This is a genomic window from Flavobacterium sp., from assembly GCF_029945805.1.
Taxonomy (GTDB): Bacteria; Bacteroidota; Bacteroidia; order Flavobacteriales; family Flavobacteriaceae; genus Flavobacterium.
In genome coordinates this window covers 1-57,671 of the sequence record NZ_JAQSDH010000009.1, presented here as the reverse complement: position 1 = coordinate 57,671, position 57,671 = coordinate 1, and the positions used below count along the sequence as shown (strand labels likewise).

General features: G+C 34.8%; 50 protein-coding genes and 1 tRNA gene (1 of these 51 running past the window's edge). 16 read left to right on the top strand and 35 right to left on the bottom strand.

Annotated features, from left to right (window positions below; translation table 11 throughout):
* The 4 genes from PSU83_RS02135 to PSU83_RS02120 all read right to left on the bottom strand — a co-directional run.
* Window positions 1-61 carry the 5' portion of a TonB-dependent receptor gene (locus tag PSU83_RS02135; protein WP_300586204.1) on the bottom strand. Its footprint begins 2,141 nt before the window's first position, so only the first 61 of its 2,202 coding nucleotides appear in the window; the start codon lies at window positions 59-61; its stop codon lies off the left edge, out of view.
* Between the two features lie 67 nt (window positions 62-128).
* Entirely contained in the window at window positions 129-1,010 is an 882-nt protein-coding gene (locus tag PSU83_RS02130) for an EamA family transporter (RefSeq protein ID WP_300586202.1), read from the bottom strand.
* Window positions 1,007-1,156 (bottom strand): hypothetical protein, encoded by a 150-nt coding sequence (locus PSU83_RS02125; protein WP_300586200.1) that lies wholly within the window; start codon window positions 1,154-1,156, stop codon window positions 1,007-1,009. Before PSU83_RS02125 ends, PSU83_RS02130 begins: the two co-directional genes overlap by 4 nt.
* Before the next feature lie 78 nt (window positions 1,157-1,234).
* Window positions 1,235-2,761, bottom strand: coding sequence for a GH3 auxin-responsive promoter family protein (locus tag PSU83_RS02120; protein WP_300586199.1), 1,527 nt, complete (start codon window positions 2,759-2,761; stop codon window positions 1,235-1,237).
* 78 nt (window positions 2,762-2,839) lie between these two features.
* Between PSU83_RS02120 and PSU83_RS02115 the strand changes: the two genes are divergently transcribed.
* A complete protein-coding gene (locus PSU83_RS02115) occupies window positions 2,840-3,634 on the top strand; it encodes a DUF2797 domain-containing protein (protein ID WP_300586198.1) in 795 nt (264 codons plus the stop codon).
* Between the two features lie 110 nt (window positions 3,635-3,744).
* Here the strand turns inward: PSU83_RS02115 and queG are convergent, their stop codons facing one another.
* From queG to PSU83_RS02060, 11 genes are all read right to left on the bottom strand, one after another.
* A complete protein-coding gene (gene queG, locus PSU83_RS02110; RefSeq protein WP_300586239.1) occupies window positions 3,745-4,671 on the bottom strand; it encodes a tRNA epoxyqueuosine(34) reductase QueG in 927 nt (308 codons plus the stop codon).
* Between the two features lie 36 nt (window positions 4,672-4,707).
* Complete coding sequence (locus tag PSU83_RS02105; RefSeq protein WP_300586196.1) at window positions 4,708-5,070, bottom strand: four helix bundle protein; 363 nt, start codon at window positions 5,068-5,070, stop codon at window positions 4,708-4,710.
* A 30-nt stretch (window positions 5,071-5,100) separates the two neighbouring features.
* Complete coding sequence (gene ruvB / locus PSU83_RS02100; RefSeq protein ID WP_300586194.1) at window positions 5,101-6,123, bottom strand: Holliday junction branch migration DNA helicase RuvB; 1,023 nt, start codon at window positions 6,121-6,123, stop codon at window positions 5,101-5,103.
* Window positions 6,124-6,204: 81 nt separating this feature from the next.
* Window positions 6,205-8,004: a cbb3-type cytochrome c oxidase subunit I gene (locus PSU83_RS02095; RefSeq protein ID WP_300586192.1), complete on the bottom strand. Its 1,800-nt coding sequence runs from the start codon at window positions 8,002-8,004 to the stop codon at window positions 6,205-6,207.
* Window positions 8,005-8,030: 26 nt separating this feature from the next.
* The gene (locus tag PSU83_RS02090) at window positions 8,031-9,212 is read right to left on the bottom strand and encodes a cytochrome c oxidase subunit II (protein ID WP_300586190.1); all 1,182 of its coding nucleotides are present in this window, start codon (window positions 9,210-9,212) and stop codon (window positions 8,031-8,033) included.
* 19 nt (window positions 9,213-9,231) lie between these two features.
* A complete protein-coding gene (locus PSU83_RS02085; protein ID WP_300586188.1) occupies window positions 9,232-10,722 on the bottom strand; it encodes a quinol:cytochrome C oxidoreductase in 1,491 nt (496 codons plus the stop codon).
* Between the two features lie 27 nt (window positions 10,723-10,749).
* Entirely contained in the window at window positions 10,750-11,310 is a 561-nt protein-coding gene (locus PSU83_RS02080; protein WP_300586186.1) for a cytochrome c, read from the bottom strand.
* Between the two features lie 7 nt (window positions 11,311-11,317).
* On the bottom strand, window positions 11,318-11,845 hold the full coding sequence (locus tag PSU83_RS02075; protein ID WP_300586184.1) for a DUF3341 domain-containing protein: 528 nt from the start codon (window positions 11,843-11,845) through the stop codon (window positions 11,318-11,320).
* 8 nt (window positions 11,846-11,853) lie between these two features.
* Complete coding sequence (gene nrfD, locus PSU83_RS02070; protein ID WP_300586181.1) at window positions 11,854-13,263, bottom strand: NrfD/PsrC family molybdoenzyme membrane anchor subunit; 1,410 nt, start codon at window positions 13,261-13,263, stop codon at window positions 11,854-11,856.
* 123 nt (window positions 13,264-13,386) lie between these two features.
* Window positions 13,387-16,452 (bottom strand): TAT-variant-translocated molybdopterin oxidoreductase, encoded by a 3,066-nt coding sequence (locus PSU83_RS02065; RefSeq protein ID WP_300586179.1) that lies wholly within the window; start codon window positions 16,450-16,452, stop codon window positions 13,387-13,389.
* A gap of 32 nt (window positions 16,453-16,484) precedes the next feature.
* A complete protein-coding gene (locus tag PSU83_RS02060) occupies window positions 16,485-17,822 on the bottom strand; it encodes a c-type cytochrome (protein ID WP_300586177.1) in 1,338 nt (445 codons plus the stop codon).
* A 219-nt stretch (window positions 17,823-18,041) separates the two neighbouring features.
* Between PSU83_RS02060 and PSU83_RS02055 the strand changes: the two genes are divergently transcribed.
* The gene (locus tag PSU83_RS02055) at window positions 18,042-18,431 is read left to right on the top strand and encodes an SPOR domain-containing protein (protein WP_300586175.1); all 390 of its coding nucleotides are present in this window, start codon (window positions 18,042-18,044) and stop codon (window positions 18,429-18,431) included.
* A gap of 61 nt (window positions 18,432-18,492) precedes the next feature.
* Here PSU83_RS02055 and PSU83_RS02050 read toward each other — a convergent pair whose 3' ends face one another.
* Window positions 18,493-19,548, bottom strand: a complete 1,056-nt coding sequence (locus PSU83_RS02050) for a T9SS type A sorting domain-containing protein (protein WP_300586173.1) — start codon at window positions 19,546-19,548, stop codon at window positions 18,493-18,495.
* A gap of 115 nt (window positions 19,549-19,663) precedes the next feature.
* Here PSU83_RS02050 and PSU83_RS02045 point away from each other — a divergent pair, with 115 nt between their 5' ends.
* Window positions 19,664-19,969, top strand: coding sequence for a hypothetical protein (locus PSU83_RS02045; RefSeq protein WP_300586171.1), 306 nt, complete (start codon window positions 19,664-19,666; stop codon window positions 19,967-19,969).
* Between the two features lie 209 nt (window positions 19,970-20,178).
* The gene (locus tag PSU83_RS02040) at window positions 20,179-20,883 is read left to right on the top strand and encodes a hypothetical protein (RefSeq protein ID WP_300586169.1); all 705 of its coding nucleotides are present in this window, start codon (window positions 20,179-20,181) and stop codon (window positions 20,881-20,883) included.
* A 60-nt stretch (window positions 20,884-20,943) separates the two neighbouring features.
* On the opposite strand, the gene infB is transcribed toward PSU83_RS02040, so the two are convergent.
* Genes infB through rimP form a run of 3 tightly spaced genes read right to left on the bottom strand, consistent with a single transcriptional unit; the run spans window position 20,944 to window position 25,597 of the window.
* Window positions 20,944-23,841: a translation initiation factor IF-2 gene (gene infB, locus PSU83_RS02035; RefSeq protein WP_300586166.1), complete on the bottom strand. Its 2,898-nt coding sequence runs from the start codon at window positions 23,839-23,841 to the stop codon at window positions 20,944-20,946.
* Window positions 23,842-23,878: 37 nt separating this feature from the next.
* On the bottom strand, window positions 23,879-25,120 hold the full coding sequence (nusA, locus tag PSU83_RS02030; protein ID WP_300586164.1) for a transcription termination factor NusA: 1,242 nt from the start codon (window positions 25,118-25,120) through the stop codon (window positions 23,879-23,881).
* A gap of 9 nt (window positions 25,121-25,129) precedes the next feature.
* The gene (gene rimP, locus PSU83_RS02025; RefSeq protein ID WP_300586162.1) at window positions 25,130-25,597 is read right to left on the bottom strand and encodes a ribosome assembly cofactor RimP; all 468 of its coding nucleotides are present in this window, start codon (window positions 25,595-25,597) and stop codon (window positions 25,130-25,132) included.
* Window positions 25,598-25,767: 170 nt separating this feature from the next.
* Between rimP and PSU83_RS02020 the strand changes: the two genes are divergently transcribed.
* Window positions 25,768-26,592, top strand: a complete 825-nt coding sequence (locus PSU83_RS02020) for a universal stress protein (protein WP_300586160.1) — start codon at window positions 25,768-25,770, stop codon at window positions 26,590-26,592.
* 143 nt (window positions 26,593-26,735) lie between these two features.
* Here PSU83_RS02020 and PSU83_RS02015 read toward each other — a convergent pair.
* Window positions 26,736-26,806: transfer RNA gene (locus tag PSU83_RS02015), tRNA-Gln, on the bottom strand.
* Window positions 26,807-27,029: 223 nt separating this feature from the next.
* Between PSU83_RS02015 and PSU83_RS02010 the strand changes: the two genes are divergently transcribed.
* Window positions 27,030-30,308 (top strand): DUF2723 domain-containing protein, encoded by a 3,279-nt coding sequence (locus tag PSU83_RS02010; RefSeq protein ID WP_300586158.1) that lies wholly within the window; start codon window positions 27,030-27,032, stop codon window positions 30,306-30,308.
* 68 nt (window positions 30,309-30,376) lie between these two features.
* The gene (locus PSU83_RS02005; RefSeq protein WP_300586155.1) at window positions 30,377-31,024 is read left to right on the top strand and encodes a polysaccharide deacetylase family protein; all 648 of its coding nucleotides are present in this window, start codon (window positions 30,377-30,379) and stop codon (window positions 31,022-31,024) included.
* Between the two features lie 56 nt (window positions 31,025-31,080).
* Here the strand turns inward: PSU83_RS02005 and rpmA are convergent, their stop codons facing one another.
* Together rpmA and rplU are read right to left on the bottom strand one after the other, a co-directional pair.
* The gene (gene rpmA / locus PSU83_RS02000) at window positions 31,081-31,341 is read right to left on the bottom strand and encodes a 50S ribosomal protein L27 (protein ID WP_300586153.1); all 261 of its coding nucleotides are present in this window, start codon (window positions 31,339-31,341) and stop codon (window positions 31,081-31,083) included.
* A gap of 18 nt (window positions 31,342-31,359) precedes the next feature.
* Window positions 31,360-31,794, bottom strand: coding sequence for a 50S ribosomal protein L21 (gene rplU, locus PSU83_RS01995; RefSeq protein ID WP_300586151.1), 435 nt, complete (start codon window positions 31,792-31,794; stop codon window positions 31,360-31,362).
* A gap of 236 nt (window positions 31,795-32,030) precedes the next feature.
* Here rplU and PSU83_RS01990 point away from each other — a divergent pair, with 236 nt between their 5' ends.
* On the top strand, window positions 32,031-33,359 hold the full coding sequence (locus PSU83_RS01990) for a pitrilysin family protein (protein WP_300586149.1): 1,329 nt from the start codon (window positions 32,031-32,033) through the stop codon (window positions 33,357-33,359).
* 11 nt (window positions 33,360-33,370) lie between these two features.
* Entirely contained in the window at window positions 33,371-35,428 is a 2,058-nt protein-coding gene (locus PSU83_RS01985; protein ID WP_300586147.1) for a pitrilysin family protein, read from the top strand.
* A gap of 62 nt (window positions 35,429-35,490) precedes the next feature.
* Here PSU83_RS01985 and PSU83_RS01980 read toward each other — a convergent pair whose 3' ends face one another.
* Window positions 35,491-36,357, bottom strand: coding sequence for a DMT family transporter (locus PSU83_RS01980; protein ID WP_300586144.1), 867 nt, complete (start codon window positions 36,355-36,357; stop codon window positions 35,491-35,493).
* Window positions 36,358-36,467: 110 nt separating this feature from the next.
* Here PSU83_RS01980 and PSU83_RS01975 point away from each other — a divergent pair, with 110 nt between their 5' ends.
* Complete coding sequence (locus tag PSU83_RS01975) at window positions 36,468-36,851, top strand: heavy metal-associated domain-containing protein (RefSeq protein WP_300586142.1); 384 nt, start codon at window positions 36,468-36,470, stop codon at window positions 36,849-36,851.
* Between the two features lie 54 nt (window positions 36,852-36,905).
* On the opposite strand, the gene gldD is transcribed toward PSU83_RS01975, so the two are convergent.
* The 4 genes from gldD to mutY form a co-directional block, all read right to left on the bottom strand.
* Complete coding sequence (gene gldD, locus PSU83_RS01970; protein WP_300586139.1) at window positions 36,906-37,469, bottom strand: gliding motility lipoprotein GldD; 564 nt, start codon at window positions 37,467-37,469, stop codon at window positions 36,906-36,908.
* Window positions 37,470-37,475: 6 nt separating this feature from the next.
* A complete protein-coding gene (locus PSU83_RS01965; protein ID WP_300586137.1) occupies window positions 37,476-38,771 on the bottom strand; it encodes a gliding motility-associated protein GldE in 1,296 nt (431 codons plus the stop codon).
* A gap of 25 nt (window positions 38,772-38,796) precedes the next feature.
* A complete protein-coding gene (gene ssb / locus PSU83_RS01960) occupies window positions 38,797-39,234 on the bottom strand; it encodes a single-stranded DNA-binding protein (RefSeq protein WP_300586135.1) in 438 nt (145 codons plus the stop codon).
* 85 nt (window positions 39,235-39,319) lie between these two features.
* Window positions 39,320-40,360, bottom strand: coding sequence for an A/G-specific adenine glycosylase (gene mutY / locus PSU83_RS01955; protein ID WP_300586133.1), 1,041 nt, complete (start codon window positions 40,358-40,360; stop codon window positions 39,320-39,322).
* Between the two features lie 134 nt (window positions 40,361-40,494).
* Here mutY and PSU83_RS01950 point away from each other — a divergent pair, with 134 nt between their 5' ends.
* Window positions 40,495-40,788, top strand: coding sequence for an HU family DNA-binding protein (locus PSU83_RS01950; RefSeq protein ID WP_300586131.1), 294 nt, complete (start codon window positions 40,495-40,497; stop codon window positions 40,786-40,788).
* 399 nt (window positions 40,789-41,187) lie between these two features.
* The gene (locus PSU83_RS01945; protein WP_300586129.1) at window positions 41,188-42,735 is read left to right on the top strand and encodes a ribonuclease E/G; all 1,548 of its coding nucleotides are present in this window, start codon (window positions 41,188-41,190) and stop codon (window positions 42,733-42,735) included.
* A gap of 36 nt (window positions 42,736-42,771) precedes the next feature.
* Here PSU83_RS01945 and PSU83_RS01940 read toward each other — a convergent pair whose 3' ends face one another.
* A complete protein-coding gene (locus PSU83_RS01940; protein WP_300586128.1) occupies window positions 42,772-44,085 on the bottom strand; it encodes an O-antigen ligase family protein in 1,314 nt (437 codons plus the stop codon).
* A 418-nt stretch (window positions 44,086-44,503) separates the two neighbouring features.
* On the opposite strand from PSU83_RS01940, the gene PSU83_RS01935 reads away from it, so the two are divergent.
* The 3 genes from PSU83_RS01935 (at window position 44,504) to PSU83_RS01925 (ending at window position 48,529) form a co-directional block, all read left to right on the top strand.
* Entirely contained in the window at window positions 44,504-46,153 is a 1,650-nt protein-coding gene (locus PSU83_RS01935; RefSeq protein ID WP_300586126.1) for an O-antigen ligase family protein, read from the top strand.
* A gap of 2 nt (window positions 46,154-46,155) precedes the next feature.
* A complete protein-coding gene (locus PSU83_RS01930; RefSeq protein ID WP_300586124.1) occupies window positions 46,156-47,856 on the top strand; it encodes a T9SS type A sorting domain-containing protein in 1,701 nt (566 codons plus the stop codon).
* Between the two features lie 310 nt (window positions 47,857-48,166).
* A complete protein-coding gene (locus PSU83_RS01925; RefSeq protein WP_300586122.1) occupies window positions 48,167-48,529 on the top strand; it encodes an STAS/SEC14 domain-containing protein in 363 nt (120 codons plus the stop codon).
* Between the two features lie 54 nt (window positions 48,530-48,583).
* Here PSU83_RS01925 and PSU83_RS01920 read toward each other — a convergent pair whose 3' ends face one another.
* Complete coding sequence (locus tag PSU83_RS01920) at window positions 48,584-49,336, bottom strand: SIMPL domain-containing protein (protein WP_300586119.1); 753 nt, start codon at window positions 49,334-49,336, stop codon at window positions 48,584-48,586.
* Window positions 49,337-49,384: 48 nt separating this feature from the next.
* Complete coding sequence (locus tag PSU83_RS01915; RefSeq protein WP_300586116.1) at window positions 49,385-49,828, bottom strand: nucleoside deaminase; 444 nt, start codon at window positions 49,826-49,828, stop codon at window positions 49,385-49,387.
* Between the two features lie 37 nt (window positions 49,829-49,865).
* Here PSU83_RS01915 and PSU83_RS01910 point away from each other — a divergent pair, with 37 nt between their 5' ends.
* Entirely contained in the window at window positions 49,866-51,674 is a 1,809-nt protein-coding gene (locus tag PSU83_RS01910; RefSeq protein WP_300586113.1) for a 1-deoxy-D-xylulose-5-phosphate synthase, read from the top strand.
* On the opposite strand, the gene PSU83_RS01905 is transcribed toward PSU83_RS01910, so the two are convergent.
* From PSU83_RS01905 to PSU83_RS01885, 5 genes are all read right to left on the bottom strand, one after another.
* Entirely contained in the window at window positions 51,671-53,005 is a 1,335-nt protein-coding gene (locus PSU83_RS01905) for a deoxyguanosinetriphosphate triphosphohydrolase (protein ID WP_300586110.1), read from the bottom strand. The genes PSU83_RS01910 and PSU83_RS01905 overlap by 4 nt on opposite strands.
* Window positions 53,006-53,042: 37 nt before the next feature.
* Window positions 53,043-53,495 carry a GNAT family N-acetyltransferase gene (locus PSU83_RS01900; protein ID WP_300586107.1) on the bottom strand — a complete coding sequence of 151 codons (453 nt, stop codon included), beginning with the start codon at window positions 53,493-53,495 and terminating at the stop codon, window positions 53,043-53,045.
* A gap of 3 nt (window positions 53,496-53,498) precedes the next feature.
* Complete coding sequence (locus PSU83_RS01895) at window positions 53,499-54,005, bottom strand: RDD family protein (protein WP_300586104.1); 507 nt, start codon at window positions 54,003-54,005, stop codon at window positions 53,499-53,501.
* 5 nt (window positions 54,006-54,010) lie between these two features.
* Window positions 54,011-54,235 (bottom strand): hypothetical protein, encoded by a 225-nt coding sequence (locus PSU83_RS01890; RefSeq protein ID WP_300586101.1) that lies wholly within the window; start codon window positions 54,233-54,235, stop codon window positions 54,011-54,013.
* A gap of 89 nt (window positions 54,236-54,324) precedes the next feature.
* Window positions 54,325-57,474, bottom strand: coding sequence for a M43 family zinc metalloprotease (locus PSU83_RS01885; RefSeq protein WP_300586098.1), 3,150 nt, complete (start codon window positions 57,472-57,474; stop codon window positions 54,325-54,327).
* Between the last annotated feature and the right edge of the window lie 197 nt (window positions 57,475-57,671).

Here is a 57,671-nt window from a genome sequence, read left to right as displayed (position 1 = left end):
TTTCTTGAGCAAAAATAGATGTTGCCGCTAAGAATAGTGTAGTAAATAATACTGATTTCATTTTGATTGTGATTGATGATTGTCAAATAAGACTTACATCATAAAAATTTGTTACACCCTAAATGATTTTATTTTACTCTTTTGTAATTCACAATAAAAACGCCACTTATGATTAACGTTGCTGCCAAAATAATTCTATCTGTTAGTACTTCGTCCAAAACCAGCCATCCCAAAAATAAAGCCACGATAACGTTGACATAAGATAAAACAGTGACTTTTGTTGACGGTAATTGAGAAAGCAAATAACTAAAGGCAACATAACCTACTACAGACCCAAATAGTGCCAGATATATCATTGCAACAATACTTCGATTGCTCCAGTTTTCTGTACTGAGATTTGGTGTTAAATAGAATTGAATAAGACATAAAACGACACCAGCGATTAGCATTTGAACACATACGTTCATGAGCATAGTTAGCGAATTAGCGCTGCCTTTCTTGGTAATAATGGTTCCAACTGCCCAAGCTATTATGGCCAGCAAAATAGCAAATATCCCCTGTCGATATTCTGGAATTAATAAATCAGCTATACTGTTTTGATAAATTAAAAAGATGCCAAACATTCCTAACACGATCCCAATAATTGTTTTGACCGATAGTTTTTCGTACCCCAAAATTAAATTCAGCATCAAAACGAAGAAAGGATTTAAGGTAGAAATTAATGAGGCTAATCCGCTTGTAATGTATTTTTCAGCATACGTTGTCAAACCATTAGCAAGCACAATCATTAGAATTGACAATAAAAAAGCTCGTGAAAATTGCCTTGGGTTAATTGTTTCTAATTGCTTCTGGTAGACTAAATAACAAAAAATAAGCAATCCCGAAATTAAGTTTCTTATTCCAGCAAGTATAAATGGTGGAATGGTTTCAACACCAATGCGGATGCCTAAAAATGTGGTTCCCCAAAAGAAGGCTACGCAAAAGAATGCGAGATATAGTTTTGTTTTCAAGCAATTGGTTTATTGTGATTTATGTGCTGAACTGGCGTGTTATCTACGCATCGTCCTCCGCCTTTACCCCCACAAACTCTCCCCGGATGGGACGCGCACGAAGATAATAAACCCACTACTAGAACTGCATAAAATATCTTTTTCATTTGGTTTGTTTTTTAAATTATAAATGCACGTTTGTAATTAAGTTGCGTTTTGATTTTTTTGACTTTTTTCATTGTAAGCTATGTAACCTTGTCGGTTTGCATCTGTTTCAATTGTTCCAGATAATCTCTTTCGTTAGAAAGTCTTGGAATCTTGTGTTGACCGCCAAGTTTGTCATTTTCTTTGAGCCAGTCATAGAATAAATTTTCACGTGCCACATTCACAACCAAACAATTTAGCGTCATATTATTGTACCTTTTGGCCTCGTAATCGGAGTTTACGGATTGCAAATTTTCATCTAATGTCTTTTGAAACAAAGCCATATCTAATGGATGTTTTTTAAATTCTATCATCCATTCGTGTGCGCCTTTTTCTTTTTCTTTCATAAAAATGGGAGCCACAGTATAATCTTTTGTTTCGCAATTTAGGGCGACACACGTTTTGGCTATAGCCGAATCGGTATTTTCAACCATCAGCTCTTCTCCAAAAACATTGATGTAATGTTTGGTTCTTCCGGAAACCCGAATGCGATACGGAGACAACGAAGTAAACCGAACTGTATCCCCAATTAAGTAACGCCAAAGTCCGGCATTTGTAGTAATTACAATAGCGTAATTTTTGAACAGTTCCACATCCGCCAAGCGAACTATCTTTTGATTTTCAGATCCAAAAGTATCCATCGCGATAAATTCGTAAAAGATTCCGTAATCTAACATCAACAACAAATCATTGGAATAATTTAAATCCTGAATGGCAAAAAACCCTTCTGAAGCATTGTAGATTTCGTAATACTTAAAATTTTTCTGCGGTAGTATTTTTTGATATTGTTCTCTATAAGGTTCGAAACTTACGCCACCATGAAAATAAACTTCAAGATTGGGCCAAATTTCATTCAGATTGTCTTTCCCCGTTTCACTCATTATACGATTAAGTAAAACCAACATCCAGGATGGAACTCCGGCAAAACTCGTTACATTTTCATTTTTGGTTTCGTTGATAATCGCCGTAAGTTTAGTTTCCCATTCGTGCATTAACGACACTTTACTACTGGGCGTACTGCTGAACTCTGCCCAAATTGGCATGTTCTCAATCAGAATAGCCGATAAGTCGCCGAAATAGGTATTGTTATTTTCATAAATTTGCGAACTTCCACCAAGACGAAGACTTTTCCCCAGAAACATTTCCGAATTTTCATTGTTATTCAGATACAAACACAACAAATCTTTACTGCCTTTATAATGACAATCTTCAAGTGCTTCCGCACTTACGGGAATAAATTTGCTCTTGGCGTTCGTGGTTCCGCTTGATTTTGCAAACCATTTAATTGGCGTACTCCAAAAAACATTTTGAGCGCCTTTTCGAGTAAGTTCAATCATGGGCTCCAACTCTTCATAAGTAGAAACTGGAACTCGTTCTGCAAAAGTCCTGTAATTTTTTATGCTTCTGAAATCATACTTTTGACCGATAACCGTTTCTTCAGAAGAACGAATTAGGTTCATCATCAGTTCATTCTGGACTTCATTAGGATATTTTAAAAACAGCTCAATCTGATGAATACGCTGTTTCAAAACCCAAGAAGCGATAGAATTTATTAATGGTATTGGCATTTTTGAATTAGGAGTTATGAATTACGAACTAGGAGTTATAACTTTACCAAATATAGCAAATAATCTTAAAGTTAAACTATGACTTACGAAGGTGTATTAACCAAAATGCAAACCGAATTCTCGAATCCGATTCAATATTATCTGGTTTTTGAGTCTAGTTTTTTGAGTTTAAATCAGTTGCTAGGAAAATCAGTAGAAATCATTTTTTTAGGATACCAATGTTTGAATTGCGGTAAAAAGAAAAAAATTTTCCGTCAAGGATTTTGTTACGACTGTTTTATGAGTTCCGCTTCCGCTGGCGATTGGATTATGAGACCCGAGTTAAGCACCGCACATTTAGATATTGAAGACCGCGATTTAGTTTATGAAAAAAAAGTACAATTGCAACCACACATCGTTTATTTAGCATTATCTAGCGAAGTGAAAGTTGGTGTTACACGCGGAACTCAAGTGCCAACACGATGGATTGATCAAGGCGCAATTGAAGCGATTCCAATTATTGAAGTTCCGAATCGTTATTTGGCCGGAATAACAGAAGTTGCCTTGAAAAATCATTACGCAGATAAAACCAATTGGCAAAAAATGTTAAAAAATGATGTGCCAACGGTTGATTTACTAAAAGAAAAAGCGTCTCTTCAACACCTAATTCCAAAAGAAGCTCAAGACTATTTTTATGCTGAAAAGGAAGATTTATGGAAAATCCAATATCCTGTTTTGAATTATCCAACAAAAGTCAGCAGCTTAAATTTAGATAAATCGCCGAATTTTTCCGGAAAATTAATGGGAATCAAAGGACAATATTTACTATTTGAAGATGGCACAGTTTTCAATGTCCGCACTTATGAAGGCTATGTTGTGAAAATTGAAGTGTAGTTTTAGTAGCGTTACTTTTTTTATTTTAACAACCATCCTCCCGCTATCCATTACAATCTTTTTGCAAAGGCAAAAAGGATTTCCATTGCTATCGGGGCTATTTTGGACGATTATCTTTCTTTCAAAAAACTAATATTTCTCGTAAAACCTTCCAATTTTGTGCGCTTAACAGCCGAATTTTTAAAAACTTTTCTAAACGTATCTTCCGTGATTTCTTCCCAATCTTTTTTGGTAAAAGAAAGGATTTCAGAGTTCGGATTAAATAATGGTTCACTATGCGCTTTTGAAAACTTATTCCACGGACAAACATCTTGGCACACATCGCAACCAAACATCCAATCATCCATTTTACCTTTCATTTCCATTGGAATTTTTTCCTTTAATTCAATAGTAAAATAGGAAATGCACTTGCTTCCGTCAACCACATAAGGTGCCACTATAGCTTCAGTTGGACACGCATCCAAACAAGCGGTGCACGTTCCACAATGATCGGTTGTGGCAAAATCGTACTCCAAGTCTAAATCGACAACCAATTCAGCAATAAAATAAAAAGAACCTATTTGCTGCGTTAGTAAATTGCTGTTTTTGCCAATCCAACCCAAACCGCTTTTTGCTGCCCAAGCTTTGTCTAAAACGGGTGCCGAATCTACAAAAGCTCTTCCAGAAACTTCGCCAATTTCGTTTTGAATAGTATGTAAAAGCTCTTTAAGTTTTTCTTTGATTACAAAATGATAATCCTGTCCGTAAGCGTATTTGGAAATTTTATAGCTTTCTGAATTTTGTTTTTCTGAAGGATAATAATTCAGCAAAAGCGAAATCACACTTTTGGCACCATCAACGAGCAACGTTGGATCTAAGCGTTTATCGAAATGATTTTCCATATATTTCAATTCGCCATGATGGTTCTTATTCAACCAATTTTCCAATCGTGGTGCTTCTTCTTCTAAAAATCCAGCTTTGGATATTCCGCATGACAAAAAACCGAGGCGTTTGGCTTCGGATTTTATTAAATTAGTGTATTTTAATTTAGAATTCAGAAGTTAGAAGTTAGAAGTTAGAAGTTACAATAGAGATTACTTTTTGGTCATTCTTGATTTTGTGTTTTTAAGAATAGTAACAAATATTGATGTCAATTCATTTGCTTCTTTTAGTGCTTCTTCAGCAATAGACTTATCAATATATTGCTTATCAATAATTATTTCCAACCAAAACATACTTTCATCCGATTCCTCTAAAACTATATTCATTTTGGAAATAAACTCCTTATCACTTCTTGCTCTTAAAGCTGCTCTGTAATTAGCTCCTACAGAAGTACCTGATTTTGCTAATTGATAAGAAATTATCTTAGTTGAAACTTTGACTGGAAGCAAATCAACTAAATCAATAATTAATAGAGAAAATTTCTTTGTTCTTACTTTTAGATCAAAATCTGCCATATTAATTTTTTAATTTCTGAATTCTAAATTCTAAAAAAGTCCTCCTTGAATATTAATTTTAATTTTCCCCAAATGTTTATAGGCTTTCTCGGTGACTTCTCTTCCGCGTGGCGTTCTAATGATAAATCCTTCTTGAATTAAGAAAGGTTCGTATACTTCTTCAATAGTTTCGCCACTTTCAGAAACGGCTGTTGCCAAAGTTGACAATCCGACTGGTCCACCTTTGAACTTATCGATGATTGTTATTAGGATTTTATTGTCCATTTCATCCAAACCGTGTGCATCAACATGTAATGCTTTCAAAGCGAAACGTGCAATTTCGATATCTATTTTTCCGTTACCTTTTATTTGCGCAAAATCACGAACACGACGTAAAAGTGCATTTGCTATTCGAGGTGTTCCTCTACTTCTACCGGCTATTTCTATCGCAGCTTCCATTGTAATTGGCATTCGCAGAATACTGGCACTACGTTGGACAATGGTAGTTAAAAGTTCGGTGTTATAATATTGTAGTCTACTCTGAATTCCAAAACGAGCACGCATTGGCGCTGTCAATAATCCGGAACGCGTTGTTGCTCCAATTAATGTAAACGGATTCAGATTAATTTGAACTGTTCTCGCATTTGGTCCCGATTCGATCATAATATCGATTTTGAAGTCTTCCATCGCCGAATATAAATATTCTTCCACTATGGGGCTCAAACGATGAATCTCGTCAATGAACAGCACATCTCTCTCTTCTAGATTGGTTAACAAACCTGCTAAATCTCCAGGTTTATCTAAAACTGGTCCGGAAGTAATTTTAATTCCAACGCCTAGTTCGTTAGCCAAAATGTTTGCCAAAGTCGTTTTGCCTAGTCCAGGCGGTCCGTGAAACAAAGTATGATCTAGCGCTTCCTCTCTTTGATTGGCGGCTTCAACGAATACTTTTAAATTTTCTAAAACTTGCTCCTGCCCTGTAAAATCGTCAAAACTTAAAGGCCGTAACTTTTTTTCAAGATCAAGTTCAGAGGAATTAAAATTAGAAGTAGTAGGGTCAAGATTTTCATTCATAATACAAATATATAACAAAGTTAGGCGCAAATAAAAATGCCTTTCGTTACGGAAAGGCATTTGTTATATTTATTAAATCAATTAATGGTGTAATTGTTCTTCACCTGGTTTCATTGGCACATTTTGAGGAACGAAATCTTCATCATGTCCTGGTTTGCTGTAGTCATATGGCCATCTGTGAACGTGAGGAATTTCACCTGGCCAGTTACCGTGCATATGCTCAACAGGCGCCGTCCATTCCAAAGTATTCGATTTCCATGGATTTTGAACTGATCTTTTTCCGTAGAAAATACTACTAAAGAAGTTGTATAAGAATACTAATTGGAAAACTCCACCAACCAATGCAAAGCAAGTAATTATCACGTTCACATTCTGTAAATCATCAAATAATGGGAAGTTTGTATTCGTATAATAACGTCTTGGCAAACCAGCCATACCGATAAAGTGCATTGGGAAAAATACCCCATAAGCACATACAGCGGTTATCCAAAAGTGAATGTATCCTAAATTTTTGTTTAACATTCTTCCGAACATTCTTGGGAACCAGTGATAGATTCCTGCAAACATACCATAAAGAGCAGAAATACCCATTACTAAGTGAAAGTGAGCAATAACAAAATACGTATCGTGAACATTAATATCCAAGGTGCTATCTCCCAAAATAATTCCAGTAAGGCCACCAGTAATGAATGTAGAAACCATTCCGATAGAGAATAACATTGCAGGGTTTAATTGAAGGTTTCCTTTCCATAAAGTAGTAATCCAGTTAAAGGCTTTTACTGCGGATGGAATGGCGATCAATAAGGTAGTAAAGGTAAACACTGAACCTAAGAAAGGATTCATACCCGAAATAAACATATGGTGTCCCCAAACTATGGTAGATAAAAAGGCAATCGCAATTGTAGACATGATCATCGCTCTATATCCGAAAATTGGTTTACGCGCATTTGTGGACAAAACTTCAGAAACAATTCCCATTGCTGGTAATATAACTATATAAACTTCAGGGTGTCCTAAGAACCAAAATAAATGCTCGAACAATACAGGAGAACCGCCTTGGTAATGTAAAACTTCACCCGCGATATAAATATCTGACAAGAAGAAAGAAGTTCCGAAACTTCTATCCATAATCAACATTAATGCTGCTGAAAGTAATACTGGGAATGAGATAACTCCAATAATAGCCGTCACAAAGAACGTCCATATTGTAAGTGGTAGTCTCGTCATTGACATCCCTTTTGTTCTTAAATTAATTATGGTTACGATGTAGTTCAAAGAGCCTAATAATGAGGAAGAGATAAATATAGCCATAGAAACTAGCCAAAGCGTCATTCCTGTTCCAGAACCTGAAATAGCTTGTGGCAGTGCACTTAAAGGTGGATATATTGTCCATCCCGCATTCGCTGGCCCAGCCTCTACAAATAAAGAACTAATCATAACGATACTCGATGTAAAGAAAAGCCAGTAGGAAACCATATTCAAAAATCCTGAGGCCATATCACGGGCACCAATTTGAAGTGGAATTAATAAGTTACTGAACGTTCCACTCAAAGCAGCGGTTAGTACAAAGAATACCATAATGGTTCCGTGAATTGTAACTAAGGACAAATAAATTTCATTTGTCATTACTCCGTTTGGAGCAAATTTGTCACCTAAAAGAACATTAAAAATTTTAAATGATTCTTCAGGCCAAGCAAGCTGCATTCTAAAAAGCATTGACATTCCAACTCCAATAATACCCATGAAGATTCCAGTAATTAAATACTGCTTAGAAATCATCTTGTGATCAATACTAAAGATATATTTAGTAATGAACGTATCTTTATGGTGGTGTTCGTGTTGGTCGTGACCGTGGTCGTGATTGTGAGCTTCTGCTGACATATTGTGTGAACTTTAAATTTTATATATTATTTCATATCTGCTTTAGCAACCAGCGTGCTGTCATTACTTTTTGTAGCACTTGAATCCTTAGTTTGAGCCGACGTTTCTGATGCTTTTGCTTCAGTTGCTGCATTCTTGACTGCTTGTATAATTGTTTTAGGAGCGTTCTCCTTCAACCAAGCTTTATAGTCTTCAGGTGTATCCACAACAATTTTCATTTGCATGTTATAATGCGAAGAACCGCAAATTTTATTACATAATAACAAATAATCAAATGTGTACGGATCAAGAGCTGTTCCGCCTTTTGCAACTATTCCAATACTTTTCTTTGTTCTGATGTCATTAATATTAGCAACTTTTTCAACCATTGCAGGTTTTTCTCTCATCTCAGCAGTTGTTACTGTTGGAATGAATGAAAAATTAGTAACCATTCCAGGAACACAGTTCATTTGCGCTCTAAAGTGAGGCATGTAAGCAGAATGCAATACGTCTTGGGAACGCATTTTGAAAATTACTCTTGTTCCTTTTGGTATATGCAATTCCGAAGAGGTAAAATCATCCTGCGCATTTGGATCTGATAAATCAACTCCTAGTACATTTACACCTTCAATATATCTAACATTAGCTTTTCCTAGAACGTCATCTGCGCCTGAGTACCTAGCTTCCCATTTAAATTGTTGTGCATACAATTCGATAACGATAGCATCTTTTTCTTTTTTCTCATCAACGAACATAATATCTGTCCACGCATATAATCCATAAAGGATTAATACTGCTAGGACAATAGCTGGTATGATACTCCATATAAATTCTAATTTATTACTATCAGAAAAATAAAGAGCCACTTGACCTTGTCTACCTCTGTACTTAAAAGCAAAGTAATGCAACAAAGCCTGCGTAATGGTTTGTACAATGAATATAAGAACCATTGAAATAGCCATCAGATTATCAACTTCTGGACCGTGAGCTGACGCTGAGTCGCTCATTAATGGAAAATGTCCGTAATATACAAGACAATAAATTGTTGTAACATAAATAAACACCAGGAAACCAAACATCAAGTAACCGTTAACTTTGTTATCATTATCACCTGCAATTTGTGTGTCATTAACAAATGCACCCACTTGTGTTAAGTGGAAAATCTTCGTTAACTGCCACAAGGCTACTGCCAATAAAACTACAACTATAAGTACCAAAAGAGTTGTCATTTGTAATTTACTTTAAATATTAATAATGAAAATGTTTACTTTCTTCAATGAACGGGTTTCGTTTTGGGATTAACGGAGCTTTAGTTAAAGCGCTGAAAACAAAGTAAATAAATAACCCTAAGAAAAATAATAATGATGAAATTTCAGGTATTCCAATAAACCATCTGTCCCCGACTGTTGCTGGCATAACCATATTGAAAAAATCAATATAATGTCCAGAAAGTATTACTACTCCTCCCATTACAATAATCCATGGAATACGCTTGAAATCCGTGTTAATTAACAGTAAGATAGGGAAAACAAAGTTCAGGAATACAGCACCCCAGAACGTTATACCATAGTTCTCTATTCTTGTAATGAAATAGGTCACCTCCTCCGGAATATTAGCGTACCAGATTAACATAAATTGAGAGAACCATAAGTAAGTCCAGAACACACTAAAACCAAACATGAACTTAACTAAATCATGAATATGACTCGTATTTACTTCTTCCAGATATCCTTTTGACTTTAAGTAGAGCGTTACTAATGCTATCACTGTAATCGCACTTACAATAAAACTAGCAAAAACATACCAACCGTAAAGTGTACTGAACCAGTGTGGGTCAAATGACATCAACCAATCCCAAGACATAATAGATTCGGATACGATGAAGAATACTAAAAATGCAGCAGACATTTTGAAATTCTTTTTGTAGTTGCTGTTATCACCAGATTCATCCTGTGCCAAACAATTTTTTCTACTAAAGTAACGGTAAAGGTTCCAAACAGTAAGAAAGATAACGGCTCTAATTAACCAAAATGTAGGATTTAAATAACCCGATTTAGCAGTAATTAAACGATCATAATTTGCACTTTTTGGATCTGTTACTCCTTCCGCCATCCATACAAATAAGTGATTTGAATGAAACAAATGTGTTCCAGTAACAAGTAGAATCAAGAAAAATATAATTGACCCCGGTAATAAATAAGCCGATATGGCTTGCATAACTCTGAATAATACAGGAGACCAGCCCGCTTGTGCTACTTGCTGAATAGCATAGAACGCTAAAACACCTAAAGAAATCAACATGAAAAATATACATGCAACATATAGAGCCGCCCACGGTTTATTTTGCAATTGATGAAAAACATGTTCAACATGTTCTGCATGATCATCAGTATGAGCTTCCGAATTGTGTCCGCTTACAGTATCGGAGTGTCCTCCAGCTGCAACCACAATTTCTGATTTTTCTGTTTTAACAAGTGTATCACTAGAAGCTACTAATGAATCTTTTTGATTCATCGCTTTTTCATCATGAACAGCAATTCCTTCATGAGATTCCGCTTTAGCTTCATGTCCAGCTGCTGCTTCATGTCCACCGCCATGATGAGCTTCTTCCTCTTTAAGGATTGTCTCAACATCCTGAATTGTTTTTGGTGCATTTAAAAAACCAAAACCTATACCAAGAATACCGACGAGCATTAAGACAAAAGAAAGGGTTTTTAATTTACTTGAAAATGTATACATATCTATAACAATCTGTTTGTTCTACAATTATAATTTGCTTTTAAGTTCAAGAACATAAGCAGCAATCATCCAACGTTCTGTTTGACTCAATTGATTAGCATAGGATCCCATTGAATTCAAACCGTACGTTTGAACATGGTAAATACTTCCAATTGAAACTTGTCTGTCTGCATAACTTGGAATTCCAAGTAATTTTTCTTGGGTAACCAATTTCCCTTTTCCATTTCCAGCAGTACCGTGACAAATAGCACAATAAATTACAAATAATTCTTCTGCATGTTTCATATCAACGGCTGTAGAATCAAGCGGAGATTTCACTACTGTTTTTGAGAAGTTATATCCTTCAGTTGTATTTGCAATTTCATAAGGAACGAATCCTCTTTTAATTGCACCCGAAGGTGGAAGTTGACCTTCTTTACCTTTTAATCCTGATGGCGAATTGAAAGCTTCCGATTCAGAATAGGTTTCATAAGCTACAGATTCATACATATTAGGCATATATTGGTAATTCGGCTTCAAATCATTTTTACAAGATGATAAGGAAACGATGACACCAAATACAAATGCTATTTTAAATAAACTTTTCATATCTATATTAATGCTTATCAATTACTTTAACTTCTACTGCTCCTGTGCTCATGAAGAATGATACTAAATCATTTTCATTATTGTTAACAGAAACTTCCATTAAGAAATGGTCATCTGTAGTTCTTACATCTGGATTTTCTGCCTGTTTAAAGGGCCATAATCTACTTCTCATATAAAAAGTAATAACCATTAAGTGAGCTGCAAAAAACACAGTCATTTCAAACATTACCGGAACGAATGCCGGCATGTTTTGAATATAACTAAAACTTGGTTTACCACCAACATCTTGTGGCCAATCTTGTATCATAATATAATTCATCATTGTTGTTGCGACAGCTAAACCGATACAACCGTAAATGAATGAACATATAGCCAAACGTGTTGGCTCAAGCCCCATAGCTTTATCCAATCCGTGAACAGGGAAAGGAGTGAAAATTTCTTCAATGTGGTGATGTGCTTTTCTGGTCTGCTTAACAGCATCCATTAAGATGTCATCATCATTGTATATAGCGTGTATAACTTTATTACTACTCATAACAAATACTAATGTTTTTCAGAATGATTATGTTCTTCGTTTTCTCTTGCTTTTTTATAATATTCTCCTGATGATTTCAAGATTGTCTTAACTTCTGCTTGTGCAATCACTGGAAAAGTTCTAGCATACAATAAGAACAAGACAAAGAAGAAGCCAATAGTTCCAATAAATATTCCAATATCAACAAATGTTGGCTGGAACATTGTCCATGACGATGGAAGATAATCTCTGTGTAAAGAAGTTACAATAATTACGAAACGTTCGAACCACATACCAATATTTACTACAATCGAGATTATAAATGAGAACATAATACTAGTTCTCAATTTTTTGAACCACATGAACTGTGGAGAAAATACATTACAAGTCATCATTGACCAATAAGCCCACCAGTAAGGCCCAGTCGCTCTATTTAAGAACGCATATTGTTCGTATTCGACACCTGAATACCATGCTACAAATAGCTCCGTGATATAAGCAACACCCACTATCGAACCTGTAATCATAATTACAATGTTCATAAGTTCAATATGTTGGATTGTTATGTAGGCTTCTAGTTTTGACACCTTTCTCATAATAATAAGCAAGGTATTTACCATTGCAAATCCAGAGAAAACTGCCCCAGCAACGAAGTAAGGTGGAAAAATTGTGGTATGCCATCCAGGAACAATAGAAGTTGCAAAGTCAAAAGATACAATAGTGTGTACAGAAAGTACTAAGGGTGTAGCTAAACCAGCAAGAACCAAAGAAACTTCTTCAAAACGTTGCCAATCTTTTGCTCTTCCGCTCCATCCAAAACTTAGAATCGAATAAATCTTTTTGTTAAACGGAGTAACGGCTCTATCTCTAAGCATAGCAAAATCAGGCAACAATCCAGTCCACCAAAATACTAATGATACGGAAAGATAGGTTGATATTGCAAATACGTCCCAAAGTAAAGGTGAGTTAAAGTTTACCCACAATGAACCAAACTGATTGGGAATAGGTACAACCCAATACGCCAACCAAGGACGCCCCATGTGAATGATTGGAAATAAACCTGCCTGGATTACAGAGAAAATAGTCATAGCTTCCGCAGAACGGTTAATTGCCATTCTCCATCTTTGACGGAATAGTAAGAGTACGGCAGAAATAAGTGTTCCTGCGTGACCAATACCAACCCACCAAACGAAGTTAGTAATATCCCAAGCCCAACCGACAGTTTTATTCAAACCCCATGTTCCAATACCCGTCGAAACGGTGTATACAATACATGTAATTCCCCAAAGGAAAGCTATAAGTGCGATAGAAAATACAGTCCACCACTGTTTATTGGCCCTTCCTTCTACAGGAGCAGCGACATCTACAGTCACATCGTGATATGATTTATCACCTATAACTAATGGTTTTCTAATGGGTGCTTCGTAATGAGACGACATAATTTTATTTCAGATTTAAGATTTCAGATTTCAGATTTTAAAAAATCATTCATTCCTACTTATCTATATTTTACAATTATTTCATTATTTGTTATTGCCATTGACATTTGCCATTGCAATTTATTATGTATTTCTAACTTTAACGTGATAAAACACATTAGGTTTTGTACCCACACTCTCTAACAAGTGGTACATTCTTTTATCTTCTGCTAGTTTTGCAACCTGACTTTCTTTATTGTTTACATCACCAAAAACCATCGCTCCTGTTGAACAAGCAGCAGAACATGCAGTTTGGAATTCATCAAATGCAACTTCTCTTCCTTCGCGTTTAGCAGTTAAAATAGTCAACTGTGTTTTTTGAATACACATTGAACATTTTTCCATTACCCCACGAGAACGAACATTGACATCTGGATTGATCACCATACGACCTAGATCGTCATTCATATGAAAATCAAACTCGTCATTTTGGTTATACAAGAACCAGTTGAAACGACGTACTTTATACGGACAGTTGTTTGCACAATATCTTGTTCCAACACATCTGTTGTACGCCATTTGATTTTGACCTTGACGACCGTGTGAAGTGGCTGCCACAGGACAAACTGTTTCACATGGTGCATGGTTACAATGTTGACACATTACAGGTTGAAAAGCTACTTGTGGATTATCAGCAGGACTTTCCATTTCTCCAAATCCACCTAATGAGCCTTTATCACCAAACAAACCGTTGAAATTACTTTTTTTCTCATTATCACCAGCAAACGTATCTTCTGAAGAATAATATCTGTCAATACGCAACCAGTGCATATCACGACTTCTTCTAATTTCAGATTTTCCAACAACTGGCACGTTATTTTCAGCATGACATGCAATAACACAAGCACCACAACCCGTACAAGCGTTCAAATCAATTGAAAGATTAAAATGATGTCCAACAGAACGATCAAACGACTCCCATAAATCAACTTTTGTTGCTTCAACTTCTTTATGGTCTAAAGAAACCATAGGAGGTGCATTCCATACTTTAGCATCTTGTGTACTAAAAATTGTTAAAGAGGTCTCTTTGATAATATCGCCACGACCCATTAAGGTTTTTTGCGACTGAACACAAGCAAATTCATGCTCTCCGCTTTCTTTTGTAATAGTAGCAGATTGTACATTATTAAAACCTGAATACAACGCATAGGCATTAATACCTACTTGCATCTCTTCTTTTAAATTTGTTTTTTTTCCGTAGCCTAAAGCTAGACCTAAAGTTCCTTTAGCCTGACCAGGTTGAATAATAACTGGAACTTTCTCCAATTTTATCCCGTTTACAGTAAGTGTAACGTAACTTCCGTTAAGACCCCCATTTGCAACAATTTTATTTACTAATCCTAAAGATTTATCTCTAGCATCAGCTTGTGAAATCGTAACATAATTATCCCACGATACTCTTGTAATTGGATCTGGAAACTCTTGCAACCATGGATTATTGGCTTGTTGACCATCACCCAAACCTGTTTTAGTATACAATACTAATTCAAATCCTTTAACTGGCGGAGCTTGAGCCAAAGCACTCGCAGCCGCTGCAAAATTTGACGAACCACCGCTTAACACTGCGGTTGCTCCAACAGCAATACCATCATGAACCGTTTGATTCCATGATCTTCCATTTGAAAACCCTGAAGCGTTTGCTTTCAAGTATTCATAATAATCTCCTTCAATCCCGTTCCATGATAATAATGCCTCTTGGAATTGTTTTGAACTAAATAATGGACGAATTGTAGGTTGCGTCAAAGAATATGTTCCTTTGGTCAACATTAAATCATTCCAAGTCTCCAAATAGTGAGGAGCCGGAACTGCAATAGTTGTGATTGAAGCCGTTTCATCTTCTCTTAAAGAAAACGCAGCTGATAAGTTTACTTTTTTCAATCCACTTACAAAGGCTTTTGAGTCAGCCAAAGTGTACACTGGATTTACGCCACTCATAATTAAAGTATGAACACTTCCTGCATTCATATCCGCAATTAACTGAGCTACTTTTTCGTTAGATCCTTTTCTAATTTGACGTGTTCCCGCAGTTGAAAATGCTTCACTCGTTAAAGCTGAATTGATAGCTAAAACTAATAATTGTGCGTTTTTATCTTGAATTCCAGAAACTAAAAGCCCTTTACTTCCTGAAGCTTTTAATTGTTGTGCGGCTTTCATAATTACATCTTCACTTGCAACATTTCCTGTTGACACTGCCGAACCTGTAATTACGTTATATATTTTAACCAAAGCTAACTTTTGATTAGCAACAGTCATTGGAACACGCTTATCAGCAGCTGCTCCAGATAAAGTCATGTTTGCTTCAAACTGGTAATGTTTTGACATCTTACCTGCCTGAGGAATTCTTCCTTTAGCATAACTAGAATCAAAACCTCCACCCTGCCAATCTCCTAAGAAGTCAGCACCAATAGAAACTATAGTGTTTGCTTTTGAAAAATCGTAATCAACCAAAGCTCTTTCACTATAAACTGTTTCGAAAGCATCTAATGCGGGAGACTCAGAAACAGCATCATAAATCACGTGTTTTGCTGTTGGATTTTTATCTATAAATTCGGCTATAAGTTTCTCGGTAGATGGGCTCGCTAAAGTACCTGTCAACAATACAATTTGACCTCCTTTAGTTTTAGCATCAGCTAAACTAGCTCTAACTTTTAAATCAGCTTCTTGCCACGAGGCCTCTTTTTGAGCAACCTTCGTTATTTTTAAACGCATACTGTCATATAATGACAATACAGAAGCATGAACTCTTGCATTGGCAGCAAATTTTGCTCCAGCAACAGTATTATTTTCTACTTTAATTGGACGACCTTCGCGCGTTTTTACTAATAAATTAGCAAAATCAAATCCATCAAACATAGATGTAGCATAAAAATCAGCCACACCAGGTATTATTTGCTCTGGTTGTAAAACATAAGGTATTGATTTATGCACAGGACCTTCACACGCAGCTAAAGTTGCTGCTGCAGTACTAAATCCAACGTATTTCAAGAAATCACGACGAGTTGTTGATGACGATGATAACGATTCTTTATCAGATAAAAATTCAGCAGTTGGAATTTCCTCTACAAATTCATTATTTCTCAGCGTCTCAACAATAGAGCTATTTTCGTTTAGCTCCTCAACACTTTTCCAGTATTTTTTGTTCGATGACATCGTATATAAATATTAGCTTCTTAATAAATTTATTAGTAGTGACATTTACCACATTCTAAACCTCCCATTTGTGCAGCAGTCAATTTGTCTACTCCATATCTTTTAGAAAGTTCTGCGTGAATTTTGTCGTAGTATTTGTTACCCTCCATTTTAACATTAGTTTCACGGTGACAGTTAATGCACCAACCCATTGTTAAAGGAGCAAATTGTTTTTGAATTTCATACGTCTGAACTGGGCCATGACATTTCTGACATTCAATTCCGGCAACAGTAACGTGCTGTGCGTGGTTGAAGTAAGCAAAATCTGGTAAGTTGTGAATTCTAACCCATTTAACAGGATTAGTTTTTCCTGTATAGCTTTGACTTTCTTTATCCCAACCTACAGCATCATATAGCTTTTGAATTTCCCCATCGTAGAATACTTTTGAATATTCAGCTGTTGCAGTTGTGTCAGCAACCTCAGCAATACTTTTATGACAGTTCATACAAACATTTAAAGAGGGAATACCGGCGTTTTTACTTACTCGCGCAGCAGAGTGACAGTATTTACAATCAATACCATTACTTCCCGCATGGATTCTGTGAGAATAATGAATTGGCTGAATTGGAGCATAATTTTGGTCTACCCCAATTTGCATCATCCATCCGTAAACGAAATAGCCACTTGCCAGCAATAATAATATCGAACTAACTAAAACTAAAAATTGATTTCTTGCAAAAGCTTTCCAAATTGATATTCTTGGCGCTTTCTCAGCACGTTCAATACCATTTACTTTAGCTACTTTAGTCAAAACATTGTTAACAAAAAACAACATCACAACCAACATCATCATCAATAATGCAAGGGCACCAAGCACAACCGTATTAGAAATACCGCCTTCAGCCGCTTGTTGTCCAGGAGGACCTGCCGTTGTTGTAGTTGCCGGAGCTTCAGCTTTAGGTTCTGAAGTGTAAGCAATAATATTATCAATATCTGTCGTTGATAATTGAGGGAACGCAGTCATTACCGCCTTGTTATTTTCCTCATATACTTTAACAGCTTTCGCATCGCCTGATTTAATCAATTCAGAACTGTTATGAATCCACTTGTAAAGCCAAGCCATATCATATTTATTTGCAACTCCACGAAGTGCCGGACCCGTGGCTTTTGCATCAAGCTTGTGACAAGCTGCACAATTGGCATTGAACAATGCTTTTCCTGCTACCGCATCACCCCCAGCTGCTGCAACTGGTGCCGCTACTGTTTGAGCTGCTGCTGGAGCCGCCTCTGGTGTTGCTTGTGAAAATGAAGTGAAGGAGAATGCTAGCATAAATGCTAAACAGAAGACTATTTTCCTCGAAATCGAATTATGGTTACCCACTTTTTTCATATAATTAAGTGATTATCTACTACTATTGGCTTGATTTTACTGAATAATATTTTCAGCTAAAAATCGACACTTTATTAAAAACCTGCACAAAAATACGACTTAAGAACTATTCTCAAAACCTTAAATATAGCTTAATTATCAATTTATATTTATTCTAAATAATGAATTGTTCTTAATGTACTATTTTAAGTTTTACATTTGTATAAAACTCAAATCATTATGTCCTATTTCTCAAAATCGACACTACTTTTTTCGCTTTGTTTGCTGACACTTTTAACTCAAAAAATTAGTGCACAAGACCCAAAAGTAACTGTTATACAAGATTCAAAGTTTGAACAACTTCTAAATGAAAAAAGAAAAATAAACAGCTCTATTACGATAAATGATCGGTATAAGATTCAGATATACAATGGAGATAGTGAAAATTCTAAAAAAACGTTGATGGATTTTAAGAGGATGAATAAAACAATGGACGCTACTATTGTATTCAGCACGCCAAGATATAAAGTTTGGGTAGGCAACTTCAAAACACGTATTGAAGCCGAAAAAAATCTAGCTGATTTAAAGAAAAGTTTTCCAAATGCCTTTTTGATAAAACCGAATAAATAAGCAATTAACTTAAAAATAGTATCCTAAAAACCCTCGAAATTTTAAACTTCGAGGGTTTTTATTATTCCTTTACAAACTTCGTACTCGCCGTTCCCTTATCACTAATAATCTTTATAAAATAACTTCCCGTTTCCAAGCCCGAAACATCAATCGTTTCATTCGGATTAGTATTTACCTGAACCAATTGCCCAAGGATATTGTAAATACTTACCGAACTCATCTCAACTTCTTCTTTAGTCGTAATAGTTAAGCTATTTTTCGCTGGAACAGGCGATAAAATAAACATACTACCAAATTCAAACCCTTGGTTTCCCAACTCACAATCAGAATTAATAGTTATGCCACTACTATCTATCCCACACCCTGATAAATAACTTTGTAAAGCAGGTATTTCATTACTATCAGCACAGATGTAATTTAAATTAGGAACATTGCTCCAGCATTCATTGTATAAAGTCCCTGTGCCAAAAGCCTGAGTAACACTATTTCTTATTTTTATTGAAGTCAGGTTTGGATCGTTCTTACAGCCTAAATCAAAAAAATTAGGATTATTGCTAAAGTCTAAACTCGTCAGTAAGTTTTCACTAAAATAAGCATGCTCTAAAGCCGTATTGTTAGAAAAATCTAAAAAACTTATCTGATTATTTGAAGCTATAAAAATTTTTAATTCTGACTGATGACTTATATCTAAGGAAGTTATTTGATTATTGTTACAGGCCAAAATGTCTAAAAGAGTTTGACTAGCCAAATTTAATATGGTAAGTTGATTATTTCTACAATTCAGAGTTGTAAGGGATGTCAATGATGATAAATTTATTGTCGTTAAATTATTGCTAGAACATATTAACCACTCCAAATTTGTAAAATATTCTATACCTGTCAAGTCACTAATATTAGCGCCGCTAACGCTCAAAATTGCTACTGACTGTGCTTCAGAAACTTCGATTTCACCATCGTTATTTGCATCTATAGGTCCACCAGCACATAAATTAGCTGATACACCAATGCACGCAATATCATTTGTCAACAGCTTAGCCTTAAAATTCGCATCCGGAAAATTTATGATTTGAGCAGAACAAATCGTATTCAAAAACAATAACAGAGAAGTGATTTTCATGAAAGAAGTTTGAAAATCAAATATATAAAATATATCACGCAGTAGGTTTTTCTGTCAAATAAAAAGCATCTTTAATACTAATCAATAAAAAATCGGTGCAAATCGGTGCAAATCTATGAAATCCGTGGCAAAAAAAAACGCTGCACAAATCACTCCTTTTTCACCCCTCATTTTACTCATTTTTCTAGCAATAACAATACTTAGACCCCACTTTGTAACTACGACTCAGCATCTTGTGATTGGCACTCCGAATCTTGTGATTGGCACTCAGTATCTTGTTATTGGCACTCAGTATATTGCAATTATGCCTCAGTATTTTGTTATTTCAGCTCAACATCTTGCAATCACGCCTCAGTATCTTGTTATTTCAACTCCGCATCTTGCAATTACGACTCAGCATTTTACAATTGCACCTCAATAGTTTACAATTAGTACGCAACATCTTAGTATCATAATCTCAAAGATTAGAAAGTAAAATGATTTAGTATGCATCAAGACCTGTATTTGCCTAAACATCTGATTACATATATGTTAAATATTATATAAAATTACAATTGAATGGTATTTAGTACAAATTGTGGCACGTCGTTTGTCTTGCCAAAATCAATACTAACATTAAAAACAAATATCATGAACTCAATTTCCAGAGCTTCCTATAGCTCACGATTAACAAACGCCGAAGTTTTAGTAGAAGATTTAAACACATTCTCAAACTTCACTCCAGGGGATTCCGATTTAACAGCAGAAGCAATTCAAACCAGAACTGTTGCTTTAAGAGAAATCCAAACACAGCACACCCAAAAGCACTTTGACTATTCAAAAGCTGCTTTTAACAGAAGACAGTTTTTTGACAAAGAAGAAAACTCCATCTCAAAATTGCTATCACCAATTGGCGCTAACATCAGAGGAAAATTTGGTAAAGACTCACAGGAATACAAAGAAATAAGAACTCTAATTCTAAAAATAAGAGGACAACGCAGGATAAAAGTCACCGAAGACACCGATGAAGAAACCATCAGCCGTTCTGAAAAATCATTCGGTAGTCAAATGATCTACTTTGGAGATCTAATTACGCTCCTGATAAAATTTGGAAGTGGGTACGACCCAATGAATAGTAGAATTAAAATTGATGCTTTACAAACAGTATTAGAAGAAGCAACACTTAACACAAATAAAGTTTCAACTATGCTAGCACTTTACAAGCCTTGGATTTCACAAAGAATAAATGGTTTCAAAGACCTCTCCATCATAGCATCCAGAGTAAAGAACATGGTAAGTTCACAATACGGCCTTGATTCACCAAAATATAGAATGATAAAAGGCTTAAGAATATAACTTACGTAATTCGCTATAAAACAAAAAAAATCCCGATGACTCGGGATTTTTTTATTGGTATTACTTCATTTTCTTCTTCACTTCCACTTCTTGGAAAGCTTCGATTAAATCAAGTTGTTCAATATCGTTGTAATTCTTAATTTGAATACCACAATCATATCCTTTCGCAACATCTTTCACGTCATCTTTAAAACGTTTCAGTGTAGCTAACTCGCCTGTAAATACAACAACACCTTCACGGATAATTCTGATTTTAGAATTTCTGAATATTTTACCTTCAGTAACCATACAACCAGCAATTGTTCCTACTTTAGATACTTTAAATATCTCTCTGATTTCCGCAGTTCCAGTAACTTCTTCCTTCAATTCAGGAGAAAGCATTCCTTCCATTGCATCTTTCAAGTCGTTGATCGCATCGTAAATGATTGAATAGTTTCGGATATCGATTTCTTCTTTCATTGCCAATTGACGCGCATTTCCAGCAGGACGCACGTTAAATCCGATAATAATCGCATCCGATGCCGAAGCCAACATAACGTCTGTTTCTGTAATCGCTCCAACTCCTTTGTGGATAATATTAATCTGAATTTCTTCTGTAGATAATTTAGAGAACTCACTAGAAAGTGCTTCAACCGAACCATCCACGTCTCCTTTAAGGATAATGTTTAGTTCTTTAAATTGTCCAAGAGCGATACGACGGCCAATCTCAGCCAAGGTAATATGACGCTGCGTTCTTACCGATTGTTCACGCATTAACTGCAAACGTTTTGTAGCAATTTGTTTTGCTTCTCTTTCGTCTTCAAATACGTTGAATTTGTCTCCAGCAGTTGCAGCACCATCCAATCCTAAGATAGATATAGGTGTTGATGGTCCGGCTTCTATGATATTATTTCCCCGTTCATCTTGCATCGCTTTCACTTTACCATGATTCTTTCCTGCCAATACATAATCTCCAACTTTCAACGTTCCAGATTGTACTAAAATAGTTGATACATATCCTCTTCCTTTGTCTAATTGTGCTTCAACAACCGTTCCTACAGCAGGTTTATTTGGGTTTGCTTTTAAGTCTAATAATTCCGCTTCAAGCAATACTTTTTCTAATAATTCTTTTACACCTGTTCCTTTTTTAGCAGAGATATCATGGGACTGGTATTTTCCACCCCAATCTTCAACTAATAAATTCATAGCGGCTAATTTCTCCTTGATTTTCTCAGGATTAGCACCTTGTTTATCAATCTTGTTGATGGCAAATATCATCGGAACGTTAGCAGCCTGAGCATGGCTAATCGCTTCTTTAGTTTGTGGCATGATATCATCATCCGCAGCCACTACAATAATTGCAATATCGGTAACTTGAGCTCCACGAGCACGCATAGCGGTAAACGCTTCGTGTCCTGGTGTATCAAGGAACGTTATTTTTTGTCCACCTTCTAGAGTTACAGCATAAGCACCGATGTGTTGTGTAATTCCACCTGATTCACCCGCAATAACATTTTCGTTACGAATATAATCCAGTAACGATGTTTTACCGTGATCCACGTGACCCATAACTGTTACAATAGGTGCACGTGATACTAAGTCTTCTTCTTTATCAGCAATTACTTCAATAGAATCTTCAATATCAGATGTAATGAATTCTACTTCAAATCCGAACTCATCGGCAACAATAGATAAAGTTTCAGCATCAAGACGTTGGTTCATGGTAACCATGATTCCAAGTGACATACATGTTCCGATTACTTTGGTAATTGGCACATCCATCATGGTAGCAATTTCACCTACAGTAACGAATTCTGTTACCTTAATTGTTTTACTTCCTTCGTCTAAGGCTTGTTGTTCATCTTCCGAACGTTGACGGTGCGTATCACGCTTGTCTCTTCTGTATTTTGCAGCTTTAGATTTGTTTCCTTTTCCTTGTAAACGCTCTAAAGTTTCTTTAATTTGGTTTTTAACATCTTCTTCCGTAGGCTCCACTTTTTGAACAATAGCCGGACGATTTCCTTTTTGGAAACCTCCGCCACCGCTTGGTTTGATACTACCACCTGGTTTGGTTGGTCCAAAAGCATTTGCACCTCCACCACCACCAATAACGGGTTTGCCTGGTTCTGGTTTACCTGGAATTCTTTTTCTCTTATTCTTGTTAGTATTTGCAGCTGCATTTGCTCCAGTAGCCGGAGTTGCAGGTTTGCTAGCATCTTTTTTAAATTCTTCTTTCTTCTTCTTAGGCTTATTAAACTGCGTCAAATCAATTTTTTGGCCTGTCAATGTTGGCCCAGAAAGAACTTGGAATTGTGTAGTATGTGTTTCGTCAACTGGTGCTTCTTCCGCAACCTTTTCAGTAGGTTTAATCTCTTTTTGAACTATTACAGGAACTTCTTCTTTTTTCGCAGCAACTTCTTTTTTCGCAGCAACTTCATTTTTCTCAGCACCTTCTTTTTTCTCAACAACGTCCTTTTTCTCAGCAACGTCCTTTTTCTCAGCAACGTCTTTTTTCTCAACAATTGGTTTCGCTTCTGGAACCACCTTAACTTCTTGAGCTAGCTTTACAGCCGGAACCGATTTTGGAGCTTGCACAGATGAAGCAACTGGGGCCTTTGGCGTTAAATCAATTTTACCAACTTGTTTAGGCGCAGCTACGGTTACTCTTGCTTTAATCAACTCTTGCTGTTGTTGACGCTCTTCGTCTTGTCTGCGTTTGTCTTCGATTTCTTTTTCTCTTTCTAATCGAAGCGCTTCTTTTTCTTTTTTTATTTCTTCACTTATTCCTTTTGAAGCTTCTTTATTGCCTTTATCACCAGCAAATTGTCCGCAAAGAATAGTATATACATCATCGGAAATTTTTGTGTTGGGACTTGCTTCAATAGCAATACCCTTATCCTTAAGATAATCCACAGCTCTTTCCAAAGAAATATTTAATTCCCTTAAAACTTTATTAATTCTAATATTTCCTTCAGACATAAAATCTTATTAATGTTATCTATTTTGCGTTGAAAGATTAGTCCTGAAACTCTTCTTTCAATATTCTAATTACTTCTAAAATGGTTTCTTCTTCTAAATCAGTTCTTCGCACTAAATCAGCAACATCTTGGTTCAAAATACTTCTAGCCGTATCCAATCCAATTTTTGCAAATTCGTCAATTACCCAACCATCAATTTCATCTGAAAACTCTGTTAATTCAACATCATCTTCTTCAGCAGCGATTCCTTCTCTGATTACGTCTAATTCGTAACCTGTTAAAAGTCCAGCTAATTTAATATTGTGTCCACCACGTCCAATTGCTTTTGAAACTTCTTCTAATTTCAAAAAAACTTCCGCTCTTTTTTTCTCTTCGTCAATTTTAACAGAAGATACTTTTGCAGGGCTTAAGGCTCTTGTAATGTAAAGTTGCAAATTGGTAGTATAATTGATTACGTCAATATTTTCGTTTCCAAGTTCACGCACAATTCCGTGAATTCTAGATCCTTTCATACCCACACAAGCTCCTACTGGATCAATTCTATCGTCATAAGAATCTACAGCAACTTTTGCTTTTTCACCTGGAATTCTAACAACGTTTTTAATCATAATCAAACCGTCAAAAACCTCTGGAATTTCTTGTTCGAATAATTTTTCCAAAAATTTATCCGCCGTTCTTGACATGATAATTTGTGGTTTGTTTCCTTTCAATTCAACACTTTCAATGATTCCACGAACATTATCTCCTTTACGGAAAAAGTCAGATGGAATTTGTTTTTCTTTTGGTAAGACAATTTCGTTTCCTTCATCATCGATCAAAATTACAACTCTTGGACGAACATGATGTACTTCCGCAGTGTAAATTTCACCTACTAAATCTTTAAATTGCTTGTAAAGATTGGTATTATCGTGTTCGTGTATTTTTGAAATTAAATTTTGGCGTAATGCTAAAATAGCTCTTCTTCCTAAATCAATCAGTTTAACTTCTTCAGACACTTCTTCACCAATTTCAAAATCGGCTTCAATTTTTCTTGCTTCTGTTAAGGTAATTTCTTCATTTTCTAGATCTAAATCGTCATCGGCGACAACAATTCTTCTTCTCCAGATCTCCATATCACCTTTATCAGGATTGATAATGATGTCAAAGTTATCATCAGAACCGTATTTTTTTTTCAATGCGTTTCTAAACACATCTTCCAAAATCGCCATAAGCGTTACTCGATCAATGAGCTTGTCGTCTTTAAACTCTGAAAATGATTCGATTAATGCAATATTTTCCATGCCTAATTTTTAATTAAATATTATTATAACAATTGCTTCTTTTATATCTGAATAAGAAATATCGCGCTTGTGTTCTACTGTCTCTTTCCCTTTTCCAATTTTTTTTGGTTCTCTTGCCGTCCAGCAAAGCGTTATACCTTCGTCTGAAACCTGCTCTAAAACTGCTTCAATAGTTTCTGTGGCGGTTTTAACTTTCAATGTTCTTCCAATATTTTTTTGATACTGTCGAACCATTTTTAACGGAGTTGAAACTCCTGCTGAGGCTACCTCCAAAGAATAATCTTGTTCTTCCCGATCTAAGTTAGCATCAATTGCACGACTAACATCAATACAATCCTGCAAATTTACTCCGTTATCTCCATCCAAAGTTACCATGATTTTAAATTGGTCACTGATTGTTAAATCGACCAAAAACAAGGAAGTTTTTTCCTTTAATGCTGCTTCCAACAACTCTGAGACTTTATCTTTAAATGCCATATTTTTTATAAAAAGAGGGAAGCATTGCTTCCCTCATTATTTAGTTTTGAATAATAAATAACGGCGCAAAGATAGTTATTTTTTTTGTAAACCAAAAATGTTGCCGTGTCAAAAAAAAATAATATCTTTATTCTATAATTATTTACAATCCAAAATTCACTTTTTACATTATGAAAAAAATCTTAGTCCCTACAGACTTTTCAAATCATGCTGAATACGCTTTAAAAGCTGCGGCTCAAATTGCTAAAAAAAATGGAGGAGAAATTTTCCTTCTTCATATGCTAGAATTACCAAATCAAGCTGGTGATGCGTTAGGCTCTGGGAGCGATATTCCAGAAATAATGATTTTCAAAAATGCAGCTATTAATAGACTTGAAGACTTAATGGATCATGAATGTTTAGACGGAATAAAAGTTTCTGAAATCATTCAATTTGAATTAGCCTTTGAAGGAATAATGAAAGTCAGCGCTATAAACAATATTGATTTAATCGTTATGGGTTCTCATGGCGCAAGTGGATTTAAGGAAATGTTCATCGGATCCAATGCCGAGAAAGTCGTAAGAAATTCAGATGTTCCTGTTTTGATTATTAAAAAAGACGTTGGAGAATTTAACGTAGATAAATTCGTTTTTGCTTCCGACTTTACAGACGAAATTAAAAAACCTTTTGCGAAAGTAGTTGAGTTTGCAAATAAATTTGGTGCTCATTTGGAGTTAGCAATGATAAATACGCCAAGTAGTTTCAAACCTACCCATCTCGCTGAAGAAATTATGAGAGATTTTATTTCGAATTTCAGCATCAACAAATATTCGATAAACATTTATAACGATGTAAATATTGAAACGGGAATATTAAATTTTTCAAACCATATAAATGCCGATTTAATTGGCGTTTGCACCCATGGAAGAAAAGGAATTGCACACTTTTTCAACGGAAGCATTAGTGAAGATTTAGTAAATCACGCACAAAGACCAGTGGTTACCTTTAAAATATAATTTAGACAAATCCTGATAAATCAAAAAATCCTCTCAAGTTGAGAGGATTTTTTATTGGTCTGCTAGGAGTTCCCGAAATAAATTCGGGATAAACTTCTCGTCTAGCATAGAAACAAAAAATCCTGCAAGAGCAGGATTTATCGTTGGTCTACTAGGACTCGAACCTAGAAAGACTGCACCAAAAACAGTTGTGTTACCATTACACCATAGACCAGTTTTGCTTACCGCGAGTGCAAATTTAGTACAAATTTTATTGTACACAAATAAATCGCCATAAAAATTAAAAATTAACTACTCGTTTCTTTTGTTACAGCATACAATAAACTTGAAATTAGCCCTTTATCCTATTTAAGAAAAATTTGTTAATGCTCGTTTAATTGCGTTGAAAAAAATAGTTTCTTTGTAGCATCAAATAAAAACATTCATTTCATATCTATATGATGAACTTCAACTTTAAAAAATGGAATACTATCTTAGGATGGACAACATTTGCAATTGCCTTACTAACTTATTCTTTAACCGTTGAACCCACTATGAGTTTTTGGGATTGCGGCGAATACATCTCTACTTCAGCTAAATTAGAAGTTGGACATCCCCCAGGCGCACCATTATTCCAAATTCTTGGAGCATTCTTCGCCATGTTTGCCTCCAGTAAAGAAACTGTCGCTTTAATGGTAAATATGTTGTCCGTGTTTTCAAGCGCATTCACTATTTTGTTTATGTTTTGGTCGTCTTCGATTATTTTACGAAAAATCGTCTCGCAATACACTGAAATAGATAAAAGCAAAGCAATAGTAATTTTGGGAAGTTCCTTTGTTGGCTCATTAGCTTTTACTTTTTCAGATAGTTTTTGGTCAAGCGCTGTTGAAGCTGAAGTTTACGCCATGGCATCCTTATTTATTGCCATATTATTTTGGTTGGGATTGCGTTGGGAAGAAGAAATGCACACGCCAAAAGGCAACCGTTGGCTCTTGCTAATTTCATTGATGATTGGCCTTTCATTTGGAGTTCACTTCATGGCTTTATTAACTATTCCATCCATTGGTTTTTTATATTATTTCAAAAATTTCAAAACAATTACCGTTAAGAATTTCATCATTGCCAATATTATCATTGTGGCTGTTTTACTTTTCATCTTCAAATTATTACTGCCATATACCCTTGCATTCTTCGGGAAAATGGAAATTTTTATGGTGAATAGTATTGGCTTATCTTTCAATTCAGGTACCATTTTTGCCGTTTTATTGATTGTCACTTTCTTCTATTTTGGATTAAAATATACGCGTGAAAAAGCGCATCCATTTTACAATACCGTTTTATTATGTATTCTTTTTGTACTTGTTGGGTTCTCCGTTTGGATGATGCTTCCTATTCGTGCCAACGCCAATGTAGTTATTAACGAAAACAAGCCTTCAGATGCTGCCGAAGTTTTAGCCTACTACAATAGAGAGCAATATGGCGTGAATCCATTATTTTACGGGCCACAATACACGGATACTTTTGCAGGTTTAGATAAAGATGAACCGTATTTGGACAAGGCTCCTAACTACGAAAGAGATTATAAAACAGGAAAATATGTTATTGTAAACAACTACAAAAATGCCGAACAAAATAGCGATAATGCTCAAAAAGCAATACTTCCTAGACTTTGGAGTACGGATCATATTGAAAATTACATGCAGTTTACTGGTGTTCCAAAAATTGAAATGAATCAAAACTATCCGTATGAAGAAGATTTGAGTCAATACGGCGTAAACATAGATAGTTTAAGTGAAGAACAGATTTCAATGGCCGTTGGACAGTTGAAAGAAGAAATGGGCAAAACCATTAATGAATTTAAAACAGCTTATGCTCAGAAAAAAATTGACAACGAAGATTATGTCTCTTTCTTAAAAAAATACAACGATTATTTAATCATTGAAAAACCTTCTACTATAGATAATTTGAGTTTCATGTTTGAATACCAATTTGGCTATATGTATGGGAGATATTTGCTTTGGAATTTTGTTGGAAAACAAAACGATATTCAAGGCAAATATGATAATCTTGACGGAAACTGGATCAGCGGAATTAATTTTATTGATGAAATCCATCTTGGAAAAGGAACACAGCAAAACCTTCCTGATGACATTAAAAACAATAAAGGACGAAACACCTATTACTTCCTACCTTTATTTATTGGTTTGATTGGACTCATGTTTCACGCGCAAAAAGACTTAAAAAGTTTCTATGTACTATTAGCTTTGTTTTTATTTAACAGTATTGCTTTAAAAATATTCTTGAATGAAAGACCATTTGAACCTCGCGAAAGAGATTATGCCTTAGTAGGCTCGTTCTACGTCTATGCCATATGGATTGGTTTTGGAGTTTATGCTATATACGAAATGATTTCAGACTACATCAAATCCAAAATAGTTGGACCAGTAGTTATTGCTGCCTGTCTATTGGCTGCCCCGATTTTAATGGCCGCTAAAAACTGGGATGATCACAGCCGAGCTAATAAATATACCGCAATTGCAATGGCGAAAAATTATCTGGAATCGTGTGACCAAAACGCAATTTTGTATACGATTGGTGATAATGACACTTTCCCGCTTTGGTACGCTCAGGAAATTGAAGGTATTAGAACCGACATTAAAATCGTCAACACCCAATTGTTTATGACAGATTGGTACATTGACCAAATGAAATTCAAAACATACAAATCGGACGGATTACCAATATCGTTCAAACATGAAGAATATGTTGGTGACAAGCTCGATTATGTTGCACACATCCCAAAAACGGAAGCGCGATGGAATATTAAAGATTTTATCAACTTCATTAAACTTCCGAAATCTACGGTCGAAATGGCCAACGGACAAACCATTCATTTTTATCCAACCAATAAACTCAGAATACCAGTTGATAAAAATGTCATTATCAAAAACAATGTCGTCGATAAAAAATACTATGATTCAATCGTTCCATATATTGATTTGGATATTAAAGGAAGTGCACTCTATAAAAATCGCTTGATGGCTTTAGATGTTTTAGCCAATAATGACTGGAAACGACCGATTTATTTTACAGGTGGAAGTTTTGGCGATGACGATTATCTATGGATGAAAGACTATCTTCAACTAGACGGATTAGTTTACAAACTAGTACCAATTAAAACGCCGATTGTTAAAGAAAATCCATACGATATGGGAAATATCGACAGCGATAAAATGTATGATTTAGTAACAAAATGGAGTTGGGGTAATGGCGAACTTACGACCATTTATCACGATCCTGAAACCCGAAAAAACAGTATCTCGTACAGAACCAACATGGCCCGATTGATGGAAAAATTAATCAATGAAGGAAAAAAAGAAAAAGCAGAGAAAATTATCGATTTAGCTATGAATAAAATGCCAATGGATTATTATGGCTACTACACTATGGTTGAGCCGTTTGCCGGTGGATATTATGCGATTGGTGAAAAAGCAAAAGCTAGAGAATTACTGGAAAGACTGATGACAAAATACAAACAGAATTTGATTTATTATTCAGGTATTCAACCTTCTATTCAAGACGGAATTGCTTCCGATATCATTACAGATATTGAGCGCTATAGAAGTCTTTTAATCACGATGAAAGATCGAGGCGATGTTGAGTTCTACAACAAAAATAAGCCTACCTTTAATTCTTTAGTGCAACGATTTGCCCGTTTCGGAAGAGATTTAGAATAAATGGATTAAAAACTATAAAATGTGTCATTTGAGAAATCATTTGACACATTCTTTTTTATATTTAACAAATGAGTTTCTGGGTAAAAACAAATTATTTAGTCAAAAGGATTTTTCCAAATTATGTTTGGGACATTCCTAATACTGAAAAAAAAGTATATCTGACTTTTGACGATGGACCAACCCCAGAAATCACTCAATGGACATTAGATGAATTAAAAAAATATGATGCGAAAGCAACTTTTTTTTTAATTGGAAATAATATCGTTAAGCATCCGGAAATCTTTAAAAAAGTAGTCAACGAAGGACATTCAATTGGAAATCATACTTTTAATCATCTAAAAGGTTGGAAAACTGGAACGTCAGCTTATGTTGAAAATGTGACGAAATGTAATGAAAGCATCTGTAAACTGAACACTGAGCACTGGAAACTCTTTCGTCCACCCTATGGCAAAATAAAACCATCACAATCCAAAATACTACGGAAACAAGGCTACAAAATCATTCTGTGGGATATTGTCTCATTTGATTTTGACGCAAAAATTTCCAAAGAAAAATGTCTTGAAAACGTATTGAAAAATGTAGAATCCGGCAGCATAATAGTTTTTCACGACAGTATCAAAGCACAAGAAAATCTCAAATATACTTTACCAAGAACATTGGAATTCTTAAAACAGAACGGATTTTTCTGTTCTAGAATTGAATCTGACATAGTATAAAAACAAAAAACCCGATCATTGCTGAACGGGTTTTATATAAAAATAAGAGTTTGTCCTTATGCTTCGAATGCAACTACAGATACAAATGATTTGTTATCACCTTTTTTCTGAAATTTCACTACACCAGCCACTTTTGCATGTAAAGTATGATCTTTACCCATGTAAACGTTTTCTCCTGGATTGTGCTTTGAACCTCTTTGTCTAACAATGATATTTCCAGCAATTGCAGCTTGACCACCATAAATCTTAACACCTAAACGTTTTGATTCTGATTCTCTACCATTCTTAGAACTACCGACACCTTTCTTGTGAGCCATGACGTATAATTTTAAATATTAGTTGTTTTCTTCAGTTGCAGTTTCTTCAGCTTTTTTTGCTTTGGGCGCTTTGGGCGCTTTAGGCTCTGCTGCTTTTTCTGATTTTGGTTCTACTGTAGCTTTCTCAGCTTTTTTTCCTCCAGTAGCAGAAATACCTTCAATCACAATTTGTGTAAGATACTGTCTGTGTCCGTTTCTTTTTTTGTAACCTTTTCTTCTTTTCTTTTTGAAAACGATTACTTTGTCTCCTTTTAAGTGTTGTAACACTTTGGCTTCTACTGAAGCACCTTCTATAGCTGGGGCGCCTATTGTGATTGTACCGTTGTCGTCTAACAAATAAACTTTGTCGAAAGATACTTTAGATCCTTCTTCATTTGTCAAACGGTGAACGTAAACCTTTAGGTCTTTGCTAACTTTGAATTGTTGCCCTGCTATCTCTACGATTGCATACATAACAAATTGTTTTTATTAATTTATAATCCCGAGTTTTCGGGATGCAAATATAGAACTATTTCTTTTACTCGCAACATCATGTGCAAAAAAAACAAAACTTAGTTTTAGAGCAACTATTAAACATTAGATAAAATTTCAGATTGTTTAGAAAATTAGATAAAATAAAGTATTTTTGGTGTAACAAAATTTAAGGTTAGTTTACTAATTACAAAATCAACAAAAAATTTAAATTTTTTATGAAAAATTCATTAATCGCTTTAAGTTCAATGCTTATGCTTGGAGGAACAGCTCTTGCCCAAAAGGTAGCTTTTGAGGAATACGATTTGCCAAATGGTCTTCATGTAATTTTACACAATGATCAATCGGCGCCAGTTGTAATTACCTCAGTAATGTATCACGTAGGTTCTAAAGATGAAAATCCGGAAAGAACTGGATTCGCTCACTTTTTCGAACATTTATTGTTTGAAGGAACTGAAAACATCAAACGTGGTGAATGGTTTAAAATTGTAACTTCAAACGGAGGAACAAATAACGCCAACACATCGGATGATAGAACTTACTATTTTGAAGTTTTCCCTTCAAACAATACGCAATTAGGCTTATGGATGGAATCAGAAAGATTAATGCATCCTGTAATCAACCAAATTGGTGTTGACACTCAAAACGAAGTGGTAAAAGAAGAAAAAAGACTTCGTGTTGATAACCAACCTTACGGTCAGTTAATTGCTGAAGTTAAGAAAAACATGTTTAAAGTGCACCCTTACCGTTGGGCGACTATTGGCTCGATGGATCACTTAGATGCTGCTACATTAAAAGAATTCCAAGATTTCAACAAGAAATTTTATTCTCCAAACAATGCCGTTTTAGTTGTTGCAGGTCAAATTGACATTGCGCAGACAAAAAAATGGATTCAAGATTATTTTGGACCAATTCCAAGAGGTGTTGAATTGAAAAAAGATACATTTGTTGAAGCACCAATCACCGAAACAATACGCGCTACTTTCGAGGATCCAAACATCCAAAAACCAATGGTTGTTGCTGCTTACAGAATTCCATCAATGAAAACTCGTGACGCGAGAGTTTTAGATATCATTTCCACTTATTTGAGTAACGGAAAAAGTTCTAAACTTTACAAAAAAATTGTTGACGATAAGAAAATGGCATTGCAAATAGGAGCTTTCAATTACGCTCAAGAAGATTACGGTCAATACATTCTTTATGGAATGCCACAAGGTGAATTTACTTCAAATGACTTGATTAAAGAGATTGATGAAGAAATTGTTAAACTTCAAACTGATTTAATTGCAGAAAAAGATTTTCAAAAACTGCAAAACATCAACGAAAGCAACTATATAGACAGTAATGATAATATTGAAGGTGTGGCGGAAAATTTAGCTACCTACTATTTATTGTATGGCGATGTGAATCTTGTGAACACAAATATTGACATCTTACGCTCTATCACTCGTGAAGAAATAAGAGATGCTGCCAAAAAATATTTAAATCCAAACCAACGTTTGATTTTGGATTACGTACCTGGAAAAGACAAAGCTGAGAATAAATAAAACTAAGAAAAATGAAAAAATCAATTATACTTTTATCAAGCTTGTTTTTAACACTTATTATGCAAGCACAAGACAGAACACAGCCAACAGCTGGTCCGGCACCAAAAATAAATCTTAAAAAACCTGAAACTTTTTCGTTACCAAACGGATTGAAAGTTTTAGTAGTTGAAAACCATAAGTTACCAAGAGTTTCTTATAGTTTGACCATTGACAACACACCTTACGCTGAAGGCAACAAAAAAGGGGTTGACGATTTAACGAGTAGCTTAATCGGAAACGGTTCAACTAAAACTCCTAAAGACGCATTCAACGAAGAAATTGACTTTCTTGGAGCGAACATTAACTTCTACGCTTCGGGAGCATCTGCAAGCGGGTTATCTAAACATGCCAAGAGAATTTTAGAATTAATGTCTGAAGGTGCTTTAATGCCAAACTTCACACTTGATGAATTCGAGAAAGAAAAAGAAAAACTTATCGAAGGACTAAAAACTCAGGAGAAAAGTGTTCCTGTAGTTGCTGGTAGAGTTGAAAAAGTATTGGCTTATGGTAAAAATCATCCTTATGGAGAATATTTATCAGAAGAGACTATCAACAATGTATCTCTTGCCGATGTTAAAGACAATTATAGAACCTATTTTGTTCCAGAACACGCGTACTTAGTAATTGTTGGTGATGTTAAAACTAAAGACGTTAAGAAAATGGTTGAAAAACTATTTGGTTCTTGGGTAAAAGCAACTGCTCCAAGATTATCTTATTCTAATCCGTCAAACGTTCAATATTCACAGATAAATTTTGTGGACATGCCCAATGCAGTTCAATCAGAGATCACCATCTTAAACACGGTAAATCTTAAAATGACTGATGCTGACTTCTTCCCAGTAATTTTAGCTAATCAGGTTTATGGAGGCGATTTCAATAGCTATTTGAATATGAACTTAAGAGAAGCGCACGGATGGACTTATGGTGCACGTTCAAGTATTGGTTTTGACAAAAACATGCACAGCGAATTTAGAGCGAATACTCAAGTAAGAAATGCAGTAACCGATAGCGCTGTCGTTGAATCGCTAAAAGAATTAAAAAGAATCAGAACTGAGAAAGTAAGTGACGAAGTTTTAAAGAGTGTAAAAGCAGGTTATGTTGGAAAATTTGTAATGCAAGTTGAAAAACCAACCACGGTTGCACGCTATGCATTAAACATCGAAACAGAAAGTCTACCAGCTGATTTCTATGAAAACTATATCAAAAACATCAATGCGGTTACACCGGATGACGTAATGAGAGTGGCTAACAAATATTTCTTAGCAGACAACGTAAGAATTCTTGTTGTTGGGAAAGGTTCAGAAGTACTTTCTGGATTAGAGTCGTTGAAAATACCAATGTTCTATTTTGACAAATTTGGTAATCCAACTGAAAAGCCTGCAATAAAAAAACCAGTTCCTGCTGGAGTTACAGTAAAATCTGTTGTTGACGCTTATGTAACTGCTATTGGTGGTGACAAAGCCGTTAAATCCGTTAAATCTATTTTTTCTATCGGTTCAACAACTATTCCTCAGGCGCCAATGCCATTATCATACAATTCTAAAATGGATGCTAAAGGACGAATGATGGTTGAACTTTCTATGGCAGGAATGGGATCAATTATGAAGCAAGTTGTAAATGGCAACACCGGCTACATGATGCAACAAGGTCAGAAAAAAGTTTTAGAAGGTGAAGAACTAGCTAAAATGAAAGAAGGCGCAATTTTGTTTGCTGAAACGGGATTGGCAACTAAAAACGGCGTAACAATTTCAGGCATTGAACAAATGGAAGGTTCTGATGCTTATGCTGTTGTTGATGGTGATACTACTTACTATTTTGATGTGAAATCAGGCTTAAAAACTGCTGAGGCAACTTCAGAGAAAGGTCCTGATGGTCAGAAAGCGACTAGAGTTACTACTTTCGGTGATTACAGAGCTGTAAAAGGGGTAAAGGTTCCGTTCAACACTATTATGAATGTTGGATTCGAATTAGATATCAAAATGAGCGATGTTAAAATCAATGAAGGAGTAATTGATGCCGATTTTCTATAACAAATAGAAGTTACTTTATAGTCAAAGTCCCATATCTTTTTTAAAAATGATACGGGACTTTTTTATTTCTTATTCGCCAGATAAACTCCAATTAAAATGATAAAGGCTCCGACTAATTGAAAAGAGGTCAAAATCTCATTATCCAAAAGCCCCCAAAGAAATGCTACAATCGGAATCAAATATGTAACGGAAGACGCAAAAACTGGAGACGAAATCTGTATCAGTTTATAAAAAAGAACATTTGCAACACCCGTGCCCACTATTCCCAGAATCATTATATAAAACATCGCATGTTGGGTTTGCGGCAAACTAACTTTAGTAGTAAAATCGGTAAAACTTAATATTAAAATCGCCGGAAGCAACATGACCAAAAAATTACCAGTTGTAATACTGAGTGGCTTCACATCTGAAAGGTATTTTTTAATCAGATTAACATTCATAGCATAACAAATTGTGGCAATCAAAACTAAAACAGAATAATAGTAATTATCAGTTCCTTCGTGATTTTTTCCAGTAAAAATCAACACTGCAGTGCCAATCAACCCGATTCCGATACCGAGAAACTGATTTCTTTTAAAAGTCAATCCAAAAAACAAAGCTCCAAAAATTAAGGTGTTTAACGGAGTAAGTGAATTTAGAATAGAACATATCGAACTGCTCACTTGGGTTTCCGCAATCGCAAAAAGATAGGCCGGAATAAAGGTTCCAAACAAAGAAGTTATTGCAATATATTTCCATTGATGCTGCGGAATTGAGGCCAGACTTTTAAATCCCACAACCAAAAGAAAGACCGCACAAAAGATGATTCTAAGCGAACCCAATTGAAACGGATTTAAGCCAATCAATCCTTTTTTAATTAATATAAAAGAGCTTCCCCAAATAAGTGCTAGCAGTACAAGAATAACCCATTTTAGCTGAATTGATTTCATATGATTTTTTTGAATGCAGCAAATTTTGTAATTAATTTAAGAATAAACACTTTTATTTTTCACTAATTTTGTGATTGATTAAGAAGTCACAAACAAAAAAGCAAAAGACTATGAATATTACCAAATCATTATTGACTTTTGGGATTGCCTCAACCATTTTTATTGGTTGTAAAGATGCCGGAAACAAACCTACTGCTGCAGAAACGGAAACAAAGACTGAAAAAAAAGTAATTGTTGCTGCTGTTAAACCAGAAACTGCAAGTTTCAAAATTGAAGGAATGACTTGTGCTATGGGTTGTGCAAAAACAATCGAAACCAAGTTGTCAAATCTGCAAGGCGTTCAAAAAGCTACAGTTGATTTTGATAAAAAAGAAGCAACAGTTGATTTTGATGCCACAATTCAAACTCCAGAAAAATTGACTAAAACGGTTGAATCTGCAGGTGATGGTGAAACATATAAGGTTTCAAATATGCATATCAACGAAAAAATGTAATTCAAAACAAATTATAAATAAAAAATCCTCTCGTTATTAAATGAGGGGATTTTTTTATTTCCATTTTAAGGTTTCCATCAAGCGTTGCATATCATCTTTTACATAACTGGCCGCTGGCATAATAGAGTCGAATTTTGGCTTTGCATAAAAATATACTGAACCCGTTACAAAATGCTTGATGCTATCTGTAGCGTAAAATTGAGCATTTGTAGCCGCATTTCCATTTACTCTATAAAACATACCGTATACCTTACTATCGTTGTTTATAAAAGGTTGTTCGAGAATATCGTCTGCTTTAATTACATGCTCATACGTTAGCTTTTGGGCATCGCGCAGTAAAGCATTAATATTATTATCAACAGTCTTGTACGTAAGGTAAATTGTAGCTTTCATTTTTGGATAATGAATTGAATAACCACAATTTTTGTCTTCTTCAATAGTTGCATTTGCATTGAAATCAAATTCAAATGGACAATTATTGCTGAATTTAGCATATTTGGCAACGGGATAATCCAAACGAAGCTGACTTGATGGTTTTGGAACAGTATCATTTTTACAGCCACTCATGCAAACAAAAAGCGTCGAAACCGCTAGTGAACCAATTATTTTTCTAAACATTTTGAGTTATTCAAGAGTTACTTTTAATTGTTTTATTCTTTTTTTGTCAACGGCTTCTATAGTGAAACGGACATTTGAAAAATTAATTTTTTGTTCTCTTTTTGGAAAATTTCCTAAAATTTCTAATATAAACCCAGCCAAGGTCTCAGCTTCACCTTTGCTACTTTCAAACATTTCTTCATTAACATCTACAATTCGATAGAAATCTTTAAGGTTGGTCTTCCCCTCAAAAAGGAAATTCTTATCATCAATTTGGGAGTAATTCAGATTTTCGTCATCAAACTCATCCGAAATATCACCAACAATTTCTTCGATTACATCTTCTAAAGAAACCAGTCCGGAAGTTCCGCCATATTCGTCAACTACAATGGCCAAATGGCTTTTCTTACTTTTAAATTCCTTTAACAAATCATCCAATTTTTTATTCTCAGGCACAAAAAAAGGTTCGCGCATTAATTGGTTCCAATCAAATTCTTTCTTGTTGATGTGCGGAATCAAGTCTTTAACAAATAGTACTCCTTCGATATGGTCAATGCTTTCTTTGAAAACAGGAATTCGAGAATAGCCCTTTTCAACTATTTTACTATAAATCTCACCAAAAGTTTCATTTATTTCCAATGCAAAAATATCAATTCTCGGACTCATCACTTGCTTGGTATCAGTATTGCCAAAAGAAACAATGCCTTCCAATATTTTTTGTTCTTCAGATGTCGTGTCTTCTGTCGATGTGAGTCCTAAAGCCTGCGATAATTGGTCTACTGAAATATTTGATTTTTGTTTGGCGAGCTTATCATGCAAATAAACGCTCACACTGCGCATCGGCAAACTAATCGGAGAAAGAAACTTATCTAAAACCATCATAGGATTGGCTACAAATTTTGAGAATTTTATATTATTACGGCTGGCGTAAATTTTGGGCAGGACTTCTCCAAATAAAAGAATTAGAAATGTAATCAATACGACCTCAATAGTAAACTTCAAAACGGGTGACTCTATCATTGAAAAAATACTATTTCCAACAAAAGAAAAAATAATGACAACACCAATATGACTGAAATTGTTGGCGACTAATATTGTCGCAAGCAATTTTTTGGGACGCTGAAGTAATTTGGAAATTAAATTGGCCTTTGACGCATCTTCTTCCATCAAAACATTTAAGTCTTTCTGGGTAAGCGAAAAAAGTGCCACTTCGGCAGCAGAAACCATAGCAGAACAAAATAAAAGAAGAACAATCGCTATACTACCAAAAAGTAAATTGGTGTCAATGCTGGCAAGGAAATTTAAACTGGGATCAGGGTCCAATAACTTAAGGATTAATTAAACAATATCAAAAAGGCAAATCGTTTTCTGGACTTGCATGATTTGGCGCTTCAAAAGTAGTGTTTTTTGTTTCTAAATTCTGTGTTGTTTTTAAGCCGTCTACTTCTTTTTTGGTCGTCAAAAATGTAAATTCGGTAACTTGGATTTCAGTTGTATATTTTGTAGAACCATCTTCAGCCTGCCATTGACGTGATTTAATTCGACCTTCTATGAAAATTTTATCACCTTTTGACAAATATTTTTCGCAAATTTCAGCCGCTTTATTTCTAACTACTAGATTATGCCATTCGGTAGAAGTGATTTTTTCGTTAGTCTGCTTGTTGATATAAACTTCATTGGTAGCCAAAGGAAACCTTCCAATGCAGTTTCCGCCTTCAAAATAATGCATCTTTACATCGTCACCTAGATGACCTATTAGCATTACTTTATTTAGAGTACCATTCATTTTTTAAGCTGTTGATTTATTCCACTGCGTTCCCTACAATTCGGCAACACCTCAAGTCTTTCAAATTTACTAAAACTTTTGAAAATTAGCCCCATACTTTTTCAATAAAATTAAAAATCACAATGGGAAATGGAAATTCTGAAACTAATTTATAATCAATTCCGTTTGTTAGCTTGCCTTTCACTTCGACCTTCCAAAATTTGATATGAAGATGTTGATGGGATAATTTGTGGCGAATACTTTCAGGATTGTAAAGTTGAACTTCAACAATCTCATTATCGCAAAATACTTGATTCTGAATTAAAGCCAAAACAGTTTCGTCTGATTCAGGGCTACTGGTTTCTAGCAGCGGAAATTCATATAAATTGTGCCAAATTCCTTTTTGGTTTCGTTTACTAATAATTGTATCCTGATTTTCATCTAAAAAAATTAAATAATTAAAATATCGACTGGTAACTTTAGTCTTTTTAGATTTTACCGGAAGTTGCGCTACTTTTTTCTTTTGCAAAGCCAAACAACTATCATTGAATACACAAATGCCGCAATTTGGACTTTTAGGCACGCATTGCAAAGCACCAAATTCCATTATGGCCTGATTGAAAATGTTCGCTTGATTCTTCGGAATTAATGCCGCGGCCAATTGCGAAAATTCTTTTTTGGCTCCAGCCGATGCAATATCCGTTTCTACATCAAAATACCTTGACAGTACCCGAAAAACATTCCCGTCGACAACGGGAACCGTCTCATTATATGAAAACGAAGCAATTGCCGCTGCTGTATATTCGCCAATACCTTTTAGTTTCAATAGTTCAACATACGATTTTGGAAACACGCCGTCTGATTCAAAAGCAATCTGTTTTGCCGTTTTGTGAAGATTCCTCGCTCTCGAATAATAGCCCAATCCTTGCCATAATTTCAGGACCTGTTCTTCATCGGCTTTAGCCAAATCAAAAACAGTAGGAAATGCTGCTGTAAACCTTAAAAAATACGGCAATCCCTGAGCAACTCTTGTTTGTTGAAGCATAATTTCTGAAAGCCAAATGGTATAGGGATTGGTATCGTTGCGCCATGGCAAATCACGCTTGTTTTGTAAATACCATTGAATAAGAGTTTTAGAGAATTTCATAGCTGAATTGTGGATTGCAAAAATAAATCTTTATGTGATTAAATTTTAATAGATTATGCTTGAACTATTGTTTATTTAATTCATATATTTGCAACCTCAAAAAAAATACATAATAATATTAAATACGCAAGAAAATGACGAAAGCAGATATCGTAGCAAAGATTTCAGAGAAAAAAGGACTTGAAAAAGGAGATGTTCAAGCAGTAGTTGAAGCATTCATGGAAGAGGTTAAAATATCTTTAGAAACTGGAGATAATGTTTACCTAAGAGGTTTCGGTAGTTTTATCATCAAAACTAGAGCTGAAAAAACAGGAAGAAATATTTCTAAGAATACGACTATCAAAATTCCAGCTCACAATATTCCAGCATTCAAACCTGCAAAAGTATTTGTAGAAGCAATAAAAACTAATACTGAAGTAGCAGTATAAAACTTATTTATTAATCACCAAAATCTTCAATTATGCCAAGTGGTAAAAAAAGAAAAAGACATAAGGTAGCGACTCATAAACGTAAAAAGAGAGCGAGAGCTAACCGACACAAAAAGAAAAAGTAGTTCTAAACTACTTTTGTTTTTTTTTAAAAACGTTCATTGACAAAGAATTCAGAGGGCAGATTATAGATTACAGAATGCAGTTTTCAAAACTGTTGCCCAAAATCTTAATGCTGTTTTCTACGAGGATTCACCGGGTAAAAAACAATACCTGTTTAAAATGTTTAATCCATCCTTACTTTAGCCATCAGCCATCAGCCGTCAGCAATTAGCCCTAAAAAGCTGAACGCTAAAAGCTACACGCCGAACGCTTTTTGTCGGGATAAAAATTTACAAAGTGAATAAAGAACTAATCATTAGATCTAGTGCTGACGCTGTAGATTTTGCCTTATTAAAAGATGGAAAACTAATTGAATTACACAAACAAGAAGAAACAAGCAACTTTCAGGTTGGCGATATTTTTATTGCTAAAATCAGGAAACCAGTTGCTGGACTTAACGCTGCTTTTGTAAACGTGGGCTACGAAAAAGACGCCTTTTTACACTATCAAGATCTAGGTCCAAGTTTTGCTTCTTATTTGAAATTCATAAAACTTGTAAGCGCAGGTAAACTAAAAGATTTCTCCCTAAAAAACTTCCAGTTTGAGAAGGAAATTGACAAAGACGGAGCCGTTGCAGATATACTCAACGCCAACCAGTCAATATTAGTACAAGTGGTTAAGGAACCTATTTCTACAAAAGGTCCGAGAATAAGCTGTGAGCTTTCATTCGCGGGTCGATTTTTAGTTTTAGTGCCTTTTTCAGACCGAGTTTCTGTTTCACAAAAAATAGACTCTAAAGATGAAAAAGACCGTCTTAAAAAACTAGTACAATCTATCAAACAAAAAGGTTTTGGTGTTATTGTGAGAACAGTAGCAGAAGGCAAAAACGTAGCCGAATTAGAAAAAGATTTGCAGAACTTAATGAATAGATGGACTGCAATGAGTAAAAAAATACCAACCGCACATCATCCGTCTAAAGTTTTAGGAGAGCTTAATAAAGCATCTTCTATACTAAGAGATGTATTCAACGATACTTTTACAAGTATTCAAATTGATGATGAGGAGTTGTATCAAGAAACAAAGGACTATTTAGCCGAAATAGCTCCTGACAAACAAAAAATCGTTAAGTTTTATCAGTCGAAAGACACGCAATTGTTTGAAAAATATCATATCGAAAGACAGATTAAAACTTCTTTCGGACGAACCGTATCGATGAGTAAAGGCGCTTATTTGATTATAGAACACACCGAAGCTTTACACGTTATCGACGTGAATAGTGGAAACCGTTCTAACAAAGCCAACAATCAGGAAGATACTGCCATGGAAGTAAATATGATAGCCGCAGCAGAAATCGCAAGACAATTACGTCTTCGAGATATGGGCGGAATTATCGTAGTCGATTTTATCGATATGAAAGATCCAGACAATCGCCAAGTATTGTTCAACTTCCTTAGAGAAGAAATGAGCGATGATAAAGCCAAACATAAGATCTTGCCGCCTAGTAAATTTGGATTAGTCCAAATCACAAGACAACGCGTAAGACCTGAAGTAAATATTGAAACAAGAGAAGAGAATCCGAATAATCTAGCAAGCGATATTGACGCGCCAATTCAGATTATTGACAAGATTGCTTTCTCTCTTGAAACCAAATTAAAAGACCATAAAAAAGTGACTTTAAATGTTCACCCTTTTGTGGCAGCATACCTTAAAAAAGGTTTTCCATCATTACGTTCAAAATGGTTTTTTGAACATAAAAAGTGGGTGAAAATCATACCTCGTGACGCTTACACGTATTTAGAATATCATTTCTTTGATGAAAAAGGAAAAGAGATTTCGGAAAAATAAAAAAAACCGCCTTTCGTAAGATTGGCGGTTTTTTTGTTATATAACATCTTCTTCCTTTTCAAACTTAATCTGTAACAGCGTGAGAGCATACAAAAACAATGGCGCGATGACACGTGTTGCAGAATGATTAATTGTAAGTAGCCAAAAAACAAAAAACGGCAGCAAATAAAAGTTTCGTAAGTCTTTTGAATAAAGTTGTAGTGGATAAAAAATTAAAATTAATAACGCTACTAGGCCTAAAATTCCGTGTTCTGACAACAATCGGGTTACTTCGCTGTGAGTTGATATTTCTTTTTTGTACTTAATTATCCTAATTTCTTTCGCTTTTCCAACTCCAACTCCTAGTATTGGTTTTTCTATAAAGTTCTCAAAATCGGATTTAGCCTGTATATATCTTCCATCATTTTTAAAGAAATATTTTGAATCTAATAGCTTTAAATTGGTATATCTGCTAAACAGCTTGTTTTGTGTTTGACAGGAAGTTAACGCGAAAATTGATAAGAATAAAATAAATGATAAACTAATTTTTCTTTTTAATGTATAATATTCTTTTCTGCTTATGTATATTGACAAAAACAGAAACAAAATCGTGATTACTGCTGTCAAAATACCTCCACGTGAAAAGGTTAAAAATCCCCGATAGGAAATAAGACATAAAAGAAAAAGATTAAGATAAAAGATTTTCTTACTATCAGATTCAATTATTATTTTTAATAAATAAATAAAGAAACCGAGTCCTAATACCGTTGCCATCTGATTTGGAGCATAATTACCTGAAAAATAAAAATTGGACGCATAAGGGTTTACACTGTAAATATTGCGTGAATATCTTAAAATTAAAAAAACGCAAGAACCCAATACCGGGAGTGCTATCAAGTTTAAAATAATCTTAATTTGTTTTGCTGAAATTTCCCTTTTATAGGTGTATAATGCCAAAACTCCTAAACAAATTGGCCCTAAAATCTCTATAGAAATTGTTTTCCTAACATCACCATTGATATACATTAATGACAAAAAAACAGAAGGGAAAAGTACTAGTAAATAAATCAAATAAGGATTTTTGATTTTTGGAAAACCACTATAAAAGAATCCTAAAAAGGTAAAAAACAACATTAGGTATTTTCCTAACTCATAAAAATGGTTTCCGTAAGTTGTTCTTAAAAAAACTTCACTCCCGGCTATATATGCTATAACATAGAGTATTTCGTTGTTTTTGTTTTTAACAACAATGTAAAAACCCAAAATGATAATTAGAAGCAAATAAATTTTAGACAAAGGAAGATGAAATGCTATTAAAGAACCTATGCCTACATGGAGCAGCGTTAGGTTTATTTGTTGTCTCTCTGTCATTGAAGTTGATTAATGAACAAATATATTCAAAAGATATTCTTATTAAATGTAATTTTGGATAGCTTTTAATATTTAATTATTTATGGATTTATTTAAAATTAACAAAAGTTTCAATTTAATTTTAGTATTCTATTTTGTTTTACTGCCTTTTGTTTTTTTTAGTTCAATATTAGATACTTTCTTATTAGCAAGACAGTTATTAACTACTGTGTTTTTATTTTCAATCATATCTTTACTATTAGTAAAAAACAAACAAATTCCTCTTTTTACATTAGATAAGACCGTTTTATTGTTTTTAGGATTTATAGTTTTTTGCTTATTCTCTTTTTCAAAATCGCAAATATTGGATTTAAGTCATGCTGCAGTATCTAAATATCTAATTTTCCTGCTGTTTTTCATGGTAATCAGACATCTAATAATGAGCGATTTAATTGAGGAAAAAAGCATAAAATCATATGTAATTCTGTTTGGTTTTATATCTGTTATAATTGCTTTATTGGCTTTCACTAATAAAACTATCAATGGACAAAATTTATTTAGACAGGTAAATGTTATGAGCGGCACGTTTGGCAACAAGAACTTTTTATCCTCTATTTTGTTTTTTTGTTTACCGTTTTATTTTATTGGAATTTCAATGTCTAAAAAAATAAAAGCTGTTTCATTTGTAGCAATAGTTTTTACCATCTTGCTGCTTTTAATGTTAAGAACACGAGTTGTATTAATAGCATTAAGCATTTATCTCCTTTTAGTGGTGTTACTTCAAATAAGAAGTAAGGTTCCGAAAAAAATCTTCAATTGGAGTTTAGTATTAGTTATAACAGCACTAATTACTGGTGTTTTTTATTTATTATCAATTAAAGACATTTTTCATTCTTCGGCAGATATAAAAACACAATATTTTTACAGATTGCTTTCTTCAGATACTTTGTACGCAAGAATAGAATATTGGCAACAAGCACTTTATATAATTAAAGACAATTTTTTTAGTGGAATTGGCGTTGGAAATTGGATTGCTACTTATCCAAAATATGGATTAAATCACTTTTCTGATACCGCTATTGTAAACGGCAGACTAATTGTGAGTAATCCGCACAATGATTTTTTAATGGTTCTTTCAGAGATAGGCATTTTTGGGTTTTTATGTTATCTTGGAATTTTTATTTCTATACTCTATCAAGCCAATTGGCTTTCAAAAAATGAAGTGAAAAGTAGTGAACGAAGAAATGCGAGTTACTTTTTGTTTTTCATTGTTTGTTATCTCATCATTGCCTTTTTTGATTTTCCGCTAACAAGAATTGAACATCAGATAATACTATTAATTGTGTTTGCCATAATTAATGCTAAATATCTGAAAGCAAATAGCACCAAAGGATTTAAACTTCCTTCCCGTTTATTTTATCTGTTCAGCTTCGTATTGTTACTTTATTCTATGACTATTGCATTATATAGAATAGATGGTGAAAAACATCTACTTAAAGCTTTAGCAGCTGAAAAAAGAACAGATAATACAACTGCAATTTTCGAGTTCAACAAAGCCGAAAATGCTTTTTTTTCAACTGATACTTATGCTATTCCATTAGACTGGCATTTGGGTAAAGCGCACTATAATGAAGGAAATTTTGAAGAAAGTTTAAAGTATTACAGTAACGCTTATAAAGTAAACCCCTATTGTTTAGTTGTTAATAATGATTTAGCTTCAACTTATATAAAAAATGGCCGCGTTGCACATGGAATAAGGCACTACAAAGAAGCATTGACTATTTCACCAAACTATGAAGATGCCAGAATAAATTTAGCGGCAACCTATTATAACACTGAAGATTATGAAAAAGCTTTTGAAACAATTGATAAATGCGACAGCAATTCTAAAAATGAATCCTACAAACAGTTTTTAACTCCAATTGTTGAGAAAAAACTAAATGAAACACTCCTTAACCTGAACAATCCTAAACTAAACAATTATCTGAAATCAAAAATAAAAACGGAGAATGACCTTTTAACACTATACTTTGATTACAAAAGAAATAATACTATCTTCGACAAATATATTCAATCATTAATCAACTGAAAATGAAAAAACTACTACTCTTAGCTGCATTCTTTTTTTGTAATTTCATAGTAGGACAATCTATTATATCTGTAACTCCAAATAATGGAAATCGAGGTCAACAAAACCTTGATGTTACTATAACAACACAAAATGTTGATTTTACCACGACCACACCTTTAGTAGATGTTTCTTTTATTGATCAATTTAACAATGTTCTACCCGTTAACTTTGGTGAATTCTACTACGCTAATTTGTTAGACGTTAATTTGTCAATTCCCGGATATGCTATCCCTGGATCGTATAGCGTGAATGTCGCTGAAGTGAATGGTGCGTTTAACATGACATTACCAAATGCTTTTACAGTAAATAATCAATACACTTATACTTTACAAGGAAACGTCCGTTATGACAGCAATAGCAATGGTTGTGATGCATCTGATCCCAACTTGCCAAATCAAAGAATAACTTTTACTAATGGTGGTGTGACTGGAAATCTAATTGCCAATCAAACTGGTTTTTATAGTTATTATGATGTTAGTGCGGGCAATAATACGTTCACCCCTGTTTTAGAGAATCCTTCTTATTTCACGGTTACCCCTCCGAGTGCAAGTGTAGTTTTATCGACATCAAATAATTTGTTTGTACAAAATTTTTGCATTGCGCCTAATGGAACCCATAACGATTTGGAAGTAAGTTTATTTCCGTATGCACCTGCGCGACCGGGCTTTGATGCTACTTACAAAATACTATATAAAAATAAAGGAACCACTGTTCAAAATGGTGCGGTTACCTTAAATTTCAACGATAATCTGATGGATTTCGTATCCGCCACACCAACTATAAACAGTCAGGTAACAAATGTACTGACTTGGAATTTTAGTAATTTATCTCCGTTTGAAAGTAGAGAAATCATTGTAACGATGAATATCAACTCTCCTTCAGAAACACCTGCGGTTAACGTTGGAAACGTGTTAGCATTCAGCGCAAGCGTTAACGGAGCGACAGATGAAACTCCAATAAATAACACTTCAAACTTAAACCAGACTGTTGTAGGTTCCTATGATCCAAATGACAAAACTTGTGCAGAAGGTAATAATCTGCCAATAGCTGATGTTGGGAAATACCTGCATTATGTCATTCGTTTTGAAAATACCGGAACAGCCAATGCCGAATTCGTGGTAATTCGTGACATAATTGACACCAGTAAGTTTGAAATTAATACGTTAACGCCTTTATCTGGCAGTCATCCATTCACTACCAAAATTACAAATACGAATAAGGTCGAATTTATATTTGAAAACATAAACCTTCCGTTTGATGATGCTAATAACGATGGTTTTGTAGCGTTTAAAATTAAAACCAAACCAACATTAACCGTTGGCACAAATATTAATAATACTGCTAATATTTACTTTGATTATAATTTGCCGATAACAACAAATACTGCTACTACAACTATTCAACTATTAGGTAATTCTGATTTTGTGTTTAATACCATATTTAGCTTATCGCCAGTTCCGACCAAAGATATTCTGACCATTACCACAAAACAAACTGTAGAAATGACTTCTGTAAGCATCTACAACACGCTTGGACAATTGGTTCAGACCGTTACCAATCCGAATGAAACTATCGATGTTTCGGGATTGACAAACGGCACTTATTTCATTAAGATTACTAGCGATATAGGAACAGCGAGCAGTAAGTTTGTGAAAGAGTAACTAAATAACCCTCGAAGGGTTTAAAACCCTTCGAGGGTTGAGAATAAATAATTAACCGCCTTTCGAAAGACTGGCGGTTTTTTTTAGGAGCTATTTCCGGCTTTCCACTACAATCTTTTTGTAAAAACAAAAAGGATTTCCGCTGCAAATGCAAAGCATTCACTGAACACCTATAACAAATATTAAATTAGTGAAGTAATCCGGGCTAGGGCAATTGCTAACCGACTGACATTCTGTAACTTTTAAAAAAAGTCATATAATATAATCTTTCTTAAATGGAATAAATTTGTACTTAAAAAATACAAATACTATGATACAGATAATCAATTCTCCAGAAAACGTCGCAGCCTTTAGAGCTGTTGGCGAAGTTACCAAAGAAGATTACGAAACTATTGTTGTTCCTACCATAGAAGCGTTGGTAAAGAAAACCGATCAGTTAAATTTTCTATTGGAATTAGATACAGAGCTTGCGAGTTTTACCGCAGGTGCGTGGTGGGAAGATCTAATGATTGGAATCAAAAATTTTGGAAAATGGAACCGATCCGCCATAGTTACCAATTCAGATAACATCATAACTTTCACTAACGGATTTAGCTTTATTGCTCCTGGCGAGTATAAAGGCTTTAAAAAACAAGAGCTTGACATCGCGTTACTTTGGGTGAGTGCTACATAAAATAAGCCTGAAATAGTTTTTAACTATTTCAGGCTTATTTTATAGACTTTTTATTTAATCCAATTCGTATTCCAACCTGACCGTAATTCGAGCCGTTTTATTTTTGCTATAAGTGTCGTTAATTCCTCCGTAACTATCATCTTCTGTTGAACCTTGTCCAGTAATCTGGAAAACGCCCATACTCGCTCTTTTCAGTTTTCCTAAATCACCGTCAGCCGTTTTTACAATTTTAGAAGCGCGTTCATTAGCATCTTTTGTGGCTTTTTCAATTAAACTTTGCTTTAAACTTGGCAAATCTGAAAACGTATACTGAATACTATTGGATGACAATTCAATTCCAGAATTTACTAATTCAGATGTTTTACTAGAAACTTCTTCAATACGTTGCATCAAATCGGAATTCTTTTTTGCCGAAAAAGAAATAGTTTGCGTAGCTTCATAACCATCAAAAACTTGTTCGTATTTGGTTTGGTTGTCTGCGCCTTCACTTCGAACTTCTCTAAACTTTTTCTGAAAATTTACAGCTCCAAAACTAAACTCATTCGATTTAAAACCTTTGTTTAAAAAGAAATCAGATACAATTTTTTGATCTGAAACAATCTTATTATACGCCGTTTTAATATCAAAACTCATTGTAGTAAAACTTCCCGACCACAGAATCTCATCTGAAACAAAATCCTTAGCTCCCAATCCGATTACACTAATCGAATCCAAGTTCTTGTTACGGTTTTGGAACGATTTCCCCAAAATCCAAGCGGTGATAATTACGGCAATACCAATAATTATTGAAGACGGTATTTTTTTCATAAATTTTTGTTTTAAGTTAAACGTAAAAAACCAACTATTATTGTAAAATTATTTTCTTCTTGCACTAAAAAATCGCAGCATTAAATCCGAACAATCGTTGGCTAAAACGCCTTTTACCACTTGTGTTTTGGGATGAATTGTAGTGCCTAAAGTTTCAAATCCACGTTGATCATCGGAAGCACCAAAAACTATTTTTGAAATTTGGCTCCAATACAACGCTCCTGCGCACATCTGACATGGTTCTAAAGTGACATAAAGCGTACATCCTTTTAGATACTTTCCGCCAATGTAATTCGCTGCCGAAGTTATCGCTTGCATTTCGGCATGAGCCGTAACATCATTGAGCATTTCAGTTAGATTGTGCGTTCGTGCAATAATTTTATTATCGATAACAATCACGGCGCCAACAGGAATTTCTCCTTTATCAAAAGCCGCTTCCGCTTCCTGCAAAGCTTTCTTCATAAAATATTCGTCGGTGAAAGGGTTTTCCATAAAACAAAAATACAATTTCAATTCGTACATTTGCCTTATGTCCAAAAAATTGATAGACCACATCAACAATCCAACTGATTTACGAAAATTAGACGTTTCACAATTGCCACAACTGGCAAAGGAATTGCGTGATTTTATTATCGATATTGTTTCCGTAAAAGAAGGTCATCTTGGCGCATCGCTTGGTGTTGTTGAATTGACAATTGCTTTGCATTATGTTTTTGATACTCCGAATGATTTACTAGTTTGGGATGTTGGACATCAGGCTTATGGACATAAAATTCTAACCGAAAGAAGAACCAAATTCGACACCAATCGACAACTTGGCGGAATCTCGGGTTTTCCTAAACGAAGTGAAAGTGTTTACGATACTTTTGGCGTTGGACATTCTTCGACTTCTATTTCTGCCGCTTTAGGAATGGCGATTGCGTCTCAGCTTAAAGGCGAAAACAAACATCATATTGCCGTTATAGGCGATGCATCTATTGCAAGCGGAATGGCGTTTGAAGGATTAAATCATGCTGGAGTTACCGATGCAGATTTGTTGATAATTCTGAATGATAACGCTATCGGAATTGATCCAAGTGTTGGTGCGCTGAAAAACTATTTAACCGCAGTCAAAGAAGGAAAGAATCCGAAACAAAATAACATGATTAAGTCGCTGAATATTGATTATTCTGGACCAATTGACGGACATGATTTGGAAGGCTTAATCAAAGAATTAGAGCGTTTGAAAAAAGTAAAAGGACCAAAGTTTTTACACATAGTTACTACCAAAGGCAAGGGGTTACAACAAGCAGAAGACGATCAGGTGAAGTACCATGCGCCTGGAAAATTTGATGCTACAACGGGTGAAATACATAAAAAATCAGAAGAACATTTACCTCCAAAATTTCAAGATGTTTTTGGTTTGACTTTGGTCGAATTGGCTAAAAATAATCCAAAGATTATAGGAATCACACCAGCTATGCCATCGGGAAGTTCCATGAAGTTTATGATGGAGGCGTTTCCGAAAAGAGCTTTTGACGTTGGAATTGCCGAGCAACACGCCGTTACACTTTCGGCCGGTATGGCAACGCAGGGAATGGTAGTTTTTTGCAACATTTATTCTACCTTTTTACAACGTGCCTATGACCAGGTTATCCATGATGTCGCTTTACAAAATCTTCCAGTGATTTTCTGTTTGGACAGAGCCGGATTAGTTGGTGAAGATGGAGCCACACATCATGGCGTTTTTGATTTAGCGTATTTGAGATGCATTCCGAACATGATCATTTATGCCCCAAAAGATGAACTAGAATTACAAAATATTTTATACACCGCTTCGTTGGGATTGAAACATCCTATTGCGATTCGCTACCCAAGAGGAAGAGGTTTTATAAAAGATTCCAAATTTCAGATTTCAGATTTCAGATTTGAAAAAACAGAAATTGGGAAAGCAATTAAACTTAAGAAAGGAAAAAAAATAGCCGTTTTATCTACCGGAACCATTGCTAATAATGTTACGTTGGCTCTTAGTGAATTAGAAAATCCGGATGAAATTGCCCACTACCATTTTGGCTTTGTAAAACCTTTAGACGAAAAGAAATTGCACAAAATCTGTGATAAATTCGCAACGATTATTACAGTCGAAGATGGTGTTACTACCGGCGGATTTGGCAGCGCTGTTTTAGAGTTTTCTGCCAAAAATGATTATGTTAACGAAATTTTCCTTTGTGGTGTGCCCGATTATTTTATCGAACACGGCACCGTTGATGAACTGCAACAATTCTGCAACATTGACGTTGACGGATTGAAATCGCTTTTCTCCGGTTTGCTCGAAGAGAAAGAGGAAGAAGAAGATTAAGCCGTTACAATTTTGTTATACAGCACCGCTTTTCCATCCGTTAGCATTGAGATAAAATGACATATCAGGAGTAATCGGTCGTACAAATTCTCTTTTTCCAAATGATGTTTTTCCGGCAGAATTTTCAATAAAAGCATGTCGTAATTCGTGGCCTTTCCTTCGTAATTGTTGTTGTATGCTGTGATAAATTTATCCAAAAGATTATTGATAATCTGATACCCTGAAAGTTCCTTTTCAATCACTTCACGACTCTGATAAATGTTCTTAACACTTAATTTGATAATATCATCCATTTGTGCTTTGTACTTGCTTTTATCGGTCAACGAATGGTGGAATTCGCCTTTTAAAATCGCTTCTTCGTTTTCGATAAACACTTTTACGGCATCGTTAATAAGGTTTCCGATAGCTAATGCACGCAAGTAACTGATTCGATCTTCTTTGGTGGTCAATGTTTGATATTTGGCTGTGTCGATCGTATCTTTTACCAATTTGATCAGATATTCTAGAGCAAAATCTTCAGAAACTAAACCTAAATTTATGCCATCTTCAAAGTCGATAATCGTGTAGCAAATATCATCTGCAGCTTCAACTAAAAACGCTAACGGATGCCTTTCGTAGCCTATATCATTTCCGGTTTTATTGGAAATCATTCCTAATTCGTCAGCAACTTCTTTAAAGAACTCTTTATCCGATTGGAAGAAACCATACTTTTTATCTGCGATGTTTTTCGTTGGTTTTTTAGGAAGGCTTTCTTTTGGATATTTGGTAAAAGCACCTAATGTTGCATAAGACAAACGCAATCCGCCTTTAATTCCGGGACGCGAACTTGTCAGTACCGAAAACCCATTGGCGTTACCTTCAAATTCAATTAAATCTTGCCATTGTTTGGCGGTCAAGTGTTCTTTGTATTGTTGTCCTTTTCCGATAGAGAAATATTCGCCAATGGCTTTTTCACCTGAATGTCCAAAAGGTGGATTTCCAATGTCGTGCGCCAAAGCAGCGGCGGCTACAATTGCTCCAAAGTCATTCATGTGAAAACCGTGAATTTCTTTCAGATGCGGATATTTTTCAATGATTTTTTTTCCAACCAATCTTCCGATGGAACGACCAACAACCGAAACTTCCAGACTGTGCGTCAAACGTGTGTGAACAAAATCGGTTTTTGACATTGGAATAACCTGAGTTTTATCCTGCAAACTTCGGAATGCCGACGAGAAAATAATACGGTCATAATCGACTTCAAAGCCCAAGCGCGTATCGGCTTCTTCAATTCGCAACCGTTTGCTCGTGTCGCCTTGTCGTTTTAAAGATAAAAGTTGTTCCCAAATCATAATATTAAATATTAGATATTAAATTTTAAATATAAGTTTATTTTATGATTTTTTTCATGCAAACACTGGTTGCTACGCCACTATATTGTCCAAAGTTTTCAGTAATTTCATAGCCTAATTTCTGGTATAAACCGATGGCGTCATGCTGCAAAAATCCGGTTTCAAGGATTGCACTTGTATAGTTTTCTTCTTTTGCCCAAGCTTCTAATTCGGTTACAATAGCTTTTGCAATTCCTTTTGCACGGTATTCGGGCACGGTATACATTCGCTTGATTTCGGCAACATTCGACTCGAATTCTTTGTATGCTCCGATACCAACCGCTACATTATTTTCATAACAAACCAAAGCATTTTTGAGCAAGTTACTTTTATTGAATTGCGCATAAAAAGCGTGATCCTCTCCATCCAGAACCTTTAGATAGGCATCAAGTTCTAGCACCAATTTGCCAAAATCTTCAGTATCAGAAGTGGTTCTTTTTAGCGTAATCATTACTTAGTCTTCGGTTTTTGATTCTGTTAAAGAGTAAAACTTTTGTTTCTTTTGCTCCAAATCCCATTTTTTTACGACATACGTTTTGGAAAGGCTGTCGTGCCATCCGCGAGCAGGCATTCCAATAAAAGAAAGAATTTCAAACGGAATCAAGCGGCATAACGAACGTATCAAGATAACTTCGTGATGTGGTTTTTCCCCATTTTCATCCACTACTATAGTTTGAGTGACTAATTTCCCAAAAGTTCGCGCCGTAAAAATTTCAAAAATATTGTAATAAAACAAAGAAATCCCTGCAGCAAAAGTGTACTGCATGATATCATTCTTTGCAAAACCAGCCATGAAATCTTTGTTGCCATTTTCTAAGGCAATGGTTCCCGCTATTTGAAACGCAATTATGAACAAGATTAATTGCCCCATGTAATCCATTAATAAATTAAGAGCACGCTGTCCGTGTGAAGCTAAAAGCTCTTCTGTTACTAGGAATTGCTTTTTTTGATTTTGATTCATTCGGATTATTCCTTTAGGTTGGCCAAAAAGAAATTGCGTGATTTCTTTGGGTATTTATTAAAACTTTTATCACTAGGATTAGCGATTACGGTTTTGATATTGATTTCATCACCCAATTTAAAACTGGTTTCCGTGTATTTATAATCCAATAGGTATTCGCCACAGAAATAATTTCCATCATTATCCTTTTCGATGATTCCTGTATAAACGCCTTTTTTATCTTTTGTCATGGTACTTTTATTTGTGCTCAAATGTAATTAAAATGAAAACAGCTATCAAGTTGACAGCTGTTTTATTATTTGAATCAAAAAAGTAAAATCTAATTTTTTATCAATTTATGCGAATAAGTAAAATCGGAACCTATTAATTTAAGCATATAAATTCCCGATTGGCATCCTGTTAAATCAATTGTTTTTTCTGTACCATTAAAATTGAAATTCTTTTGGCTCATTACAATTCTTCCTCTTAAGTCATAAATTATAATAGTCACCTTTCCTAAAGTAGTAGTAGTATTTATCGTAAACAATCCATTGGATGGATTTGGCGATATTGTCAATCCTTCAATATTATTTTCGTGATTGTTCAGTGTTGGACAAAAAGCTGTTATTGTTTTAGTTGTAGTACTTGTGCAGCCTGAAGCATTTACTTTTGTTAATGTTATAGTTCCAGGCAACACTGTCCAATTAATATTGACACTTGCTAAATTGTTTTGTCCCGTAATTGTTCCTGTTCCGCTAGTAATTGTCCAGGTTAGCGTTTCGCCGTTATTTAAAAAAGTAGAATTATTGGTAATCCTTTCATTTGGTCTAGATAAACAAGCCGTTGTACTTCCTTCAACTAAAGCCGTTGGCGAATTAGTTATTATGATTGGAGACGATGTCCCTAAAATAGTATTGAAATTATCCTTAACTGTAACTACGTAAGTTCCGTTCTGAGAAAAATTATAAGTCGGATTTGTAACTGAAGTATTGAAAGTTGTCCCTAAAGTTGTGTTGGTAAATGTCCACACAAATGAAGTACCACATACATTAGGAAAAAATTTATACGTATTACAGCCTGTTATGTACTTGGATATTACATTGGCTGTATTTGGATTAAAATAGGCTGATTCTTGCTTAGCATCTATATTATTGGGTAAAGATGGACCAATTCTGTAGGTAAAACCATTTGCTTTCGGGCCATTTTTAGAAAAATTGCAAGCCAATGGATTTTCAGTACTTGCCAAAGTATTTGGATTATGAATTACCGATAGCTGTTGTTGGTTATTTGTTTCATTTGCCATTGCAATATACAGTTTGTTATCGGGTCCAAGCTGCATTCCCCATGGCCCTTCAGATGAGGATCCAATCTCTCTTTTGGTATTATTGACATCAATGGAATTGACATTAAATTGATATATTCTTTTTGCAAAATAATCACTAGCATATAGTATATTGGAATCGGGACTAAATGAGCACCCTTGAATTTGACTGTAAGTGGAAGATGTAGAGGGGATTTTTATTGGAATAAAAACACTGTCAACGATTCCTTGGGCTTTATTAAAATCGTAAATATAACTATCTGCACCATATCCGTGCCATAAGAATAGTTTGTTACCATTAGGAGCCATCTCTATACCACCAGTGTCTAATATCAATAAATCACTATTAACAATCAATCTTTCACTATTGTAAATTAACCCAGAACTTGTTAATGAAAACACTACAATATATAGGCTATTGCCCTTTTTTAATGTAGTGAGAATCCAATAATCATTATTATTACACTTTTTTACTGCAGCCAATCCTGTAGTCCCAAGTAAAGCTAAATCTGTAGTATTTCTATCAAATCCATATGATGCTGGTAATGTAATTGCCTGAGACATTACTCCCATTGTAGCATTAGTTCCTGTAACGTTGACGATGCTGTATCTAAACCCTATATCTGAAGTATTTGCATTATAGCTTTGTTGAGTGAAAACATAATATGCTGTGATGTTATTCCCGGTAACTGGTGGCTTAGGTACAATTACTACTTGTCCACTACTACTACCGTTTGATGTCATCATTAAATCACTAGTGTTAATTGGATTATTCTGTCTATTCCAAATTTTTTGCTTGTTGGTATAAAATAGAAAATTGCCATTAACATCACATTGAGAATTACAACTTACATTTGCGAAATTTGTATTTGGGAAAGTTGGATCAAGAACTGCTTTTCCAGAACTGAAATCCAAACCGCTGCTAGCATCAACATACCAATAGGAATTAGAATTATGTAAAGGAGCGCAATTGGTTACAAATATCTTTTCTGTTGAAGTCCTAGACTCACCAAGATTATTTGTTACAGTTAAAGACACCGTATAAGGTGAATTGGCTGCTGAAGTATATATGTGTGAAGTCGATTGAGCACTTGAAGTATTTGGATTTGAACCAGTAGCAAGGGCGTCACCAAAATTCCATGAATAAGTAGAGGCATTGGGTGCTGTAAACGTTGTTACCACCGTTGGACTTGCGCAAGGCGTATAATCGCTTGGCGTTATTGTTGCTGAAAGCAGATTATTAGACCCACATGTTCCGGTGTAAATAGTATTTTCTGTAGCGTACAATGTGCTTCTTGAAGAATTAAGAACTGCAAGCATTCTTTCAATTTGTCCAGTTGTAAAATGAGTTTGGCACAGATTGTTTCCATAATCCATATAATTAGATAAATCATCTAGTATAGCTGGTGTTTCTGCACAAGAATTCGTTCCTGTTACACAATTAAAATTTGGAGAGGCAACTCTTGGAGTATCACAAATACGATCACCATCTAGCAAACAATCATTAAAGTATGTTGAGCACCCTCCTTCAAAAGTATGGTATAAAAATAGGTAATGTCCAATCTCATGAACTAAAACTTTACCCAAATTATAATTTACCAACATGTTAGGGTTTCCATTTCCGAAAACAGTACTCTTCATTACAACTCCATCAAATACTGGAGAAGTATTAGGAAACATGGAATAACCTCCAATACCAGAATTCGCTCCATCAATGCTTTTCACAACCCAAATCCTTAAGTACCGATCCTTAGTAATTAATGGACTTGCTGTAGCTACCAAAGCTGATTGAGAATTTGTATAATGATTTGACAGCGTAGCATTATTGACATGTATAATTCCCGCTGTGGTTTGAACATCGTTAGTATTTACTGTTGGAATTGGACTTGTGCCATCCACCTTTGTTGCTAGACAAAACTTTATTCCGGTGTTTAAGAAATAATTATTTAAAGCAGTAAGTTGATCATTTACTTGAGAATCTGAAATATTAATTAGTGTAGTTCCATCGTGAATAATATAAACTACTACAGGAATTGTAATTGAACCTGATGGCGGTATGGATAAAGCATTTCGGCTTAAGTCTTTATTCTGAGCTGATTCTTTTAAATTTTGATTTAAAAAATCAAGACGTTCTCTTACCTCTGGAAAGTCAGTAAGCAATTTATCCATTAAAGCCGATGTAGCACACGGTTCACTTTGAGCATTAACTCAAGAAAAATTTAAAAAACTTGCCAATATAATAAGCGTCAGAATAATATTCCTCATGTTTTTTTCTTTTAAAGATACTTGTTTTTCATATTGGTTGCTTTTTATGACTAGTCCTAAATAATCGATACAGATTATAAGACAAAAATAGATAGATTAAA

Excerpts from the sequence above, each read along its gene's own strand:
- PSU83_RS01910 (WP_300586113.1), top strand. The coding sequence starts at position 49,866 with ATGTCCAAAAAATTGATAGACCACATCAACAATCCAACTGATTTACGA.
- PSU83_RS02090 (WP_300586190.1), bottom strand. The coding sequence starts at position 9,212 with ATGACAACTCTTTTGGTACTTATAGTTGTAGTTTTATTGGCAGTAGCC.
- PSU83_RS01900 (WP_300586107.1), bottom strand. The coding sequence starts at position 53,495 with ATGATTACGCTAAAAAGAACCACTTCTGATACTGAAGATTTTGGCAAA.
- PSU83_RS02050 (WP_300586173.1), bottom strand. The coding sequence starts at position 19,548 with ATGAAAATCACTTCTCTGTTATTGTTTTTGAATACGATTTGTTCTGCT.
- PSU83_RS02085 (WP_300586188.1), bottom strand. The coding sequence starts at position 10,722 with ATGTATACATTTTCAAGTAAATTAAAAACCCTTTCTTTTGTCTTAATG.
- PSU83_RS02105 (WP_300586196.1), bottom strand. The coding sequence starts at position 5,070 with ATGGCAGATTTTGATCTAAAAGTAAGAACAAAGAAATTTTCTCTATTA.
- rplU (WP_300586151.1), bottom strand. The coding sequence starts at position 31,794 with ATGTATGCAATCGTAGAGATAGCAGGGCAACAATTCAAAGTTAGCAAA.
- PSU83_RS02005 (WP_300586155.1), top strand. The coding sequence starts at position 30,377 with ATGAGTTTCTGGGTAAAAACAAATTATTTAGTCAAAAGGATTTTTCCA.
- PSU83_RS01980 (WP_300586144.1), bottom strand. The coding sequence starts at position 36,357 with ATGAAATCAATTCAGCTAAAATGGGTTATTCTTGTACTGCTAGCACTT.
- PSU83_RS02095 (WP_300586192.1), bottom strand. The coding sequence starts at position 8,004 with ATGTCAGCAGAAGCTCACAATCACGACCACGGTCACGACCAACACGAA.
- nrfD (WP_300586181.1), bottom strand. The coding sequence starts at position 13,263 with ATGTCGTCTCATTACGAAGCACCCATTAGAAAACCATTAGTTATAGGT.
- ruvB (WP_300586194.1), bottom strand. The coding sequence starts at position 6,123 with ATGAATGAAAATCTTGACCCTACTACTTCTAATTTTAATTCCTCTGAA.
- infB (WP_300586166.1), bottom strand. The coding sequence starts at position 23,841 with ATGTCTGAAGGAAATATTAGAATTAATAAAGTTTTAAGGGAATTAAAT.
- PSU83_RS02055 (WP_300586175.1), top strand. The coding sequence starts at position 18,042 with ATGTCCTATTTCTCAAAATCGACACTACTTTTTTCGCTTTGTTTGCTG.
- PSU83_RS01890 (WP_300586101.1), bottom strand. The coding sequence starts at position 54,235 with ATGACAAAAGATAAAAAAGGCGTTTATACAGGAATCATCGAAAAGGAT.
- PSU83_RS02020 (WP_300586160.1), top strand. The coding sequence starts at position 25,768 with ATGAAAAAAATCTTAGTCCCTACAGACTTTTCAAATCATGCTGAATAC.
- ssb (WP_300586135.1), bottom strand. The coding sequence starts at position 39,234 with ATGAATGGTACTCTAAATAAAGTAATGCTAATAGGTCATCTAGGTGAC.
- PSU83_RS02115 (WP_300586198.1), top strand. The coding sequence starts at position 2,840 with ATGACTTACGAAGGTGTATTAACCAAAATGCAAACCGAATTCTCGAAT.
- PSU83_RS02010 (WP_300586158.1), top strand. The coding sequence starts at position 27,030 with ATGATGAACTTCAACTTTAAAAAATGGAATACTATCTTAGGATGGACA.
- PSU83_RS01905 (WP_300586110.1), bottom strand. The coding sequence starts at position 53,005 with ATGATTTGGGAACAACTTTTATCTTTAAAACGACAAGGCGACACGAGC.
- PSU83_RS02120 (WP_300586199.1), bottom strand. The coding sequence starts at position 2,761 with ATGCCAATACCATTAATAAATTCTATCGCTTCTTGGGTTTTGAAACAG.
- nusA (WP_300586164.1), bottom strand. The coding sequence starts at position 25,120 with ATGGAAAATATTGCATTAATCGAATCATTTTCAGAGTTTAAAGACGAC.
- PSU83_RS01915 (WP_300586116.1), bottom strand. The coding sequence starts at position 49,828 with ATGGAAAACCCTTTCACCGACGAATATTTTATGAAGAAAGCTTTGCAG.
- PSU83_RS02065 (WP_300586179.1), bottom strand. The coding sequence starts at position 16,452 with ATGTCATCGAACAAAAAATACTGGAAAAGTGTTGAGGAGCTAAACGAA.
- PSU83_RS02045 (WP_300586171.1), top strand. The coding sequence starts at position 19,664 with ATGAAATCCGTGGCAAAAAAAAACGCTGCACAAATCACTCCTTTTTCA.
- PSU83_RS01990 (WP_300586149.1), top strand. The coding sequence starts at position 32,031 with ATGAAAAATTCATTAATCGCTTTAAGTTCAATGCTTATGCTTGGAGGA.
- rpmA (WP_300586153.1), bottom strand. The coding sequence starts at position 31,341 with ATGGCTCACAAGAAAGGTGTCGGTAGTTCTAAGAATGGTAGAGAATCA.
- PSU83_RS01950 (WP_300586131.1), top strand. The coding sequence starts at position 40,495 with ATGACGAAAGCAGATATCGTAGCAAAGATTTCAGAGAAAAAAGGACTT.
- PSU83_RS02125 (WP_300586200.1), bottom strand. The coding sequence starts at position 1,156 with ATGAAAAAGATATTTTATGCAGTTCTAGTAGTGGGTTTATTATCTTCG.
- PSU83_RS01935 (WP_300586126.1), top strand. The coding sequence starts at position 44,504 with ATGAGCGATTTAATTGAGGAAAAAAGCATAAAATCATATGTAATTCTG.
- PSU83_RS01925 (WP_300586122.1), top strand. The coding sequence starts at position 48,167 with ATGATACAGATAATCAATTCTCCAGAAAACGTCGCAGCCTTTAGAGCT.
- PSU83_RS01985 (WP_300586147.1), top strand. The coding sequence starts at position 33,371 with ATGAAAAAATCAATTATACTTTTATCAAGCTTGTTTTTAACACTTATT.
- PSU83_RS01885 (WP_300586098.1), bottom strand. The coding sequence starts at position 57,474 with ATGGATAAATTGCTTACTGACTTTCCAGAGGTAAGAGAACGTCTTGAT.
- PSU83_RS01940 (WP_300586128.1), bottom strand. The coding sequence starts at position 44,085 with ATGACAGAGAGACAACAAATAAACCTAACGCTGCTCCATGTAGGCATA.
- PSU83_RS01920 (WP_300586119.1), bottom strand. The coding sequence starts at position 49,336 with ATGAAAAAAATACCGTCTTCAATAATTATTGGTATTGCCGTAATTATC.
- PSU83_RS02080 (WP_300586186.1), bottom strand. The coding sequence starts at position 11,310 with ATGAAAAGTTTATTTAAAATAGCATTTGTATTTGGTGTCATCGTTTCC.
- PSU83_RS02075 (WP_300586184.1), bottom strand. The coding sequence starts at position 11,845 with ATGAGTAGTAATAAAGTTATACACGCTATATACAATGATGATGACATC.
- PSU83_RS01895 (WP_300586104.1), bottom strand. The coding sequence starts at position 54,005 with ATGAATCAAAATCAAAAAAAGCAATTCCTAGTAACAGAAGAGCTTTTA.
- PSU83_RS01930 (WP_300586124.1), top strand. The coding sequence starts at position 46,156 with ATGAAAAAACTACTACTCTTAGCTGCATTCTTTTTTTGTAATTTCATA.
- gldD (WP_300586139.1), bottom strand. The coding sequence starts at position 37,469 with ATGTTTAGAAAAATAATTGGTTCACTAGCGGTTTCGACGCTTTTTGTT.
- PSU83_RS02040 (WP_300586169.1), top strand. The coding sequence starts at position 20,179 with ATGAACTCAATTTCCAGAGCTTCCTATAGCTCACGATTAACAAACGCC.
- rimP (WP_300586162.1), bottom strand. The coding sequence starts at position 25,597 with ATGGCATTTAAAGATAAAGTCTCAGAGTTGTTGGAAGCAGCATTAAAG.
- mutY (WP_300586133.1), bottom strand. The coding sequence starts at position 40,360 with ATGAAATTCTCTAAAACTCTTATTCAATGGTATTTACAAAACAAGCGT.
- PSU83_RS01975 (WP_300586142.1), top strand. The coding sequence starts at position 36,468 with ATGAATATTACCAAATCATTATTGACTTTTGGGATTGCCTCAACCATT.
- PSU83_RS02060 (WP_300586177.1), bottom strand. The coding sequence starts at position 17,822 with ATGAAAAAAGTGGGTAACCATAATTCGATTTCGAGGAAAATAGTCTTC.